The organism is Amycolatopsis sp. NPDC051371, assembly GCF_040682155.1.
In the GTDB taxonomy this organism is placed as follows: Bacteria; Actinomycetota; Actinomycetes; order Mycobacteriales; family Pseudonocardiaceae; genus Amycolatopsis.
The window spans coordinates 1-57,545 of sequence record NZ_JBFBAG010000055.1; the positions used below are offsets into that span (position 1 = coordinate 1).

The 57,545-nt window shown below is 70.6% G+C and carries 49 protein-coding genes and 5 tRNA genes (1 of these 54 running past the window's edge); 19 read left to right on the forward strand and 35 right to left on the reverse strand.

Going from position 1 to position 57,545, the window contains the following annotated elements:
• Window positions 1–86: 86 nt before the first annotated feature.
• From AB0M59_RS44405 to AB0M59_RS44415, 3 genes are read right to left on the reverse strand one after another with little or no spacing between them, the layout of a single operon-like run.
• On the reverse strand, window positions 87–572 hold the full coding sequence (locus tag AB0M59_RS44405) for a hypothetical protein (protein WP_364627788.1): 486 nt from the start codon (window positions 570–572) through the stop codon (window positions 87–89).
• Window positions 569–1,144 carry a sigma-70 family RNA polymerase sigma factor gene (locus AB0M59_RS44410; RefSeq protein WP_364627789.1) on the reverse strand — a complete coding sequence of 192 codons (576 nt, stop codon included), beginning with the start codon at window positions 1,142–1,144 and terminating at the stop codon, window positions 569–571. The genes AB0M59_RS44405 and AB0M59_RS44410 overlap by 4 nt, the downstream gene beginning before the upstream one ends.
• Window positions 1,141–2,775: a S8 family serine peptidase gene (locus tag AB0M59_RS44415; protein WP_364627791.1), complete on the reverse strand. Its 1,635-nt coding sequence runs from the start codon at window positions 2,773–2,775 to the stop codon at window positions 1,141–1,143. The genes AB0M59_RS44410 and AB0M59_RS44415 overlap by 4 nt, the downstream gene beginning before the upstream one ends.
• 183 nt (window positions 2,776–2,958) lie before the next feature.
• On the opposite strand from AB0M59_RS44415, the gene AB0M59_RS44420 reads away from it, so the two are divergent.
• A complete protein-coding gene (locus AB0M59_RS44420) occupies window positions 2,959–6,111 on the forward strand; it encodes a SpvB/TcaC N-terminal domain-containing protein (protein ID WP_364627792.1) in 3,153 nt (1,050 codons plus the stop codon).
• 25 nt (window positions 6,112–6,136) lie between these two features.
• Here AB0M59_RS44420 and AB0M59_RS44425 read toward each other — a convergent pair whose 3' ends face one another.
• Entirely contained in the window at window positions 6,137–7,018 is an 882-nt protein-coding gene (locus tag AB0M59_RS44425; protein ID WP_364627794.1) for a sigma-70 family RNA polymerase sigma factor, read from the reverse strand.
• A gap of 155 nt (window positions 7,019–7,173) precedes the next feature.
• Between AB0M59_RS44425 and AB0M59_RS44430 the strand changes: the two genes are divergently transcribed.
• On the forward strand, window positions 7,174–9,987 hold the full coding sequence (locus tag AB0M59_RS44430; RefSeq protein ID WP_364627796.1) for an alpha-L-fucosidase: 2,814 nt from the start codon (window positions 7,174–7,176) through the stop codon (window positions 9,985–9,987).
• Here the strand turns inward: AB0M59_RS44430 and AB0M59_RS44435 are convergent.
• A complete protein-coding gene (locus AB0M59_RS44435) occupies window positions 9,976–10,593 on the reverse strand; it encodes a hypothetical protein (RefSeq protein WP_364627798.1) in 618 nt (205 codons plus the stop codon). The genes AB0M59_RS44430 and AB0M59_RS44435 overlap by 12 nt on opposite strands.
• A 61-nt stretch (window positions 10,594–10,654) precedes the next feature.
• Here AB0M59_RS44435 and AB0M59_RS44440 point away from each other — a divergent pair, with 61 nt between their 5' ends.
• Window positions 10,655–11,836, forward strand: coding sequence for a DUF2716 domain-containing protein (locus AB0M59_RS44440; protein ID WP_364627799.1), 1,182 nt, complete (start codon window positions 10,655–10,657; stop codon window positions 11,834–11,836).
• On the opposite strand, the gene AB0M59_RS44445 is transcribed toward AB0M59_RS44440, so the two are convergent.
• Window positions 11,825–13,066 (reverse strand): S53 family peptidase, encoded by a 1,242-nt coding sequence (locus tag AB0M59_RS44445; protein ID WP_364627801.1) that lies wholly within the window; start codon window positions 13,064–13,066, stop codon window positions 11,825–11,827. The genes AB0M59_RS44440 and AB0M59_RS44445 overlap by 12 nt on opposite strands.
• Before the next feature lie 266 nt (window positions 13,067–13,332).
• On the opposite strand from AB0M59_RS44445, the gene AB0M59_RS44450 reads away from it, so the two are divergent.
• On the forward strand, window positions 13,333–15,657 hold the full coding sequence (locus AB0M59_RS44450) for a chitobiase/beta-hexosaminidase C-terminal domain-containing protein (protein ID WP_364627803.1): 2,325 nt from the start codon (window positions 13,333–13,335) through the stop codon (window positions 15,655–15,657).
• A gap of 58 nt (window positions 15,658–15,715) precedes the next feature.
• Here the strand turns inward: AB0M59_RS44450 and AB0M59_RS44455 are convergent, their stop codons facing one another.
• Window positions 15,716–16,684: an erythromycin esterase family protein gene (locus AB0M59_RS44455; RefSeq protein ID WP_364627805.1), complete on the reverse strand. Its 969-nt coding sequence runs from the start codon at window positions 16,682–16,684 to the stop codon at window positions 15,716–15,718.
• 29 nt (window positions 16,685–16,713) lie between these two features.
• On the opposite strand from AB0M59_RS44455, the gene AB0M59_RS44460 reads away from it, so the two are divergent.
• Window positions 16,714–17,418 (forward strand): TioE family transcriptional regulator, encoded by a 705-nt coding sequence (locus AB0M59_RS44460; RefSeq protein WP_364627806.1) that lies wholly within the window; start codon window positions 16,714–16,716, stop codon window positions 17,416–17,418.
• On the opposite strand, the gene AB0M59_RS44465 is transcribed toward AB0M59_RS44460, so the two are convergent.
• Complete coding sequence (locus AB0M59_RS44465) at window positions 17,375–17,923, reverse strand: TetR/AcrR family transcriptional regulator (RefSeq protein WP_364627808.1); 549 nt, start codon at window positions 17,921–17,923, stop codon at window positions 17,375–17,377. The genes AB0M59_RS44460 and AB0M59_RS44465 overlap by 44 nt on opposite strands.
• Window positions 17,924–18,000: 77 nt before the next feature.
• Between AB0M59_RS44465 and AB0M59_RS44470 the strand changes: the two genes are divergently transcribed.
• A complete protein-coding gene (locus AB0M59_RS44470; RefSeq protein WP_364627809.1) occupies window positions 18,001–19,008 on the forward strand; it encodes an LLM class flavin-dependent oxidoreductase in 1,008 nt (335 codons plus the stop codon).
• Here AB0M59_RS44470 and AB0M59_RS44475 read toward each other — a convergent pair whose 3' ends face one another.
• The 12 genes from AB0M59_RS44475 to AB0M59_RS44530 form a co-directional block, all read right to left on the reverse strand.
• The gene (locus AB0M59_RS44475) at window positions 19,009–19,809 is read right to left on the reverse strand and encodes an ion transporter (protein ID WP_364627903.1); all 801 of its coding nucleotides are present in this window, start codon (window positions 19,807–19,809) and stop codon (window positions 19,009–19,011) included. It abuts the gene before it with no gap.
• An 84-nt stretch (window positions 19,810–19,893) separates the two neighbouring features.
• On the reverse strand, window positions 19,894–21,777 hold the full coding sequence (locus tag AB0M59_RS44480; RefSeq protein ID WP_364627811.1) for an ATP-binding cassette domain-containing protein: 1,884 nt from the start codon (window positions 21,775–21,777) through the stop codon (window positions 19,894–19,896).
• A 5-nt stretch (window positions 21,778–21,782) separates the two neighbouring features.
• Window positions 21,783–23,567 (reverse strand): protein kinase, encoded by a 1,785-nt coding sequence (locus AB0M59_RS44485; RefSeq protein WP_364627813.1) that lies wholly within the window; start codon window positions 23,565–23,567, stop codon window positions 21,783–21,785.
• Window positions 23,568–23,588: 21 nt separating this feature from the next.
• Window positions 23,589–26,270, reverse strand: coding sequence for a TIR domain-containing protein (locus AB0M59_RS44490; RefSeq protein WP_364627815.1), 2,682 nt, complete (start codon window positions 26,268–26,270; stop codon window positions 23,589–23,591).
• Window positions 26,267–27,148 carry a hypothetical protein gene (locus tag AB0M59_RS44495; protein ID WP_364627817.1) on the reverse strand — a complete coding sequence of 294 codons (882 nt, stop codon included), beginning with the start codon at window positions 27,146–27,148 and terminating at the stop codon, window positions 26,267–26,269. The genes AB0M59_RS44490 and AB0M59_RS44495 overlap by 4 nt, the downstream gene beginning before the upstream one ends.
• Entirely contained in the window at window positions 27,145–27,696 is a 552-nt protein-coding gene (locus AB0M59_RS44500; RefSeq protein WP_364627819.1) for a TerD family protein, read from the reverse strand. Before AB0M59_RS44500 ends, AB0M59_RS44495 begins: the two co-directional genes overlap by 4 nt.
• Window positions 27,696–28,139, reverse strand: a complete 444-nt coding sequence (locus AB0M59_RS44505) for a hypothetical protein (RefSeq protein WP_364627821.1) — start codon at window positions 28,137–28,139, stop codon at window positions 27,696–27,698. Before AB0M59_RS44505 ends, AB0M59_RS44500 begins: the two co-directional genes overlap by 1 nt.
• Before the next feature lie 4 nt (window positions 28,140–28,143).
• A complete protein-coding gene (locus AB0M59_RS44510; protein ID WP_364627823.1) occupies window positions 28,144–29,364 on the reverse strand; it encodes a toxic anion resistance protein in 1,221 nt (406 codons plus the stop codon).
• A 41-nt stretch (window positions 29,365–29,405) separates the two neighbouring features.
• On the reverse strand, window positions 29,406–29,981 hold the full coding sequence (locus tag AB0M59_RS44515; protein WP_364627824.1) for a TerD family protein: 576 nt from the start codon (window positions 29,979–29,981) through the stop codon (window positions 29,406–29,408).
• Between the two features lie 28 nt (window positions 29,982–30,009).
• The gene (locus AB0M59_RS44520; protein ID WP_364627826.1) at window positions 30,010–31,089 is read right to left on the reverse strand and encodes a DUF475 domain-containing protein; all 1,080 of its coding nucleotides are present in this window, start codon (window positions 31,087–31,089) and stop codon (window positions 30,010–30,012) included.
• Between the two features lie 35 nt (window positions 31,090–31,124).
• Window positions 31,125–31,703 carry a TerD family protein gene (locus AB0M59_RS44525; RefSeq protein WP_364627828.1) on the reverse strand — a complete coding sequence of 193 codons (579 nt, stop codon included), beginning with the start codon at window positions 31,701–31,703 and terminating at the stop codon, window positions 31,125–31,127.
• A 384-nt stretch (window positions 31,704–32,087) separates the two neighbouring features.
• Window positions 32,088–33,068 (reverse strand): hypothetical protein, encoded by a 981-nt coding sequence (locus tag AB0M59_RS44530; protein ID WP_364627830.1) that lies wholly within the window; start codon window positions 33,066–33,068, stop codon window positions 32,088–32,090.
• A gap of 369 nt (window positions 33,069–33,437) precedes the next feature.
• On the opposite strand from AB0M59_RS44530, the gene AB0M59_RS44535 reads away from it, so the two are divergent.
• The gene (locus AB0M59_RS44535) at window positions 33,438–35,636 is read left to right on the forward strand and encodes an NB-ARC domain-containing protein (protein WP_364627832.1); all 2,199 of its coding nucleotides are present in this window, start codon (window positions 33,438–33,440) and stop codon (window positions 35,634–35,636) included.
• A gap of 9 nt (window positions 35,637–35,645) precedes the next feature.
• On the opposite strand, the gene AB0M59_RS44540 is transcribed toward AB0M59_RS44535, so the two are convergent.
• Window positions 35,646–35,912 (reverse strand): hypothetical protein, encoded by a 267-nt coding sequence (locus AB0M59_RS44540; protein ID WP_364627834.1) that lies wholly within the window; start codon window positions 35,910–35,912, stop codon window positions 35,646–35,648.
• A 327-nt stretch (window positions 35,913–36,239) separates the two neighbouring features.
• Between AB0M59_RS44540 and AB0M59_RS44545 the strand changes: the two genes are divergently transcribed.
• Window positions 36,240–36,398, forward strand: a complete 159-nt coding sequence (locus tag AB0M59_RS44545) for a hypothetical protein (protein WP_364627836.1) — start codon at window positions 36,240–36,242, stop codon at window positions 36,396–36,398.
• Between the two features lie 16 nt (window positions 36,399–36,414).
• Here the strand turns inward: AB0M59_RS44545 and AB0M59_RS44550 are convergent, their stop codons facing one another.
• The 10 genes from AB0M59_RS44550 to AB0M59_RS44595 form a co-directional block, all read right to left on the reverse strand.
• On the reverse strand, window positions 36,415–37,440 hold the full coding sequence (locus AB0M59_RS44550) for an SEFIR domain-containing protein (RefSeq protein WP_364627837.1): 1,026 nt from the start codon (window positions 37,438–37,440) through the stop codon (window positions 36,415–36,417).
• A gap of 101 nt (window positions 37,441–37,541) precedes the next feature.
• Complete coding sequence (locus AB0M59_RS44555) at window positions 37,542–38,402, reverse strand: alpha/beta hydrolase (protein ID WP_364627839.1); 861 nt, start codon at window positions 38,400–38,402, stop codon at window positions 37,542–37,544.
• Between the two features lie 154 nt (window positions 38,403–38,556).
• Window positions 38,557–38,633: transfer RNA gene (locus tag AB0M59_RS44560), tRNA-His, on the reverse strand.
• A 2-nt stretch (window positions 38,634–38,635) separates the two neighbouring features.
• Window positions 38,636–38,707: transfer RNA gene (locus AB0M59_RS44565), tRNA-Val, on the reverse strand.
• A gap of 86 nt (window positions 38,708–38,793) precedes the next feature.
• Window positions 38,794–38,865: transfer RNA gene (locus AB0M59_RS44570), tRNA-Glu, on the reverse strand.
• A gap of 14 nt (window positions 38,866–38,879) precedes the next feature.
• A tRNA-Gly gene (locus AB0M59_RS44575) sits at window positions 38,880–38,952 on the reverse strand.
• Window positions 38,953–39,204: 252 nt separating this feature from the next.
• Window positions 39,205–39,849: a response regulator transcription factor gene (locus AB0M59_RS44580; protein WP_364627841.1), complete on the reverse strand. Its 645-nt coding sequence runs from the start codon at window positions 39,847–39,849 to the stop codon at window positions 39,205–39,207.
• Window positions 39,846–41,015 carry a histidine kinase gene (locus tag AB0M59_RS44585; RefSeq protein WP_364627843.1) on the reverse strand — a complete coding sequence of 390 codons (1,170 nt, stop codon included), beginning with the start codon at window positions 41,013–41,015 and terminating at the stop codon, window positions 39,846–39,848. The genes AB0M59_RS44580 and AB0M59_RS44585 overlap by 4 nt, the downstream gene beginning before the upstream one ends.
• A complete protein-coding gene (locus AB0M59_RS44590) occupies window positions 41,012–41,833 on the reverse strand; it encodes a CPBP family intramembrane glutamic endopeptidase (protein ID WP_364627845.1) in 822 nt (273 codons plus the stop codon). The genes AB0M59_RS44585 and AB0M59_RS44590 overlap by 4 nt, the downstream gene beginning before the upstream one ends.
• Before the next feature lie 190 nt (window positions 41,834–42,023).
• Window positions 42,024–42,500, reverse strand: coding sequence for a hypothetical protein (locus tag AB0M59_RS44595; RefSeq protein ID WP_364627847.1), 477 nt, complete (start codon window positions 42,498–42,500; stop codon window positions 42,024–42,026).
• Between the two features lie 111 nt (window positions 42,501–42,611).
• Between AB0M59_RS44595 and AB0M59_RS44600 the strand changes: the two genes are divergently transcribed.
• Window positions 42,612–43,397, forward strand: a complete 786-nt coding sequence (locus tag AB0M59_RS44600; protein WP_364627849.1) for a helix-turn-helix transcriptional regulator — start codon at window positions 42,612–42,614, stop codon at window positions 43,395–43,397.
• Window positions 43,394–44,143, forward strand: coding sequence for a LuxR C-terminal-related transcriptional regulator (locus AB0M59_RS44605; RefSeq protein WP_364627851.1), 750 nt, complete (start codon window positions 43,394–43,396; stop codon window positions 44,141–44,143). Before AB0M59_RS44600 ends, AB0M59_RS44605 begins: the two co-directional genes overlap by 4 nt.
• A gap of 4 nt (window positions 44,144–44,147) precedes the next feature.
• Here AB0M59_RS44605 and AB0M59_RS44610 read toward each other — a convergent pair.
• Window positions 44,148–44,220: transfer RNA gene (locus AB0M59_RS44610), tRNA-Thr, on the reverse strand.
• A gap of 170 nt (window positions 44,221–44,390) precedes the next feature.
• Between AB0M59_RS44610 and AB0M59_RS44615 the strand changes: the two genes are divergently transcribed.
• The 6 genes from AB0M59_RS44615 to AB0M59_RS44640 all read left to right on the forward strand — a co-directional run bounded on the left by AB0M59_RS44615 (window position 44,391) and on the right by AB0M59_RS44640 (window position 52,674).
• On the forward strand, window positions 44,391–45,890 hold the full coding sequence (locus AB0M59_RS44615; protein WP_364627853.1) for a threonine/serine exporter family protein: 1,500 nt from the start codon (window positions 44,391–44,393) through the stop codon (window positions 45,888–45,890).
• 82 nt (window positions 45,891–45,972) lie between these two features.
• Window positions 45,973–47,412, forward strand: a complete 1,440-nt coding sequence (locus tag AB0M59_RS44620) for a trehalose-6-phosphate synthase (RefSeq protein WP_364627855.1) — start codon at window positions 45,973–45,975, stop codon at window positions 47,410–47,412.
• Window positions 47,413–47,536: 124 nt separating this feature from the next.
• Window positions 47,537–50,071: a trehalose-phosphatase gene (gene otsB, locus AB0M59_RS44625; RefSeq protein WP_364627857.1), complete on the forward strand. Its 2,535-nt coding sequence runs from the start codon at window positions 47,537–47,539 to the stop codon at window positions 50,069–50,071.
• Window positions 50,072–50,156: 85 nt separating this feature from the next.
• Window positions 50,157–50,684, forward strand: coding sequence for a hypothetical protein (locus AB0M59_RS44630; protein ID WP_364627859.1), 528 nt, complete (start codon window positions 50,157–50,159; stop codon window positions 50,682–50,684).
• 112 nt (window positions 50,685–50,796) lie between these two features.
• Window positions 50,797–51,363, forward strand: coding sequence for a helix-turn-helix domain-containing protein (locus tag AB0M59_RS44635; RefSeq protein ID WP_364627861.1), 567 nt, complete (start codon window positions 50,797–50,799; stop codon window positions 51,361–51,363).
• 48 nt (window positions 51,364–51,411) lie between these two features.
• Window positions 51,412–52,674, forward strand: a complete 1,263-nt coding sequence (locus AB0M59_RS44640) for an alpha/beta hydrolase (RefSeq protein WP_364627905.1) — start codon at window positions 51,412–51,414, stop codon at window positions 52,672–52,674.
• Here AB0M59_RS44640 and AB0M59_RS44645 read toward each other — a convergent pair.
• Entirely contained in the window at window positions 52,671–53,264 is a 594-nt protein-coding gene (locus tag AB0M59_RS44645; protein WP_364627863.1) for a C39 family peptidase, read from the reverse strand. The genes AB0M59_RS44640 and AB0M59_RS44645 overlap by 4 nt on opposite strands.
• A 156-nt stretch (window positions 53,265–53,420) precedes the next feature.
• Between AB0M59_RS44645 and AB0M59_RS44650 the strand changes: the two genes are divergently transcribed.
• The gene (locus AB0M59_RS44650; protein WP_364627907.1) at window positions 53,421–54,014 is read left to right on the forward strand and encodes a sigma-70 family RNA polymerase sigma factor; all 594 of its coding nucleotides are present in this window, start codon (window positions 53,421–53,423) and stop codon (window positions 54,012–54,014) included.
• The gene (locus AB0M59_RS44655; RefSeq protein WP_364627865.1) at window positions 54,007–55,134 is read left to right on the forward strand and encodes a hypothetical protein; all 1,128 of its coding nucleotides are present in this window, start codon (window positions 54,007–54,009) and stop codon (window positions 55,132–55,134) included. Before AB0M59_RS44650 ends, AB0M59_RS44655 begins: the two co-directional genes overlap by 8 nt.
• Here AB0M59_RS44655 and radA read toward each other — a convergent pair whose 3' ends face one another.
• Together radA and AB0M59_RS44665 are read right to left on the reverse strand one after the other, a co-directional pair.
• Window positions 55,135–56,493 (reverse strand): DNA repair protein RadA, encoded by a 1,359-nt coding sequence (radA, locus tag AB0M59_RS44660; RefSeq protein WP_364627867.1) that lies wholly within the window; start codon window positions 56,491–56,493, stop codon window positions 55,135–55,137.
• Between the two features lie 39 nt (window positions 56,494–56,532).
• The gene (locus AB0M59_RS44665; protein WP_364627869.1) at window positions 56,533–57,228 is read right to left on the reverse strand and encodes a hypothetical protein; all 696 of its coding nucleotides are present in this window, start codon (window positions 57,226–57,228) and stop codon (window positions 56,533–56,535) included.
• A gap of 277 nt (window positions 57,229–57,505) precedes the next feature.
• On the opposite strand from AB0M59_RS44665, the gene AB0M59_RS44670 reads away from it, so the two are divergent.
• Window positions 57,506–57,545, forward strand: the 5' portion of a protein-coding gene (locus AB0M59_RS44670; protein WP_004559016.1) for a CarD family transcriptional regulator. The gene runs 452 nt beyond the window's last position; only the first 40 of its 492 coding nucleotides appear in the window; it begins with the start codon at window positions 57,506–57,508; the stop codon falls past the right edge of the window.

The following is a 57,545-nucleotide window of genomic DNA, read 5'->3' on the forward strand; positions in this document are numbered from 1 at the left end:
GTCCGCGGCGACTGGTCGGCCCGCTCCGGCTATGTGAGAAACAGTGTTCTAACCCTGTTTCTCACTCACGACCAGCCGCGGCAGACTCACAGCTCGATGGCCGGCGTGCTCACCGTCCTCGACCGACCCAAGGTCCGCACCAGCACCTGCACCATCCCGTGCGGCACCCCGCTCACCGCGAACCGCCCCTCGACGTCCGAAGTGGTCGGCAAGGGGCCGTTCGCGGTGCGGACCTCGATCGGGTGCTCCGCCGGCGGCGTCAACCAGCCGTCCAGGCGGATCGTCCCCCCGGGCTCGGGGCTCACGTTCACCATGATCGTCAAGCTCTCGCTGTCGAACGTGATGAGCCGGCCCTGTTCCGCCGCACTGCGCGCGCCGGCGAGCCCCTCCTGTTCGCGGATCCGCATCACTTCCAGATCGACGTCCTCCAGCTGGATCGCGAAGCGGATCTGCTCCACGAGCGTGGCGGGCATCGGGTCGGCGTCTTCCCACAGCTCGCGCAGTCCGGTCAGCAGCCGGAAGTCGAGCTCGTCCAAGGGCTCGTTCGCGCCGGGTGGTTCGACGGTGGTCACAGCCAATCTCCTTCGCCGTTGGCGAGTAGCTGCTCGCGCAGGCGCGCGAGGCAACGTCCCCTGGTCGGGCCGATACTCCCCCTCGGCATTCCCAGCCGGGCGCCCACTTCGGCGTAGTCCGGCCGGTGCACGAACGCCACGATCCGCAGCAGGCTGCGGCAGCGTTCGGGCAAGGCGTCGACCGCGCGCCACAACCGCGCGCGCTGGTCGTCGCGCAGCACCCCCTCCTCGGGTGCTGGTGACGCTTCGGTCAGCCGCTCCGGAAGCTCCGGCAGCGGCCGCTCGACCTGGCGCTTTTCCCCGGTCCGCCAGGCCTCCCGCTTCGTGACGGTGATCAGCCAGCCGGTCAGCGCGACCGGCGAGCGGATCTCCGCGAAGGAGCCGAGCAGGCGCAGCCACGTCGTCTGCACGACGTCGGCGGCCTGATCGGCGTCCAGACCCTGATCACGCGCGACCTGCCAGAGCAGCGGCGTGAGCAGGGAAACCAGTTCGTCCAGCGCCGCGCGGTCGCCCTCCCGCGCGGCGTCGAACAGTGCCGCTACGCGGCTGTGGTCGGTCTTGGCCACGGTCACAGCGAGCCCAGCGCGGTCCAAGCGCGCTTGACGACGGTGTCGCGGTCGACCGTGGCCAGGTCGCCGGACTGGAACAGGGCCTTGGCGATCTCGGCGGCGGCGAGCGGCGCGGCGAAGGACGTCCCGTCCCAGACCGCGAAGCCGGCGCTGTAGTCGTCCGGGTCGAAGGAGTTCCGGCCGGGCAGCTCGTGGTCGGCGGCCGCGCTGCCGCGGACGTCGGTCGGGTACGTGCTGACGACGCCGGCGCCGGTCGCCCAGCACCGCACCCACGGCCCTTCGTTGGAGAACAGGGCCTTGCTGGCGCCGACGTCGGGGTTGAGCGCGCCGACGCTGATCACCTGCGGGCCGCAGCCGCCGCCGAGCGGCTGGTCGGCGAAGGCCGCCGGGTAGAACCGGCGGGTGGTGGCGTCGTTGCCGGCAGCCGCGACGACGAGCACGCCGAGGCCGAGCAGGTCCGCGATGGCCGCGCCGAACTGGCCGGTGAACGCGACGTCCGCCGGGTCTTCGACGTAGTAGCCCATCGAGATCGAGACGACGTCGACCATGTCCTGGGGCCGGTTGTTCGCCTGCGCGTTCCGGACGCGGTCGGCGAGCAGGTGCAGCGCCAGCAGCACGTCGCCTTCGTACGCGACGCCGTCGCTGTGGACGACGCGGATCGCGAGCGTGTCGGCTTCGGGGCAGGCCTGCCGGATGATGCCGGCGATGAACAGGCCGTGCCCGGTGTCGGTGTCGACGTCGCCGATCAGCGGCTGGCCGGTCGTCGGCGCGTCCCAGTAGTCGGTGAGCAGCTGGGTCGGCAGCGTGGTGCCGGAGTCCTGCTCGCCCTGCAGGATCGCGGCCTGGATGCCGGGTGCGACGGTGAGGCCGGTGCCGGCGGGCGGCGGGCCGCTGCGGTCGGCCAGCCCGAACCAGCGGTGCGGGCCGATGCCGGTGTCGAGCACGGCGACGACCGGGCGCCGGTGCGCGGGCTTCTTGCTGCGGTAGGGCGGGTCCGCGGCGAGCGTGACCGGAATCCGGTTGGCCCCGTGCGTGCGCCCGTACGAGCTGCCCGCGCCGAACCCGCTGGTCTCCCACGGCGTCCCGCCGAGACCGCTGGTCTCCCACGGCACGCCGCCGAACACCGGCGAGGTGAAGAGCAGGTGCTCGACGGAGACCTGCCGGACGATCTCCGGGTCGATCTCGGGCTTCTCGCCCGACGCGGCCGAGCGCAGCAGCTGCAGCGCCTTCCAGCAGTCGACGACGACGGGGTCGGAGTCCTCGCGGACGTGCAGCAGGGCGCGGACGGGCAGGTCGTCGAGCTGCCGGACGCGGGCGTACGCCTCGCTGTCGCCGCCGCGGCCGGCCGGTTCGGCGTAGATGCCGATGCGGCCGAGCACGCGGTTGATCGCGGCCAGGGTCTCCTGGTCGCGCAGGTACCGGTTGGGGAGCAGGAAGGTGCCCGGCCGGTAGACGGTGGTGCGCGGGACCGGCTGCCCGGCGGCGACGACCGCCGTCGCCGGGTCGAGCACCCGTGCGCCGTGCCGGTCGAGCAACTGCCGGGGCGGGGTCGGGAGCTCGTTGAGCGTGCTCGCGTCCTCCGAAGAGGCTTCAGTCACTTCCACGGTCTCGTCCCGCACGAACTTGACGACCATCGGGTCCACCCTCCGCCATTGATCACTGATGGCACCCGGGAAAGACCGGTGAGCCGCCACCGGGATACGACACTCACGTCACGAATGGGTAACGAGCACGGCAAACGGGTGACGACGTATCTGGCGGTCCTGCCTCACCCACTTGGCCGTCCGGAAGTCACGGATCGAGTCGGGGAGATCAGCATGGTTCCGCTCCGGGTGAGCGCGCAGGAGGCAAGCCGGCCCGCGCCGGTGCGGGGGCTGGGCGGCGCGTTCACCCCGGAACCCGCGACCGGCGGCGGCAGCTTCGCCGTACCGCTCGACCTGCCGCCGGGCCCCGGCGGCATCGCGCCCGCGCTGGCCCTGCGCTACACCACCGGCGCGCCGAACGGGGCCTTCGGCGGCGGGTTCGCGCTGCCGCTGCCGCACGTCCGGTCGGCGGGCGGCCGCGCGCGCTCCGGCGCCGAAGGCCGGCTCACCCGCCGGGGCGACGGCTTCGTGCTGACCACCCGGTCGGGGATCCGGCACGTCCTCGGCACGACCGACGGCGGCCGGTCCGCGGGCTCGGCCTGGTACCTCGAACGGTCCGAGGACGCGTTCGGCAACACCGTCGCGTTCGGCTGGGCGCACCACAGCGGTCAGGCGTACCTCGCGCGCGTGTCCTACGGGCCGTACGAAGTGGAGTTCACCTACGAGCCGCGGCCGGACGTCCTGCGCTGGGGCCGCAGCGGCACCCTCGTGACGACGGCGTTGCGGTGCGCCCGGGTCGACCTGCGGGTGCCCGCGGACGCGCGGCCGCTCGTCCGGCGGTGGCGCTTCGGTTACGACGAGGACGACGTCACCGGCGCGTCCCTGCTGACGTCGGTCGCGCTCACCGGGTTCGACGCGCACGGCGCCGAGGCGGCCGCGCCCCTCCTGCGGCTGGCCTACGCCCGCACGGAACCGCCGGCCCAGCGGCGGGTGCAGCTCGCCGCGAAGGCGCGGACCGGCGGCGGTGTGCTGCTGCTCGACGACGCCGTGCCCTACTTCTCCCTGGAGGCCGCCGAACTGCCGCGCACCGGACGGCTGAGCGAGATCGACAACGGGATCGGGCTGCTCACGTCGGTCGAGTACGCGACCGTCGAGGCGGCCCCGGTCGTCCGGCGCGTCACGCGGTACGAAGCGGTCACCGGGCAGACCGGTGTGACGGAGTTCGAGTACCACGACGCTCGCACGTCCGGCTTCGGCCGCGTCGTCCAGGACGAGCTCGGCGACGAGTACGCGCCGACGCTGCGGACCGTGCGCTGGTTCGGCGACGGCGGGCTGCTCGACAAGGAAGAGACCTACGGCCTCGACGGCTCCGCCGAAGAGGACCGGCCGTACCGCCGCGTCGAGCACGCCCGCCGTCCCAAGTGGACACGTTCGGTCGTGACCGTGCTCGAGCGCCGGGAGCGGCCGGTCTCGGTCACCACGACGGAGACGGCGTTCGACGCCACCGGCAACCCGGTGCGGGAGGTGGAGACCACCAAGCGGCCCGGCCGCGAACCGGTGGTCCGCGAGACGCGCACGACGTACGCGACCACCCCCGAGCACCGGTTCATCGCACTGCCCGCTCGCGTGCACGAGCTGGACGGCAGCGGGAAAGTCTTGTCCGACAAGGTTTTCCGCTACGACGAGCGGCCCGACGGCAGCGCCGGGTCCCACGGCCTGCTCACCGCGCGGGAGGAGCTGGTGCTCACCGACGCGCTCGTCGCCGACGTCTACGGCGCGATCCTGCCGGACTTCCGCCACCACGGCTACCACCGCCGTCCCGGCGAGGACGGCTGGTGGACGACGACGTTCCACGGACGGCTCGACACCGTCGCGGGACTGCGCACCACGACGATCGGGCCGAACGGCCACACCCACGAGGTGCGCTACTCCGCCGACCGGTGTTTCCCCGAGGTCGCCGCGGATCCGCTCGGGAACGTGACGTCGACGCGGTACGACGTCCGCACGGCGCGCGCGTGCGAGGTGATCGATCCGGCGGGCGCGGTGACCACGGTGACGCTCGACCCGTTGGGGCGTCCGGAAACCGTCGTACGGCCGGGCGACTCGGCGGACCTGCCGACCGTCCGGTACCGCTACGACGGCGCGCGGGTCACCACCGAGCAGCGTGCGGTGTCGGGCGAGGCGGAGGTGCTCGTGACGTCGGAGCTGCGCGACGGCGCGGGCCGGCTGCTGCAGCGCCGGCACGCCGAGCTGCTCGGCGACGTCGTCGACGAGCACCACGAGTACTGCGCGCGCGGCCTGGTCTGCCGCACGAGCCGGGGGTTCCGCGACGGCGAGCCCCCGGCCGCTCCCGAAGTCTTCCGCTACGACGCCCTGGGCCGCCAGGTTCGTGAAGGCCACCTCGAGGAACTTGTAGTTCGTGATGGTGGCCTTCACGGACTTACGCGGGATCTGCTCGGCCGGGAGATCCGCGGCGCGGACGGGGTCGTGCACGCCCGGGACGCCGCCGGCAACCCGGTCGAGACGCGGACCGCGGGCGGCCACACGGTGTACCGCGTGCACGACGCGGCCGACCGGGTGGTGGCGGTGCTGGTCGACGACCCGGGCGGCACCCCGCTCACGACGTTCACCTACCACGACGGCGGGCTGCCGGTGCCGCTCGAAGCGGGGCCGCACAGCTGCGGGCGGCTGGTCCGCGTCGCCGACGAATCCGGCGTGACGCTGTTCGGCTACGACGCGCTCGGCCACCCGGTCGAACGGCGCTGGCGGCCGGCGCACGTGGCCGTCGAGTACCGGCTGGACGTCGTGCGCCGCGCGGACGGGCGGCTGTCCGAAGTGGTCTACCCCGACGCCGGCGACGGGCGGCTGACCGTCCACCACCAGTACGACGAGGTCGGGCGGCTGGTGAGCGTGCCGGGGTTCGTCGACGCGATCCAGTACGACCTGCGCGGCCGCCGCACCGCGGTGCACCACGCGAACGGCGTCAGCGAGCTCTTCGGCACCGTGCACGTCATCACGGGCCCGGGCGGCCTGCTGCACGAGGTCGCGACCCGGGCCCCGGAGGAACCGCGGCCGGGCAGCGAGATCCGCGATGCGTTCGGCCGGCTGCGCGGGGTCCACGGCAACGACGGCGTCAACGCGCTGTACGGCTACGACCACACCGGCCGCCGGGTCCGCACGCTGGTCACCAACGGCGCGCGCGTCCACGAGGTCCTGACGCCGGACGACCTGTACGCGGTCGAGGACGGCGAGCTGGTGGCCGTGGTGGCGGGCACGGTCCGCCGGTACGCGGACGGCCGCCGCCACCACCTCCACTTCGACGCGGCCGACGGCATCGCCCTGGTCACCGACGAGACCGGCGCGGTCGTGAGTGAGAAACAGGGTTAGAACACTGTTTCCCACTCACGACCGGTCAGTCCAGCACCGCCAAGTCGAGCCGCTCGAGCCGCTCGGGGTCGGCGAGGATGTCGATCTCCACGATCCGCCCGCCGGCCACCGTGAAGCCCAGCACCGAGAACGGACGCCCGTCGCGGGTGCCGACCACGCCCGCCGCGCCGTTGACCAGCGCCCGGCGGACCACGCCGCCGCCGGCGCCGAGCCGCGAGAACGTCAGTGCCTGGTTCGCCACCTGCTCCGGGCCGCGCACCTCGATCGACCCGCCGAGCGCCGCCCCGCGGTCCGCGCGCAACACGACCTCCGGGTCGAGGACCGAGACCAACGCGTCGAAGTCGCCGCCGCGAGCCGCCGCCAGGAAGGCGTCGACGACTTGGCGCTGCCGGGACAGGTCCGGGTCCGGCGCGACCGGGGCGCCCTGGACCCGCCGCCGGGCGCGGCTCGCCAGCTGCCGGGTCGCCGCTTCGGACCGGCCGACGATCGGCGCGATCTCCTCGAACGGCATCGCGAACATGTCCCGCAGCACGAACGCCAGCCGCTCCCCCGGCGTGAGCGTGTCGAGCACGACCAGCAGCGCGAGGCCGACCGAGTCCGCCATCAGCGCCTCGTGCTCGGGGCCGGCGTCGTCGCGGCTGATGATCGGGTCGGGCACCAGGACGTCCCACGGCTCCTCGCGCCGGGCCTTGCGCGAGCGCAGCATGTCGAGGCAGACGCGCCCGACGACCGTGGTCAGCCAGCCGCCCAGGTTCTCGACGGCGGCCGAGTCGCTCCGGCTCAGCCGCAGCCACGACTCCTGGACGGCGTCCTCGGCCTCGGTCAGCGAGCCCAGCATCCGGTAGGCGACCGACCGGAGGTGGTCGCGGTGGGTCTCGAAGCTCTCGGCCAGCAGATCGTCGTTCACGGGTCGGTCCTTTCGCGGGGTCGGTCACCACCTTGACGTATCCCGCGCCACCGATGTGACAGGTCTGACGACTGTATCCCGCTCAGCGGCATCTCCCCTTGACGTACGATATATGACCGCATAATCATCGGACCTCTCCGGACGAAGGAGCGGTCATGAGAGTCCGAGCCTGCCTCGCCGCGGTCATCTTGCTGCTGGCGAGCCTGGTCACCCCGGCGAACGCCGAGCTGTTCAACCCGCGCCAGGACTGGCTGCGGGCCTCGACGGCCGGGCTGTTCCTGCACTGGGGCATGTTCACCGCGCCGCGGCACACCGACTGCGCCGCCTGGGAGCACGACGTCACCGCCGGCGGCTGGACGCCGGACTACTGGATCGACGAAGCGACGAAGCTCGGCGCGTCCTACGTCGTCCTCACCACCTTCCACAGCCGGCTGGGTTACGCGCGGCCGTGGCCGTCGAAGGTCCCGGGCAGCTGCTCGACCCAGCGCGACTTCCTCGGCGAGCTGATCGCCGCGGGCAAGGCCAAGGGCGTCCGGGTGATGCTCTATATGACCGACGATCCCCAGTGGCACAACGAAACCGGCCACGAGTCGCTCGACTCGGCCGCCTACTCGGCGTACAAGGGCCACCCGGTCGACCTGACCACCCGCCCGGGCTTCGGCGAGTTCAGCTACGACCTGTTCGACGAGGTCATGGACCGCTACTCCGACCTCGCCGGGTTCTGGATCGACAACGACAACGAGTACTGGGAGCAGCACGGGCTCTACGAGCACATCCGCGAGAAGCGGCCGTCCTGGTTGCTGAGCAACAACAACGAGGACACGCCGATCATGGACACGGTCAGCAACGAGCAGAAGACCGGCATGACGCCGTCGTACGACTACCCGCAGGCGATCTACACGCCGATGCCGCGGCTCACCGAGGCGGACTACAAGCTGCCGACCAACGGCGACTGGTGGTACAGCGGCGGCGACCAGGCCGTCGACGTCCGGCTCTCCACCGGCCGCTACATCACGAACGCGGGCTCGTCGATCAAGTCGCTGATGGCCGAAACCGCGATGCTGAACGGGAAGTTCCCGCCGCAGCAGGAGGCGTTCAACAACTTCATGGCGTCCTGGACGCAGCCGATCAAGGAGTCGCTGCAGGGCACCGAAGGTGGCGGCTATATGTACGGCGGCATGCAACCCGGCTTCTGGAACGACGGCGCACACGGCGTCATCACCGTCAAGCCCGGTGCGAAGACGCAGTACGTCCACGTCGTCACGCGGCCGTCGACGAACTTGGTCCGGCTGCGTGACAACGGCTATCGCGTCACCGGCGTGTCCGATGTGCGCACCGGCAAGCCGATGCGGTTCGCCCAGTCCGGCGGCTATCTGTCCATTCTGGACATCCAGGATTGGGACACCTACGACACGGTGTTCAAGGTGGACACCGCCGGTCAGCAGTACTTCTACGACAAGAGCACGATCAAGGCGACCGCGTCGGCCTCGGCACCCGGCCACCCGGCGGCGAACCTCACCGACGGCAGCTACCTGAACTACTGGGACGCGGGCGGGCAGCAGCCGGTGTCCGTGACGCTCGACCTCGGCAAGAAGCGGTCGACGGCCTACCTGGCGGTGCACGAGCGCGAGTCGTCGCCGACGGCCGCACGCGAATCCTTCGGCCGCGCCGAGGATTCCGCGCGGATCAAGGACTACCGCGTCTACGCCAGCGACGACGGCAAGAACTGGGGCACGCCGGTGCGCACCGGCGCCCTGCCGAGCACCCGCGGCGTGCAGTTCGTCGACGTCGGCGAAGTGCACGCGCGCTACCTCAAGCTCGAGGTGCTGAACACGTGGTCCGGCCCGCAGGCGAAGCCGTTCTTCCACCAGCTCGCGCTCGACGAGATCGACGTCGCCTACGGCTACCCCGACCCCCGCGGCGAGGTGCCGCTGGAAGCGGAGTCGTGGCGCAACGGCTTCGAGGGCAAGGCGTCGCCGGTGTGGTGCGAGGCCTGCTCGGGCACCTCCGCCGTCACCGGGCTCGACCGCGGCGCGGTCACCTTCCGGAACGTCCAGGCGTCGGGACCCTCCCGGCTGCAGCTCGACACCACAGGGCCGGGCTCTCTGGAAGTGAGCGTGAACGGTGCCGCGCCGATCACCGTCAACGCCCCGGCGGCCATCGCCGTGCCACTCAACGCCGGAGCCAACACGATCAAGGTTTCCGGGAACGTCGGTCTCGACCGGATCGCGGTGGCGCCGCTGCCGCCCGAGTCGTACACACCGAAGACGACGCTGACCGTGGAACCCGCCGGCGTGCAATGGGTTTCGCCGGGGTCCCAGTCCCTGAAGATCACCGCGTCCCTGCGGCTCGACGTCGACGACCCGGTCGACCAGGTGTCACTGGCCCCGGTCGTCCCGGCGGGCTGGACGGTCCAGGGCGCTCCGGTGACCGCGTCGAAGCTGCGGCTCGGCCAGGTCCTGAGTGGATCGTGGACGGTGACGGCCCCGGCCGCCCAGGACCTGACCATCCCGGTGACGGCATCGTTCACGACGCTCGGACGGGCGAAGTCGGTGAGCAAGCCGGTGCAGGTGAAGCAGCGTCCGGCCGACCGCGTGTTCATGCGAGAGGCGGAAGACTCGGCCAACGACATCGGCGACGCCGGCGTCACGAGCTGTTCGCCGTGCTCGGGCGGGCAGAAGGTGCGCAACATCGGCGGCAGCGCGGGGGCGGCGGTGACGTTCCCGGCCGTGACGGTGGCCGCGGCCGGTCAGTACCAGCTCTACCTCGACTTCACCGTCAACGGCGACCGGTCGTACTTCGTGTCGGTGAACGGCGGCGCGCCGGTGGAGGTGAAGGTCAGCGGCGCCGGCAACAGCACGCCCTACACCACTTCGGTCCCGGTGACGCTGAACGCGGGCGCCAATACGATCCGGATCGGCAACGACCGGGCGGGCGCTCCGGATCTGGACCGGATTTCACTGGGTTAGCTCGCGCAGCACCCGGGCCGGGTCGATGTCGATCGCCTGGCCCGGGTCCCCGCCGGCCGCGCTCCAGGCGACGGACACCCACAGCTCGGCGTAGTCCCCGCGCTCGACACCGGGCAGCTGCCAGGTGAGCCGCGCGCCGTCGAGTTCGACGGCGCCGGCCAGCTGCCCCGACCAGTACGGCGGCACGTGCTGCCCCTCGCGGGAACAGCGGCGCAGCGCCTCGACGCCGGGACCGCCGACGCTGACCACGGCGTCGGCCGTCTCGGCGGTGAAGGCACCTTCGCCACCCCGGACCTCGTCGGGCGTGCTCAGTTCGGCTTGGACGACGAACTCGCTGAGCGCTTCCCTGGCCAGCACGCGGAAGATCGCGGTCTCCCGGGTGACGCCGGGCTGCTCGGGCGAGGTGGCGCCGGAGAGCACGTCGAGCCGCACGGACTGGTGCCGCCACCGGCACAGCCGCCCCGTGGAACCGAGCCCCCAGGTGTGCTCGGGTCTCGCGGGCACGTCCCAGCCGCCGATGCGGACGGCGAACCGCACATCACCGAGCGGCGTGCCGACGTCGAGCGCCCGCGGAGGTGTCCGTGACAGGACTTCGGTGTCCAGCATGCAGTCATCCTTACCCCGCGCCGGGACCCGCGAAAATGCGCTGCGCGAACGTCACCCGTCCGTGGAATATGACGGGGTGTTCAGCCTCTGCGACAACCGGCCGCCCGCTCTCCCGCCGATCGGCGCGGTGATCGAGCGGGACGGGCCGGTAGTCCGGACCCACTACGGCACCCACGGCGAAGTGATCCACGGACCAATGCCCGAAGACGACCTCGACGCGCTCGTCGCCAGGCAGGTCGAGGCTTTCGCGCGCCGGAACGAACCGGTGGTGTGGCCGGTGTACGCCGACGACCACCTGGCCGGACGGCTGCGAGCCGCGGGCTTCGTCGCGGACGCCGAGGGAGCGGTGCTCGACTGTCCGATCGGGACGGACACCGCGGAACTCCCCGGCATCGGCCACGACTGGGCCGGACACCAGCGCGTCGCGGAACTCGCCGTCGCGAGTGGTCCACACCGCCGTCCGTACGCCGAATTCCTCGCCGACTCGGCCCACTTGAAACACTCGTCCGAGGTCGTCCTCGACGGTGATCGGGCCGCCTGGCTGGAAGAACGCGGCGACGCCATGGTCGTCGGCGGGGTCACCGATCCCGAATTCGCCGCGACACTCGTCCGCCACGACTGGCGGCTCGCCGGGCCGCACCGGGGTGTGCGGTTCCTGCTCGCGGAGGCGACCGGCGCCCTGCGTGAAGCGTTCGAAGCCGCCGGGATGCGGATGCTCACCACGGTCACCCGCTACCGGCTGCCATCACCCGGCGAACCCGCGCGGACCCGGCCGATCCGAAGGCTGTTCTCCGAGCCGGAGCACGACGACATCTGGAAGCGCTTTTACGAAGAGTTCGCCTTCCGGCCCGACATGCGGGCGTTCCCCGGCATCGCGGAACCCGCCGGTTCGGCGACCTGGCGCATCGGCGAACTCGACGACGCGCAGCTGGACGCCCTGCACGACATCGTCCACAAGGGACTGCGCGAATCCGTCGAGCCGGGCGAGGAGCTGTACTGGCTCGACTGGCACCACGCGGGTTACCGCTTCGACCCCGCACGCGTCGACGGCGCCGGACCGCCGTGGCCCGGCGCCGTCTTCCCGGACGGGGACTACTACATCTACCTGACGCGTGACCTCCGCCTGGGCACCTTCGGGCACCCGTGGGAGGAGACCGTCTGCGTGTTCGGCGAACTCCTCACCCGGGTCGAGCCGGAACTCACCGCCGCGCTGGGAAAACCGGCCCGCCGCTCAGAACCCTGACGTGCCGTTCGGCGTGCCCAAGCCGGTGGGCCCGTCGTACCCGGCACCCGCCGTGCAGAGGTAGGTCCCGCCGCAGCTGCCGTTCGAGCCCGACGTCACGTCGTACAGCCCGCCGGTGTGCGCGTACGGGTACGACCCCGACGTCACCGAATTCCCTGCCAGCGCGTAAACGCTCGCGATCACCGGCGACGACAGGCTCGTGCCGCCGACCTGCACCCAGCCGTCCGCGCCCTGGGCGAGGCCCAGCGACAGCAGCAGGTCGCAGAACGCCGAGCTGCCGCAGCTGTTGTACGTGTCGTAGACCCCGAGTCCGGTGGCCGGGTCGGCGACCGCCGAAACGTCCGCGACCGTCCTCTTCGCACACCCGGTGTCGTGCTGCCACGCCGGTTTCGCCTCCAGCGCGGAACACCCGCTGCCGCTGCCCTTCCACGTCGTCTCGGCCCAGCCGCGCGTGGTGCTCGTGGACTTCTTCAACGTCGTGCCGCCCACCGCCGTGACGTACGGCGACGACGCCGGCCAGCTCACGCCGTAGCCGGAGTCACCGGACGACGCCGTGACGGCGATGCCGGGATGGTTCAGGTGCGCGTCGGCAGCGAGGATCGTCGAGTCCTCGGTGCCGCCGTAGCTGTTGGAGATCGCCACCACGCCCGGCGTCGCCGCGGCCGTGTCGACCGCCGTCATAAGCGGGTCGGTGTCCGGGGAGTCGGCTTCCACCAACAGGATGGTGCAGTCCGGGCAGGTCGCCGACACCGCGTCCAGGTCGAGGCTGATCTCCATCGCCCAGCCGTAGTCGGGCGCCGGCAGCGGGCTCGCCGCGCCGTTCTGGTTGACCTTCTTGAAGCAGCCGTTCGCCGTCGTGCACGGGGAAAGCCCGCGTGCGGACCGGAACTTGGCGAGGTCCGCCTCCGCCGTCGGCGCGTCCTGCGCGTCGACGATGGCGACCGTCTTGCCGTTCGCGTGCAGGCCACCGAGGTTGTACGCGGCCTGGATCTCGGCCGGGCCGTAGCCGACCGGGGTGGCGTTGAGCAGCGGGCCGTTGCCCTTCGGCGAACGGATCGCCTTGCCGAGGCAGTGCATCTTGCCGGAGGTGGCACAGCCGAAGTCGACGACGCCGCCGCTCCGCAGCGGCGCGGCTTCGGCGGGAGAGGCGGCGGCCACCGACAGCGGGGCCGCGACGAGTGAGAAAGCGATGAGGGACCGGAACAGCCGTTTTCCAGGCGAACGCGCCATGCTACTCCTCGGTAGGGGACCGGGTGTGGCACGGGATCGTCGCATGTCACTCATGCGAGGTCACCCACTCGACGGATGTTTCTCGGTTCAGTCATTCGCCCACCGACCGCCCAATCGGACGAAGGGTCACGAACCGACTCACCCGGCAAGGACATTGGTCCAGACAAGTGTTATCAAAAAGAGACCGAAGCACCGCTGACCGGGAGCTAATTTGTTGTGACTCGCAACGAATGCTCGTGGATCCCCAACGGCGGAGGTGTCACGGCGTGAACCGGACCTTGGACAAGCTTCGACGACGCGGCCCGAGGCTCGCGCTCGTCGCATCGGCACTGCTGGTGGCGGCCGGGCTGAGTGCCCCCGCCGCCCTCGCGGCCGACGACTACACCCAGAGCGTCACCCAGCTCAGTTCGACGCAGCTGCAGCTCAACTTCACCCCGGCGACCCCCGCGGTGTACGTGGACGTCCACTACACCGGCGTGCCCGGCGTCGGCCAGCAGAACGTGCGGATGACCAACGGCTCCGGCACCTGGCGGACCACCGTCAACGGCCTGAGCACCGGGAACACGCTCGACTACTGGTTCACCTACGAGAAGAGCGGCCCGCAGTACGACACCCCGCACTTCACCTACACCGTCGGCGGCAGCTCGACGACGGTCGCGGCACCGACGTTCAGCCCGCCCGGCGGCACGTACTCCTCGGCCCAGACGGTGACCATCAGCAGCGCCACCTCGGGCGCGACCATCCGGTACACCGTGGACGGCTCGACGCCGACCGCGTCCTCGACGCTCTACAGTGGACCGATCAGCGTCCCGAACTCCCGCACGGTCAACGCGATCGCGCTCAAGTCCGGTTCGACGACGTCGGCGGTGTCGAGCGCGAGCTACACGATCGGCACCCAGGCGGGCTGCCCGACGCAGTCCGACACCCCGAACTTCGGGTCCAACGTGCGGATCTTCGACCCGAGCATGTCCGCGGCGACGATCCAGGCGCAGCTGGACACCGACTTCAACAACCAGAAGGACACGCTCACCGCGCAGTTCGCGGACCGGCGCGTCGCCCACCTGTTCAAGCCGGGCACGTACAACAACGTGCACGACAACGTCGGCTTCTACACCTCGGTGGCCGGTCTAGGGCAGAACCCCGGTGACGTCCTGATCAACGGCGACGTCACGGTCGACGCCTTCAACGCCTCCGACAACGGCGTCGCGCTGCAGAACTTCTGGCGCTCGGCGGAGAACATGGCGGTCAACCCCTCCGGTGGCCAGGAGCGCTGGGCCGTCGCGCAGGCCGCGCCGTTCCGCCGGATGGACGTCCGCGGCGGGCTGCAGCTGTACCCGGCGAGCTACGGCTTCGCCAGCGGCGGCTACATCGCCGACACGAAGGTGGCCGGCCAGGCCGCGTCGATCTCGCAGCAGCAGTGGTACACCCGCGACTCGCAGCTCGGCAGCTGGAACGGCGGCGTCTGGAACATGGTCTTCTCCGGCACCAGCGGCGCGCCGGCGAACACGTTCCCGAACCCGCCGGAGACCACCCTCTCCACGACCCCGGTCTCGCGCGACGTGCCTTACCTCTACGTCGACGGCACCGGCAAGTACCGCGTGTTCCTACCTTCCTTGCGCACCAACGCTTCCGGCCCGAGCTGGGCGAACGGCAGCACCCCGGGCACCTCGGCGCCGATGAGCCAGTTCTACGTCGTCAAGTCCGGCGACACGGCGTCGTCGATCAACAACGCGCTCGCCGCGGGCTGCAACCTGTTCTTCACGCCGGGCATCTACCACCTCAACCAGACGCTCAACGTGACCCGCGCCAACACGACGATCCTCGGCATCGGCTACCCGACGCTGGTGCCGGACAACGGCGTCAACGCGATGCAGGTGTCCGATGTGGACGGCGTGCGGCTCAAGGGCCTGCTCTTCGACGCGGGCACGACGAACTCGCAGGCCCTGCTCACGGTCGGGCAGTCCGGGTCGTCGGCTTCGCACGCGTCGAACCCGACGACGGTCCAGGACGTGTTCTTCCGGATCGGCGGCTCGATCGCCGGCAAGGCGACGAACAGCCTGATCGTCAACAGCGCCAACACGGTCATCGACCACATCTGGGCGTGGCGGGCCGACCACGGCAACGGCGGCACCGTCGGGTGGAACACGAACACCGCCGACACCGGGCTCGTGGTCAACGGCGCGAACGTGCTGGCCACCGGCCTGTTCGTCGAGCACTACCAGAAGTACCAGGTGATCTGGAACGGCCAGGGCGGGAAGACGATCTTCTTCCAGAACGAGATGCCCTACGACGTGCCGAACCAGGCGTCGTGGAACGCGCCATCCGGCGTCGCCGGGTACGCCGCCTACAAGGTCGGGGCGAACGTGACGTCCCACGAGGCGTGGGGTGTCGGGAGCTACTGCTTCTTCGACACGAACCCGGCGGTGTCCAGCTACCACGCGTTCGAGGTGCCGAACAACTCCGGCGTCCGGTTCCACAGCCTGCTGTCGGTGTCGCTCAACTACCGCGGCACGATCACCCACGTCATCAACGACACCGGCGGCGTCACGCCTTCGGGCACGGTGCCGGTGAACGTGGTGAGCTACCCGTAACCGGGTGAAGCAGCGGCCCCCGCACCGGACCCGACCCCGGTGCGGGGGCTGCTGTGTTTCAGGCGATGTGCAGCACGGCATCGGCGTTCTCGAGCAGCTCTCGGGTGAGCGGCGCGTACCGGTAGTCGACGTCTTCCCGGGTGCGGCCGGCCGGGATTTCGCTGGTCAGCTGCCACGTCTTGGTTTCGCGCTGCAGCCGGCCTTCGTAGGTGTCCGCGGCCGGCTCGCCGAGGCCGAGGGCTTCGCTGTGGCCGAGGCTGCCGGCGATGAAGGCGTACCGGTCGCGAAGCCGCGACGCGACGATCGCCCCCGCGCCGGATCCCAGGTGGGCGTTGTGCGCGAACACCAGGGTCCGGCCAGGCGTCGAGCCGTGGATGTCCAGGAGGTTCCGGGCCATGATGACCGCTCGGGCGCTCGCGAGGCGGGCGATCCTCGTGTCCCGGTCCCCGGGCAGCGCCGACGCCGCGTGGTAGCGCAGCAGATCGAGCCCGGCGTTCGCGTGGATCCGGGCGCGGTTCCCCTCCGCGGTCTCGATGCGGGCGTCGAGGGCCATGAGGAGGTCGTCCGCGATGACCCGCAGCTCGCGGGCCTCGGGTGACGCGCCGGGCGACACGGCCGGGTCGAGGATCGCTTCGGAGCGGCTCCAGCGTTCGTCGTCGCCGGCGAGGGCGGCGATGTCGATGTCGAGGCCCAGGTAGTCGCGGGCGTGTTCGAGGTAGGCGCGGGGGCTCGGTGCGCTGAACATCTCGGTCGGGGCGTCGAAGCCGTGGAAGGTCAGCGGTTCGTCGGCGGTCTCGTTGTACTCGTGCAGCCAGGCGAGCAGCTGCCGGTTGGCGTCCACCTCGCCGAAGCCGTGCGAGAACCCGCCGTCGAGCGCGGCGACGCGATCGGTCTCCAGCGCGATCGACCGGAAGCCGTGGGCCGTGAGCTGCGCGAACAGCTCGTTGCGGATCCGTGCGAAGGCCGGTTCGAAGTGCGTCGGCTCGCCGAGCGCGAGCAGTTCGGCCGTGAAGTCCGTGATGTCCATGTGGTTGAATCGTATCCTTGAACACTCGGTTGAGACCTGCTGACCTCGCCCGTGAGCACGGCATCTCCACGCAGGCGGTCCGCAACTACGAGCAGGACGGCTTTCTGCCGCCGGCCACGCGCACCCCGAGCGGCTACCGGGTTTACACCTCGGCGCACGCGGCGGCACTGCGCACTTTCCTCGCGCTGGTGTCTGCGTACGGGCACGCGACGGCCGGCGGGATCATGCACGCCGTCCACGACGACGACCTCGGCCGCGCCCTGACGCTCGTCGACCGCGGGCACCTGCAGCTGCTGCGCGACCGGGAAACCCTCGACGCGGTGCGGAAGGCCATCAGCCACCTGACCACCGCGGCAGCCCCGCAACCGGCCGGACCCGGCTGGTCGATCGGCGAGCTGGCCCACCGGCTCGGCGTCACCGCGGCGACCATCCGGGCCTGGGAACGCGCGGGCATCCTCGTCCCGGCGCGCAATCGCGCCACCGGCTACCGGGTCTTTCAGGCCGCGGACATCCGCGACGCGGAGCTGACGCACCTGCTCAGACGCGGCGGCTACCCCCTGGAACACATCGCGACGGTGGTCGGCCAGGTCCGCACCGCCGGCGGCACGGAATCGCTGGTCGACGCGCTGCAGACCTGGCAGGAGAAGCTCACCGCGCGGGGCGTCGCGATGCTCGACGCGGCCGCCCGGCTCAGCGAGTACTTGCGAGAGCGGCGTCCACGACCCGCTCGATGAACGCGTCGTCCAGGGGTTCCCGCGACAGCAAACGCCGGTAGAACAACGGGCCCAGGAAGAGGTCCGCGACGAACTCGGGGCGCTTGATCTCCCCGCGTCCGACCGCCCGCGCCACGGCTTCGTACACCGGCTTCCGGCGCTGGGCGGTGAAGTCCGCGAGCACCGCCGCCAGACCGGGGTCCCGCTCGGCGGTGTCGATCAGACCGGGGATGAGCGCCGACGTCGGGGGCGTGTGGAGGATGCCGTCGAGGTCGTGCGCGAACGCCACGAGGTCGCCGCGCAGGCTGCCCGTGTCGGATGGCGCCGCCGGCGGCACGATCGACTCCACCGCCGCTTTGAGCACCGCGTGCTTGTCAGGCCACTGCCGGTAGATCGTCGTCTTCGCCGCGCCGGAGCGGGCCGAGATCGCCTCGACCGTCGCGCCCGCGAAACCGTGCTCGACCAGCAGCTCGACCGCCGCGTCGAGGATCGCGCGCCGCGACCGGGCCACCCGTGGATCCGCCACCTGACCTCCTTGCGCGCATTCTAGCACTTTCGCTACGCTACGGTAGCGTAGCGAAACTCCGTCGAGAGGGTCCCGCCATGAAGTTCGGCATCGAGCTGCCCACCGCCACGTCCGGCATGATGCACCCGGTCCCGTTCGCCGCCCCGCGGCAGCTGGTCGACCTCGCGGTCGAGGCCGAGCAGCTCGGCTACCACGACGCCGGCGGCAACGACCACCTGTCCACGATGGACTTCATCCGGCGCGCCTGGCCGGACCCACCCGACTTCTACGAGCCCTTGATCGTGCTGGCGCAGGTCGCCGCGCGGACGTCGGTGCTACGGCTCACCACCGGCATCATGGTGCTGACGCTGCGGGACCCGGTCCTCCTGGCGAAACAGGTCGCGACGCTCGACCAGCTCAGCGGCGGCCGCGTCACGCTCGGCGTCGCGGTCGGCGGCTACCGCGACGAGTTCGAAGCCGTCACGCCCGACCTCCGGCACGCCGACCGCGCCCGGCTGATGCGGGAGCGCATCGAGGCCCTACGTCTCTTGTGGACGGAACGAAATGCCTCCTATCACGGCGAATCCGTCCGGTTCGAGAACGTCGAATCGTTCCCCAAACCGCTCCAGTCGCCGCTGCCGGTCTACTCGGGGGGCAATGTGGACGGTTCGCTGCGACGCGCGGCCGAGCTGTGCGACGGTTGGCTGCCGGCCAAGATGAGTCCACAAGGGATCACTGCCGGACGGGCGAAACTGGCGGAGTACGCCCGCGCGGCGGGGCGCGACCCGCGGGCGATCGCGACGGCCCTGCAGTCGGTCGTCTGCCTCGGCCCCACGCGCGAAGCGGCGCGGGAGACGTTCCGGAACTCGTCGTTCGACCTGTTCCGGAAGTCGCTGGCGAAGACCATGACCAAGGGCGTCGACCAGGACGAGTACTTCGACCTGAACCTGATCGGCACGCCGGACGAGGTGTGCGAGAAGGTCGCGGCCTACGCGGCGGCGGGCGTGGCGCACCTGACGGCGCTGCTGTTCGTCGGCAACACCGTCGAGGAGATGCGCGCGCAGATCCGGTGGTTCGCCGACGAGGTCGTGGCCGCGTTCCCCTGATCAGCGCCGCGGGTGCAGCCGGTCGTACTCGAGCGCGGCCGAGTGCTGGGTGCGCACGGGCAGGGACTTCTCCTTGTCCTCGTCGTCGACGTCGTTGAGCCCGAGCTGCACGGCCTGCCGGATCTGCTCGCGGTTGTCGCGCACGACGGCGGAGAAGAAGTCGTCGATCCGCGGGTCGACGAGCACTTCGAGCAGCACGCGGAACGACGTGTCGACGACGGTCCGCACGATCTCGTCGTGGAACGGCAGCCGCTTGAGCTTCCCGAGCTGCGGGTCCTCGGCGATCTTCTCGGCGATGATCGTGCGCAGCTCGCCCTTGTTGGCGTCGAGCGACTTGGCGAGGTTCTCGGGGTAGTTGCCGGTTTCCAGCACCTTGACGACCTCGTCGAGCACCGCGATGGTGATCGGTTTCTTGATGGCCTTGACGATCGGCTCGGACAGCTTGTCGACGAGCCGGTAGGTGAACTGCTCCCCGAGGGCCCGGTCCGCGGCCCGCCCGATCCGCACGAGCAGCAGCACGACGCTGACGAACTTGTGCGCGACCATCGCGGGGTGCGCGACGGGGATCATGGCGAACAGCTCGTACCAGTTGCGCACCAGGAACTTCTTGGCCCACCGGCGTTTCCGCCACCGCCACAGGAACTCGAGGAGGAAGACCCCGCAGATCCCGCAGTCGACGTAGAAGATGACGAGCCCGACATCCCGCACGGGCGGGCTGAGCACCATGAACCCGAGCAACCCCACCGACCCGGCGGCAAGGACGAGCATGATCCAGTCATCGGCCCGCACGTTCCCGGGCATGATCCCACTGTTGAGCTCCGGCTCGCGCGCGTGGCGAAGGGTGGCCATGCCCGATGATGGCACGCACGGCGCCGAAGAGCCGGATCACCGCCCCGGCCGCAGCCTCCTCATCCGGACGGCGACCAGCGCCGTGCAAGCGGCCGCCGAGAGCAGCAGCGCGCCGGCCGAGCCCAGCCACCACGGCCAGTCGTGGGTCCACAGCCGATCCGGCGTCCCCACCTGCGGGAGATCCACTGTGGAAGCCCCGGCGGCGTAACCCCACCGCGCGGGCGCGAGCCAGGACAGCTGGGCCAGCACCGGCCGCCCGGCGACCGGGATCATCCCGCCGCACAGCACCAGCTGGGCCATCACCGTCACGACGAGCACGGGCGTCGTCTGTTCGAGCGAGCGCACCAGCGCCGACCCGAGCAGGCTCAGCAGGCAGGAGGCCAGCGCGGTCAGCCAGACCGCGACCGCGAGCTCGGCGACCGGCCGGGACAGCAGGACCGCGTCGACCGGCCCCGGCTTGACCGTCGTGACGACGCCGACGAGCACCGCGGACTGCACGGCCGCGACCAGCGTGAAGACCACGGTTTTCGCAAGCGCGTACGCGCCGGGCCGCAGGCCGACGGCCCGTTCGCGCAGGAAGATCGCCCGCTCGGCGATCGCCTCCCGCGCCGACGCCGCCGCCCCCATGAACGCCGCCCCGACGAAGACCAGCACGAGCATCTGCGCGGCTTCCGTCGGATGCTCGGGCACCGACCGCCGCAGCCCCTCGTGACCGGGTACCGCCAACGCGAGCACGGCCAGCACGACCGGGACGAGCAGCAGGAACAGGGCGTACCCGGGATCGGCGAAGATCAGCCGCAGGTGCCGGGCGGCGAGCGTGCCGACCTGGTGTCCCAGCCCGGCGTGCACGGCCGGCGGCTCGGCGGAAACCTCCGGCGGCGGCGCGGGACTCACCGGAGCGAGCTGGTGCGGCGGCGCGGTCCCCGCGACCACGCGGTGGAAGATGTCGGCCCAGTCGGCCGTGCCGAACCGCGCCCGCAGTTCCGCGGGCCGCCCGCTGAACACCGGGACACCGCCGGGCGCGAGCAGCAGCACGAGGTCGCAGCCGTCGAGGTGGGTGACGTTGTGCGTCACCACCACGACCGTCCGGCCGGCGTCGGCGAGCTCGCGCAGCCGCCCCATGATCTGCTTGTCGAGCGCCGGATCCAGGCCGGAGGTCGGCTCGTCCAGCATCAGCAGCGACGGCGCGGTCAGCAGTTCGAGCGCGATCGACACGCGCTTGCGCTGCCCGCCGGACAGGCGGTGGATGGGCGTGCGCGCGTGCTCGGTCAGCTCGACTTCGGCGAGCGTCTCGGTCACCCGGCGGCGGCGGGCCGCCGCGCCGGTGTCGTCGGGCAGCCGCAGCTTGGCCGCGTAGGACAGGGCACTGCGGGCGGTCAGTCGCGTGTGGACGACGTCGTCCTGCGGCACGACCCCGACGCGCCGCGCCACCGCCGACCGCTGCCGGTGCATGTCGTAGCCGTCGTAGGTGATGCGCCCGCTGGTCGGCGCGACCTCGCCCGCGAGCACCTTGAGCAGCGTCGACTTGCCCGCGCCCGACGGCCCGACGACGGCGACCAGCTGCCCGGGCCGCAGGTCCAGCGAGACACCCGACAGCAGCGACCGGCCCCCGACGGCGAACCCGACGTCGTCGGCCACGAGCCGGGTGCGCTCCCCGCCGGTCGCGACGAGGTTGTCGCCGTCGACGCGGAGGTCGGTGGCCCCGACGGTGATCCGGTCCCCGTCGGCGATCGGCGAGCGCCCGGCGACCGGGACGCCGTTGACCAGCGTCGGGTTCCGGCTGCCGAGGTCGGTCAGCCGCCACGCCCCGCCGACGCGTTCCAGCCGGGCGTGGCGGCGGGAGACCTGCAGGTCTCCCAGCACGATGTCGTTGTCGGAGGCCCGGCCGATCGTGATCCGGACCCGGTTGCCGATCCACACGCCGGTCAGCCGGTCGTGGTCGGGGACGTCGGCACCTCGCCGGGCAGGCCCAGCAACTCCGCGGTACCGAGGACGAGGTAGCTTCTGCGGCAGCACTGGCTGTTGCCCGACACGCCTTCGTACTGGAACCGCAGCCGCAGCACGCCACTCACGTCCAAATCGATCGGTGTCGGCGTGCCGTAGGTCACTGGCTTGTTGAAGATCTCCCGGCCGTCGGCGAAGATTTCGAGTTGCATCTTCAGCGACGAATCACCCGCGTTGTCGTCGATGCCGGCGGTCGCGGTGAACCGGCGGAATCCCTTGGAAATGTTGTACTCGACCCCTTGGGTGCTCGTTCCGGAGTCCACGGAGTTTCCCAGCGAGTGCAGGTAGCTCTTGCCCGCGATGTTGGCGTTCTGGTTGGCTTCCCAGTTGCCACTGGCCGGATCGACCGAGTCCAGGTAGACCAGCTGGGCCTGGTGCGCGACGGTCAGCTTCACCGGGCCGCCGATCGCCGCTCCGGCGGCCGGGTCCTGCTCGATCACCGTTCCGTCGGCCGCGGTCGCGTCGATCTTGTCCACAGTGGTCACTTGGATGCCCGGCAGCGCGTCCTGGGCGTCCGCGAGCTTCTTGCCCACCACGTCAGGCATCACACTGGGTTTCGCCGTCGTGGTCGCCGACGGCGAGTCGCTGACGGGTGCGGCCACCGCGGCTGATGTCGTCGGTGCCGCGGTGGGCGCCGGCGATGCCGTGGTCTGCGAAGGCCGGAAGGCGAACCAGCCGCCGGCCAGCAGAGCGAGGACGACGATCAGGGTCAGCACGACCCGGCCTCGGCGACGGCGTTTCGGAGGGGACACGTTCACTCCTGTCGGCATGCTGGGCGAAGTGGTCGCGACGGGACGGCGTGGCGGCGGCGCCGGGGTGCCGTAGACGGTCTGCGTACCCAGGCCCGTCTCGTTGAGGGTCACCGGAGGAGGCGGCGTGGTGAGCGGGAGGACGAGCGGTTCCTTCATCAGCTCCAGCACCAGCGCGTCCAGGATGGTCGCGACCTGCTGAGCCGACTCGGGCCGATCCGACGGCCGCTTCGCCATCAGCCAGGCGAGCACGTCCCACAGCTGGTCGGGCACCCCCGCGGGCCGGCCCGGCATCGCGCTTTCGTGCAGCCGGATCACGGCGAACGTCGACTGGCCGGCGAACGGCGTCACACCGCAGCACAGCTCGTACAGCAGGATGCCGAGCGAGTACAGGTCCGACGCGGGCGTCGCTTCGAGGCCCTTGCCCAGTTCCGGGGCGAGGTACTGCGGAGTCCCGACCAGCAGGGACCGGCGGCCCAGGTCGGTGGCGGTCGCGAGCCGCGAGATGCCGAAGTCCGTCAGGCGCGGCACGGTCCCGTCCATCAGGACGTTCTCCGGCTTGACGTCGCGGTGCACGACGCCGGCCCGGTGCACGGCCGCGAGCGCCGCCGCCACCCCGGCGCCGATGCGGGCGACTTCGGCCGGCAGTAACGACTTCTCCGCCGTCAGCCGGGCCCGCAGATCACCGCCGCCGACCAGGTCCATCACGATCGCCACGGTCTCGCCCTCGACGACCAGGTCGTGCACGCCGACGAGGTTCGGGTGCCGCAGCCCGACCAGGATGGACCGTTCCTGCAGGAACCGCGCCACCAGCTCGGGGTCCTCGACGAGCTCGTCCCGCAGCACCTTGAAGGCGTAGGCCTTCCCCTGCTCGTCGGAGCCGGCGAAGACCCGCCCCATCGCACCCGAGCCCAGCTGGTCGCCCAGCCGGTACCGGCTGCCCAACGCCTTTTCCATGTCGAAGACCTCCAGAACGGTTCAGTCTTCTTCGGGACTTTTCTTCCCGAAGAGGTTGTCGAGGTGGGGAAAGAGCTGCCAGACGAGCACCGGCAGGTTCATCAGCAGCCCGGTGACCCAGGCGCGGTTCCGGAGTTCCGCCCGCCAGCCGAGGGCCTCGCCGATCCGCCGTTCGGCCTCGGCGACGAGCGGGACGGCGGTGGCCTTGTCGCCGGTCAGCATCAGTGCGATCCCGAGGTCGAGCTGGGTCCGCATGGTGTCCGGGTGGTTCGGCCCGATCGATCCCCGCTGCCGGTCGAGCAACGGCCGCAGGATGCCGGCGACCTTGTCGTACTGCTTGAGCTGAGCGTGCGCCTGCGCGGTGGAGTAGCTCAGCCAGTGGTGCAGCGGGTGGTGTTCGCGGAAAACCCGGCCCACCAGCGGTTCCAGCTCCGCGAACTCCCGCACGGCCCGTTTCGGGCGACCGCGCGTAACGGACGTGCGCGCGCACCGGACACCGGCGGCCAGGGTCAGCGGGCTTTCTGGCCCGAGCAACCCGGTCAGCTCGTCGCGGGCGGACCGCAGGTGCGCCTCCAGCGCGTCCCAGTTCTCGTCGCGCACCTTGAGTTCGGTGAGTTCCAGCGACATCTCGGCTTCGGCCTGGACGCCGATCGCCTCCAGCCGCAGCGGATGCCGCTCTTGGTCCGGCTCGTCGTGCTCGCGGATGATCGCTTCGGCGGTCTTCCGCGCCAGCTTGAGCTCACCGAAGATGATCCGCAGCCGGGCCAGTTCGAGCCGGGCCCACGGGTCGGGGTCGTCGGCGTCGAGGAGCGCGAGCGCTTCCCGGAATCGCCCGCGCATCCGCTTCGCGACCGCCATGAACACCCGCGCCTCGGTGTCTCCGTCTTCGGGCATCGAGTCCGGCCAGATCGGGTCCGCCTCGGCGTATCGGCCCAGCTGGTCCAGCGCGCGGGCACAGGTGAGCCGGGCGCGGAACGCGTCCCCGGAGTCCACGAGCGGGCGGCAGACCTTTGCTGCCTCCTCGAAGTCACCGGCGTCGACCAGCGCCGCGGCCGCGGCCACGCGGTCGGCCGGTCCGGCGTCCGCAGCCAGGATTCGTTTCGCCGCTTCCCGCGCGGCCACGACGTCACCCTGGCCGCGGAACCAGTCCAGCCCGATTCGCAGCAACCGGGCCCGCTGCTCGGCGGGCACGCAGTCGTGCTCGGCGAGCGCCGCGGCGTGCTGGTGGAGGCGTCCGGCTTCCCCGGACAACTCGAGCACGGCCGACGCGGTCTTGCGCGTGAGGTCGTCGTCGACGCCCGCGGCGTCGCGGACCAGGGCGTGGATGTCCCATTCGGTCCCGAGGTGGATCAGCAGCGCGCGCCGGGCGAGTTCGGCCACCGCTTCGTCGACCGGTTCGCCCGGCAGCACGCGCCGCACCAGTCCGGCCGGCACGGGTGCCCGGGAGATCGCCGCCGCGATGTGCAGGATCCGTTGCGCGGGCTCCCCGCAGCCGGCCACCGCGTCCGCCAGCACGCCGGTGCCCTTCACGTCGTCGAGGACCTCGGCGAAACCGGCCGGATCGACCGCGCCCCGGCGGTCGCGCAACGCGGTCACCGCGCTCGTCAGGACGATCGGGTGGCCGCCGCACCGCTCGACGAGCCGCCGCACGGCCGCCAGCTCCTCGGGGTCGTCGGACCCGACGATTTCCGTGTACAGCACGGAACCTTCGTCTTCGGAGAAGCCGGTCAGGTCGACGACCGGCGCGGGCCAGTCCAGGTTGCCGGATCTCGTGGTGAGCACCGTCCGGACCAGCGACGTCGGCATCACCAGCTGGTCGAGCACCTCGGCCGGCAGCTCCGACGGCACGTCGTCGAGGATCCACAGCTGTGGTTTCCCGGCGGCTTCGATGCGCCGGGCGACCGCGGCGGGGAGCTGCTCCGGCGGCAGGCCGCGGACATCGGCACCGAGCTCCTCCGCGATCGCGCGGACCTGCTCGTGAAATCGTGCGAGCGCACCGACAGGGTCGTTCTGGCCGAACAGGCCCAGCCACCGCACCCCGCCGGGGAAGGCGTCCCGGAAGAGGAACGCGTACTGCTCGGCCAGGCTGGTCTTCCCGAGCCCGGCGAACCCCCGCACGACGACGAGCGCCGCCGACGTCCGCGGCGTGGTGGCCGGCAGCTCGCGGGCGTGCAGCGCGCTGTGGATCGCCCAGAGCTGGCGGTACCGCCCGACGAACTGCCGGGGCCGCAACAGGCGGGGCAGCACCGGTGCCGTGCTGCGCACCGAGCCCAGCGGGGTCGCCGCCGCCCGGACCAGCTCGGCGATCCGCTCGACGGTGGCCGCGCGTTCCCGGTCGTTCTTCGGCCGGCCGGCGTAAGCGGCGTCTTCCAGCTCGACCGGGGCGATGTGGTTGCCGTCGGATTCGGGGTTCACGACGAGCACCCGGCGCCGGGGATCGCCGAGGCGCTGCGCCGCGAGGAAGGCGGACGTCAGCTCCCATTGGCAGGCGTACCGGGTCGGGAACCGGCGCGAATAGTAGGCGAGCAGCACCTTCGACTCGGCGAGCGCGGCGTCGAGCCGTTCCGTGATGCCCTCGAAGCGCCGGATCTCCTTGTCCCGGAAGACTCGCAGCCCGGCTTTTTCGAGGGCGTCCTGGAGCGCGTTCACCTCGACGCTGTCCGCCCAGGTGAAGCTGAGGAAGATGTCGTAGGGCCCGGTCACGCCACGCCTCCCGCGCAAGTGAAGTCGTCCAGCCAGCTGATCCGGGGGAAGCCGAACGCCTCGACGGCGGCGCGCGGTGACGTGAGAGCCTCCGCTGCTTCCGCGCGCAGAACCAGTTCGCCGTCGACGTTGTGGACCGAGAGCGGCACCGTCACGCGGCCGGACTTCCCGAGCGGGAGCTCGAGCCGGCAACCGTCCCATGTGGACACGATGAGCAGCCCGGGCGGAGCCTCGCCCGGCGGGAACACCGCGATCACGACCAGCCGCACGAGCTGCCGGACCTGCCGCAGATCGGCCGACACCGAACGACGACGCACCGCGAGGAACGGCGTGCGCGACGCGGTCGTCCCCGAGCCGAGGTAGGCGGACCGGCCGTCGGCCAGTTCGTACGCACAGCCGAGGGCCGCGGCCCCACTCACGGCTTCGGCGGTCAGCAGCCCGATCGCGCTCTGCAGGCGGTCCAGGGTGACGGCCGGCGTCTTCGGCCCGAGTTGCAGCCGTCGGCCGGCGCCGAGCCGCACCACCGGCCGTCCGGGCCGGCCGGCCCGGCGAGCCGGCAGCGCGGGCCGCGTGTCCGGCAGCGCCGACCGGAGGGCGAAGTCGAGCGACGCACCGCGGAGGCCGGCACTTTCACGTGAAAGCGACGCCGGTGCGACATCGAGGTCGAGCGAGACACCATCGAATGCGCCGCTTTCACGTGAAACCTGCGCGGGTGCGGCATCGAGGTCGAGCGACGCACCGCCGACCACCACCGGTTCGGCGTCGAGGTCCAGCGGCGCGTCGCTGACCACCGGTGCGGCCGCCCTGCGCCGCCGCCGGAGGAACGTCAGATCACCGCGGGGCGCCGCCCGGCCGGGAGCCGTGAAGTCGAGGGTCATCGCAGCACCCCGTAGTCCTCGGCCAGCGCCGCGATCCCCGCCCGATAACCCTCGCCGAGCACCTTGAACTTCCAGCCGCCGTTGTGCCGGTAGACCTCGCCCAGCGCCAGCGCGGTCTCGCCGTCGAGCGCGGGCGCGAGGTTCTCCGACCGGACCAGCTCCCGGTCGTTCCGGGGGTCGAGCCCGCGCACGGTCAGCGTCCGGAGCCGGCCGAGGCCGCGGCGCAGGCCGTTGCCCTCGTTGGCGTACAGCACCGCGACGATCCGCGAGACGTCGTCGGGCACCGCGCCGAACACGACCTCGACCTGCTCGGCGTCGTCCCCGGACAGCGCCACCGACCGGCTCGGTTCGGTCAGCTGGTTGAAGAAGACGAAGTGCTCCGCCGAGCGGGCCCGGCGCGCGCCGTCGCAGAGGATCGCGGCCATGACCAGGCTGTCGGCCAGCGCCGGTTCCGGGCCCGCTTCCCACCGGACGCCGAGGACGACGCCGGGCAGGTCCGGGATTTCGCGGGTCAGCTCGACGTTCGAGCCGCGTCTGAGAGCAGCCATCACAGGTCCAGGTCGGAGTTCGAGAACTTGGTGCGGAGGAACATCTCCTGGGTGCGCAGGGCGTCCGTGGCCCGGCCGCGCTCGGCTTCCTGGAGCAGGATCACCTCGTCCAGCAGCGATTCGAGCTGGCCGAGCAGGGACCCGCTCGCGGTGTCGCCCACGCGGAGGAACGCGTCCAGGGTCGTCGGCAGGTGGTCGGTCACGATCCCGGCGATCGCGCCGCGCGTGCGGGCGTCCGGCGTCGTGTCGTCGCCGGTCAGCTCGGCCAGCACGTCGGTGATCTCCCGCGCGGTGACCACGGCCGAGGGCGGCAGCCCGCCCGAACGCGCGTTCACGAACCGGATCAGTGATGCGAGCTCGGCCCGCAACGCCTCCGGTGTGTCGTCCGGAGGCGCCTCGGCGGGCATCGGGAAGAGCTCGGTTTCCCTGCGCAGCCAGGCCATCGGCTCACCTCGTGCCCTCGTGCCGGCGGGTGCGCTCGAGGTAGGGCTTGGCGCGGTCGAGCTGGCCCTGCAGCGCGGCGACCGTGTCCGCCATCGAGTCCGTCGCCTGGGCCCGGAACGTGTCCAGCGCGTCCATGGTCGCGAAGACGTTGTCGAACGCGGCCTGCAGCTTCCCGATCTCGATCGTGGACGACGCCGCCTGCTGGTTGATCTCGGCGCCCTGCTGCTGGAGCTGGCGGGAAGTCGCCTCGATCAGGTCCGACGTCGTCGCGTTCAACGCCGTGACCTGCTGCAGGACGAGCTTCTGGCGGGCCAGCGCCTGCGAGACGATGACCGCGGTGCGCAACGCCGAGATGGTGGTCGTCTGCGCCCGGTCGACACCCTTGATCAGCTCGACGTTGTTGCGGCGGACCAGGTCGAGAGCCATGTACCCCTGCACGGCGACCGCCATCTGGGTCAGGATGTCCTGCCGCCGCTGCCGGACGCCGAACAGCGCGTCGGACTTGAGCGTGTCCGCCTCCTCGGTCCGGCCGAGCGCCTGGAGGTCCGAGACCTTCCGCTCGATCTCGGCGTCGAGCGCGCCGGCGAGCTCGTTGTACTCGGTGAGCTTGCCCATCGAGGCCCAGAGGTTGGCCTTCTCCGTGTCGATGCTCGCGTTGTCCTTGCGGAGGTCGTCCTGGCCGGAGTCGAGCGACCGGATGATGGCGTCGATGTGCGACTGCGCGGTCTGGTACTTGGCGAAGTACCGGTCGACGCGGTCGCCGCCGGGCAGGAACTTCAGCAGCCTGCGCACGCCCTTGAGGTCGGCCCGGTTCGGGTCGAGCTCGGTGATCGTCGAGCGCAGGTCGATGAGCGTCGCGGACACGCGGGTCTGCGCGTCGTCCCGGGGCACGCCCTTGCCCGGCAGCTTGGCGGCGGGCCGGTCGAGCATCCGGTTCGACATCCCCGCCGCCGCCCGCATGTCCCGGTCGCCCATCGACGTGATGCCCTGGATCTTCTGGGCGTAGACCGGCGAGTGGAAGTCCAGCTCGGCCAGCTCCGCGACGAACGCACGGGCCTTGTGCCGCAGTTCCGCGCGCTTCGCGGGGTCCATCGGCACGGCGCCGGCCGCCTCCTGCTCGTCGACGACCCGGACCGGGGCCGGCGGCGCGAGCAGCAGCCCGCTCCCGGACGGCTGCTGCGCGGCCGGCGGCGTCAGTGGCCCGCCGAGCTCGAGATCCGACATCGGAACACCTCCTGGTTCTGGGTCTGGGTCGCCGGTCGCGGTCAGAGGTGGCGGGACACGGCCGGCAGCAGGTCCCGGAACGTCTTGCCGGTGGCGGCCGCCCCGATGGCGGTCATCGCCCAGCCGCCGGGTTCGCGGGTCAGTTTCGCCATGATCTGGGCGGTGTGCCGGCCGGACCCCGAGAGGTCATAGCGGGCGATCTCGTCTTCGTTCGTCTCGTCGACCAGCCGGCAGTACGCGTTCTCGATCTGGGAGAAGTCCTGGCCGGTGAACGAGTTGACGGTGAAGACGATCGTGGTGACCTGGACGGGGACCCGGCCGAGGTCGACGCGGATCGACTCGTCGTCGCCCTCGCCCTCACCGGTGAGGTTGTCGCCGGTGTGGCGCACCGAGCCGTCGGCGCTGTTCAGCTGCTTGAACCAGACCTGGTCGACGAGCCGGTCACCGGCGTCGAAGAGCAGCGCGGACGCGTCGAGATCGATGGTCTGCGCCCGGCTGCCGAACAGGCCGCGCTTGCGCATCGCGTCCCAGCCGAGGCCCATCCGGACCTGCGTCAGCGTGGAGCCGCCGGCCTTGGTCAGCGAGACGCGCTCGCCCTTGCTCAGTGTCACAGTCATTTTCGTGTCCTTTCGAAGGAGGTTCGGCTCAGTGGGCCGAGGTGAGCCGGGGGGCGCCGAGGTCGGCGGCCGGCCGGGTCCGCGACAGCCGCCGGTTGCGGACCACCGACGACAGCAGCGCGGTGCCGATGAACCCGACGCCGACCAGGCCCGTGACGATCTCCGGCACGTCGTACCGGATGGTGCACAGCAGGAGCACCGCGAGCGCCCCGATCGCCCACTGCGCGCCGTGTTCGAGGTAGGCGTATTCGTTGAGCGTGCCGTTGCGGACGAGGAACACCGTCAGGGCACGGATGTAGGCGGCGCCGATGCCCAGGCCGATCGCGATGACGACCGGGTCCGACGTGATGGCGAACGCCCCGACGACGCCGTCGAAGCTGAAGCTCGCGTCCATCACCTCGAGGTAGACGAACAACGTGAAAGCCGCTTTGCCCGCGACGGCCATCGGGCGGGTTCCGCGTTCGCCGTCCGGTTCGAACAGCTCGCTCAGCCCGCTCACGAGCAGGTAGGCGATGAGCCCGAGCGCGCCGGAGACGAGGACGCTCACCGGCTTTCCCGCCGGGGCCAGGAAGTCCGCGGTCAGCAGGAGCGCGCCGGCCGCGACGACCACCGAGATCTGCTTCAGCCTGCCGATCCGCGCGAGCGGGCGCTCCAGCCACGACAGCCAGGTGAGCTCGCGCTCCTCGAAGATGTAGTTCAGGAAGAGCATCAGCAGGAACACCCCGCCGAAGGCCGCGATGGCCGGGTGCGCTTCGTGCAGGACGAAGGCGTACGTACCGGGGGCGTGGATGTCGCCGCCGGCCATCGCGAGGTGGTAGGCCTCGGCCGGCGACAGCTTCGCGGTCAGGCAGACGACCACGACCGGGAACAGCAGCCGCATCCCGACGACCGCCACCAGGATGCCGACCGTCAGGAACAGCCGCTGCCACTTCCGGTTCATCCGCCCGAGCACGCCGGCGTTCACGACGGCGTTGTCGAAGGACAGGGAGATCTCCAGCACCGCGAGCACGGCGACGACGGCCAGGCCGACTGCTCCGCCGTACCAGAACGCCAGCAGCAAGCCGGCCGCGGTGATCGCCAGCGATCCGCCGAATGTCTTCAGCACCATTTCACTCCCGTGTCCGTGGGCAACCGCGCCGCCGATCAGGCGGCGTTGATCCCGTAGTCCTTGGCGATTCCGGCCAGGCCCGAGGTGTAGCCCTGGCCGACGGCCCGGAACTTCCAGTCGCCGCCGTTGCGGTAGAGCTCGCCGAAGACCATCGCGGTCTCCGTGGACGCGTCTTCGGAAAGGTCGTACCGGGCGAGCTCGGCGCTGTCCGCCTGGTTCACGACGCGGATGAAGGCGTTGCGCACCTGGCCGAAGGCCTGACCGCGGGATTCGGCTTCGTAGATCGATACCGGGAACACGATCTTGTCGATCTCGGCCGGCAGGTTCGCGAGGTCGACGGTGATCTGCTCGTCGTCGCCGTCCCCGCCGCCGGTGATGTTGTCGCCGGTGTGGCGCACCGCGCCGTCCGGCGTGGCCAGGTTGTTGAAGAAGACGAAGTGCTTGTCGGACAGGGCATTGCCGTCCGCTCCCAGCGCGATCGCGCTCGCGTCGAGGTCGAACTCCTCGCCGCTCGTGGTCCGCTCGTCCCAGCCGAGGCCGACGGTGACCGCGCTCAGCCCGGGCGCCTCCTTGGTCAGCGAAACGTTGCCGCCCTTGCTCAGGCTCACACCCATTTTTCCTCCTCGGTCGCCGAGAATTCGGCGGGACGCGGCGATAATTCGCGGCGTCCGCCGATGTCGGCAGAAGAATGGTTTTCGTTACACCCCGGAAGATCGCTTTCGCTTTTTCCGGGTGCCACCGATCGACGGCGGATACCACCACCAGTCGCCGGATCCGATCGTCACGTTACCGGCGGCCGGGCGCTTGACCGGATCGTCACCATTTCCGAATTGGTGGGCGCGGACCGCGGACCGGCGTCATCCGGTCGATGCCGGACAGCCGGGTGGAAGTGTCGTGTTTTTGTCGTGTGATCGACGCGGCTTTCCCCGGCCGGATACGGCATCGTGGAAGAAGGCGCTCACGCGAGGAGGAGCATGGCGCGCATCCCGCACGGCCGGTCAGGGAGCCGGCTGCCAGCCCACCCCGTAGGACCTCGCGGGCTGGAGGTCGTGGAAACCGGTGTGCACTTCGCCCGCGTTGTCGAGGAAGAGCGGCTTGCGGGCCGGCACCGGATCTCCCGCGTCCTTGGAGAGGTCGCCGTCGATGCGCCAGATCCGTTGCGGCGGTTCCCGCCGGTCGAACCGGACATTGAGCTCGAAACTCTCGCACGGGAATTCCGGCGTGCAGCAGTAGAACGGCGCCGGCATCTCTTCCAGCCGGACGCGGAAGAAGAACTCGTGCTGGTCGCCGGCGTCCAAAGCCCGCGGCGGCCGCAGGCGGAACGCCACCCGGGTGGAGGAGACCATCCGCACGGAATGCACCTCCCCGCCGGAGACGACGTCGATGCCGAGGCCGGAAAGGTCGGGCTCGCCGGACGGGCTGGCCGGCCGCGCGAGGGAGACTCCGTGCTCGATTTCCGCGAGCCCGGCGACGTGGCTGACGATCTGCCGGGTTTCGAAGACCTCGGCGGCGGCGCCGGTCAGGGTCAGCCGGACCGCCAGCGCCGACGTGTGCCACGGGCCCTGGCTGATCACCGGCGAGCCCCCGAACGCCGCCGGCGCCTCGTACGCGGCCTCGGCGATCAGGTAGATGACGTCGTCGGCGCGGCGTTGCATCGTGCGGATGTTGCGGTCGGCGCCGCTGCCCAGCAGTTCGAGGCGCGCGGTGTAGCGCTCGTTCGCGCCGGTGCCGAAGCCCAGCACGATCCGCGCCGTTTCCCGCTGCGATTCGGGCAGCTTTTCGATCAAGGCTTTCAGCCTGGTGACGACCTTGCCGCGGACCGTCCCCGGACTGTCGTCTCCGCGGATCCCGCACACCTCCCGCAGTTCTTCGCCGACGACACCGGGCAGGTTCTTCGCTTGGACACCCAGACCTTTGCGAAGCAGTTTCAGCTCCGTTGAGAGAGCGTTGATCTTCGCGTCGGCCGCCTCCTGAGCCAAGCCGCCACCTCCGTCTTGGTCGCTGCGGGGAAGTGTACTCATGGTCCCCGCCCGCCACGGAGCCGTCGCCCGTTTCCGGCGTGTTTCCGAAATCGGGAAACAGCGCAGGTAGAACTGGTCAGCACCGTTTCCGCTCGAGTGGCAACGGGAAACATCTGTCATCACCGAATTCACCGGGTGAAGCTTGGGTCGCCGAAATCCTTCGGCGAGAACGAGCGATTCGATCCGGAAAGGTGAACGCGATGCACACGCACCTCATCATCGTGCTCGGCCAGCTGGTCTCCCTGCTGGGCTGATCAGCTGCAGGCCGGCGGGCCCGGGCCGCCGGCCGTCCTTCCCCCCGAACACCGAATACAGGATGATTGACCTATGCAGGAATTTGGAGCGGAATTGAAACGTCGACGGACGTCGGTCGGCATGTCACTGACCGGACTCGCGACAGCCGTGCACTTCACCAAGGGTTATCTCAGCAAGGTGGAGAACGGCAAGGCGCGGGTGAACCGGGACCTGGCCAAGGCCTGCGACCAAGCACTCGACGCCAAGGGAGAACTGCTCGCCCTCGCCGCGGAACCGGGATCGCCCGCACGCCGCAGCGCCGGCGGCATTGCCGGGCTGCCGGACGGCGGCCGCTACTTCGTCGGCCGGGAAACCGAGCTCGACGCGCTTTCCGCGCTGCTGCTGGACCCGGACGACGCCCGGGTCGGCGTGGTGCACGGCATGGCGGGCGCGGGCAAGACGGCGCTGGCCGTCGCCGCGGCCCGCCGGGTCGAGCGCGACTTCCCGGACGGCTCCCTCTTCTTCGACCTCCGCGGGCACACCCCGGGGGCGACCGAGCTTTCGCCCGGCGGAGCCCTCGGCCGGCTGCTGCGGCTGCTCGACGTCTCGGCCGACCAGCTGCCCACTGACGAGGACGGCCTGGCCAACCTGGTCCGCGACCAGCTGCGCGGCCGGCGGATGATCCTCGTGCTGGACAACGTGCGGTCCGCCGAGCAGATCCGCGCGATCGTCCCGGGTGAGACGTCGTCCCGGATCCTGGTGACCAGCCGGGGCCGGCTCCCCGCGCTCGACGACGCCTGGCACTTCCCGGTCGACGTCCTGCCGCTCGAGGACGCCGTGCGGCTCCTGCGGTCCGTCGCCGGCGAGCACGCACCGGGTGACGACAGCTTGGCGACCGAGCTCGTCCGGCACTGCGGACGGCTCCCGCTCGCGATCCGCATCGTCGCCGCCCGGTTCGTCGCCGGCGGCTGGACGGCGACGAGGCTGCGTGACCGGTTGGCCGACGAAAAGACCCGGCTCGGCGCGCTGGACGACGGCGAGCGAAGCGTCGCCACGGCGTTCGCCGTCTCCTACGAATGCCTGCCCGGCGACCAGCGGCGGCTGCTCGGCCTGCTCGCCCTGCACCCCGCGACCGCCGCGGAGATCGCCGCGGTCGAAGCACTCGCGGGCCTCGGCCCCGGCGAAGCGGACCGGCTGGTGGACCGGTTGCACGACGCCCACTTGGTCGTCCGCGACGAACGGGGATACGTCGAGCTCCACGACCTGATGCGGATGTTCGCCTCGACGCACGCGCTTCCCGACGTCGATCCGGAAGACCGCGAAGTCGCCGTGAGCCGGCTGGTCGACCACGCGCTCATGACGACGCTCGCGGCCGACGAGCTCGCGGAGCCCTACCGGTTCCGGCCGGCGACCGGCCTCCCGCCCGCGGCCGACGTGCCGTTCGCCGACGCGGACGGTGCGCTCGCCTGGCTCACCGCACAGTGGCCGACGCTGGCCGAGATCGTCGACTCGGCGTTCCGGCACGGGTTCCACGACCGCTGCTGGCAGCTCGCTTTCGTGCTCCGCGCGTTCTTCTTCCGCGAGAAGCTGTTCGAACCGTGGATCCGGACGCACGAGCGCGCACTCGAGGCCGCGCGGACGACCGGCGACCTGAGCGCGACCGGGATGATCCTGAACAACCTGGGCATGGCGCACATCGAGTCGGGTCACGTCGACGACGCGGTCCGGTTCCACCAGCAGGCGCAGGAGTGTTTCGCGCGGGCCCGCGACGACCGCGGTGCGATCGACGCGCTGTCCAGCCTGGCGTGGGCGCGCCTGTACCGCGGCGAAGCCGAAGCGACGTTGACCGATTTGACGACGGTGCTGGACGTCTACCGCCGGACCGGCCGGACCCGGAACGTCGTCATCGCCCTGCGCGGGATCGCGCTCGCTTCGGCGGCGCTGGAACGGTTTCCGGAAGCTTTGGCCAGCGCACGCGAGGCCGTCGAGCTCGCTCAATTGCCCGTCGATCGGGCGATGTCGGCCAGCGGCGAAGCGTGGGTGCGGTTCCGCGCCGGGCAATGGGACGAGGCCGAGCGCGGGTATCGCCGCGCGGCCGAACTGGCGGACGACGCGGGGAACGAGTACGAACACGCGCGGGCGTTGACGGGCCTGGGCAACACGGCGGCCGGCCGCGGCGACCGGCAGGCGGCGGCTCGCTGGTGGGCGGAGGCCGCCGCGTACCGGGTCACGCTCGATCCCACCGTGCTCGGCGAGGCCGAGTATCGGAACCGCCTCGCCGTCACGGGATGACCAGAGCACTCAGAACACGATGAAGAAGATGAGCCGCTTCGCCTGCCAGGTCCAGATCCGCCAGGCATAGCGCCCGGCCAGAGCGGACAGGGCCAAGGCGAGGAGGCCGCCGAAGACCGTGCTCTGCCCCATCATGGTGAACCCGGCGATCATCAGGACGACGGTCCACGCCGTCCACAACAGGCCGTAGCCGACGCGGCGGCCCTCGCTGTAGGGGCGGACCTCGGCCGCCTGGCCCGGCACGGGGCCCGCGGGTGACTGCGCTTCAGCACTCATGGCTTCTCCTCTTCACGGTGGTTTTCGCATTCCTGCCCACCAGTCGCAACACTGGCGAAACGCGTTGCGACGAGCCGCGCATTGTCGGGCTTCTGACGCGTTCGGGAGACACCGAGCCGCCGGGCGGTGGGGTTCTCACCACCGCAAAACGGGTCGAAACCTGATGACCAGACTCTTGCGGTGGCCGGCCGGGGACGTTTCCGGGGACACGCCGTTTTCGGCAACGGAAACGCCTTGTCCCACGGGCCTTTCGACGCGCACCATTGTTACAGCCCCATTTCGCGGCCACCGCGGAATCGTCGAAATCCCGTTCCCGAGGAGCCTGCCATGATGGTCGTCTGTTCCTTTTCCGCTCTCGTCCGCGCCGCGCTGTTCCTGGTCGCGGTGGCCCTGGTGGCCGGCCTGTCGCTCGCGGGCCCCAGCACGCCGGCGAGCACCCCCGGCCAGGGCCCGGCGGTGTCCACCAGCGAGCCCGTCGAGCACTAACCGGTCGTGGGACTCGCTACTCGAAGAGCACCGGGTTCCCCCACGCCAGCTCCGGAAGTTTGTTCGACTGTCCCCCCGCGGCCAACACGCCCGCCAGCAGCGGGCTCGCGGTGGTCCCTGGCCGGTACGCGACGAGCTTGAGCCGCAGCACGTTGATGACGTCGTAACGCATCCACGCCGGTCGTCCCATGCGAACCTCGACCTGGTCTTGCGGGACACCGTCGAGGAAGACCTGGAAGTACCCGATCTGGCCCGCATCGGCGGCATCGTCGAGTACGCCGGCGACAGCTTCGAAGCCCGTATAACTCCGGCCGAGGTTGTATTCGACGACCGCACGCGGTTCGTTCGCGAACAACGAAGGCCGGTACACGATGCTGTCGCCCCGGTGCATCCCGTCGATCTCCGCGCCGGTCATGCGGACGTCCGAACCGCAGTGGACCGGGCGCAACGCGGAGGTCAGCAGGATCGGCGCGGGTTTGGCCGTGCCACCCTCGGGCCGCGCGCCCACGAAGGTCCCGATTTCGGGAAGCGCGAAGCGAGGTGCCCCGGTGAACGCGACCAGCAGATCCGCGACGCCGGCCGGCGTGAACTGCTTGATCTCGTACCGCGTGGTGGAGTGCGCGTTGAGGAACGACGGAAGCTCCTCGACCCGGCGGCCCGGGAGCACGACGGGCAGGATCCGCCGGGTGGCCCGGGGCAGGTCCTGGGTGATGTTGTCCCGGATCATCGCGGCTTCGAACTGCGCACCGCGGCCCAGGTGCGGCACCTCGGTACCTTCGGCTCGCCGCTTGTAGTCGGGAGAGGCGATCACCAGCACGAAGTCCGCTTCGGCGAGCTGCTCGATCGCCCAGAGCGACCAGTCCCGCCGACCGTCGTCGGCCCACTGGTCGAGCCGGACATCGATCCCCACATCGGCGCGCAGGAATGTCGCGAATTCACGAACGAGTGCGCGGTGCCGTTCGTCGTCGTGGGAGTAAGTGATGAAAACCCTGGGCGGCTTTCCCGCGCCCGAAGTGAATTCTTCTTGCTGCTCCATGGTCATGACGCTTCCCTCGGGGCCGCGGGTGGTTACGCCGATTGAACCGCAGGATCGGGATCGCGAAGTCCGGCGTGACACACTTTCCGCGTTTTGTCCGAGGATTGTCAGGCTTCGAGAACCTCCCGGAGCTTCCGCGCGAAGGCTTCGGGCTGGCCGGCATAACCGAATTCGCCGCCGAGGAAACCGCCGTGGTGGCTGGGGAACACCGTGGCGTCCTGGCCGAGGCGTTCGGCGGTGGCGAGCGCGGCGCGTCCGGTCATGACGTCGCGGGACTCCTCACCCACCGCGATCACGACCCGCGTCGGCGCCGCGTTCAGCGCCTCGACGTCCAGCCGGTACGCCGTGACCGCCAAGGAGCGGTCGGTCATCAGCGGATCGTCGCGACGGCCGTCGTCCTCGGCCGGCAGGCCGAACTGGGCCGGGTCCGCGGCGGGCAGCGCGAAGTAGTCGTCGGTGAACTCGCCCTTCCACGAGGTCATCGTGATGAAGCCCGCCATGCCGGCGCCGAAGCCCCGGGCCTGGTAGGCGTCCCGGAAAGCCTTCCCGGCCCGTTCGGCCGCGGCGGCGTCGGGCAGCACCCCGACGAGCGGCGGTTCGTGGGCGACGAGGGTGCTGACGTCACCGGGATACGCGGTGACGAGCGCGAGCGCGGTGACGGCGCCCCCGCTGCTCCCGAACACCTCGACCGGGCCCGCGCCCAGCGCCTGGATGACGGCGTGGAGGTCGCCGGCCTGGGTGGCGGGTACGTGGTCTTCCCGGCCGTCCTTGCGGACGCTGCGCCCGAGCCCGCGCGGGTCGTAGGTGACGACGGTCCGGTCGGGGAAGTACGAGGCGAGCGTGCTGAACCCGCCCGCGTCCATGGGTTGCCCGACCATGAGCAGAGGCGGTCGTGGACTGTCGGCGGGCCCGTGCACGTCGTAGACGATGTCGGCCTCGGGCGTTTCCAGTACGTGCGTGGTGGTCATGGTTTCCTCCCCCTGGTTCGGGACTCGGGGGAAGCGTAGACCGGGGTACCGACAATTCCGGCGATCCGCACAGTCGAGCAGGTGGTCGCGCGCCGTGGTGTCGATCCACGTCGGCGGGACTTATGAGGCCCCGCTGGTTGCCGAACCGCGCGCGTGGGGTGGCCGGCCGGACTCGCACCGGCTTTTCCCGGGGTCACAACCCGGGGCCTCGTCTTCTTCGGCTTCGGCCACAGTCGTCCCGCCAGGGTTCGAACCTGGGACCACCCCGATGTGGACGGGGAGCTCTTCCGCTGAGCTACAGGACGTCGCTCCCCCGCCAAGACCCGAACCCAGTACCTCCCGTTCACGAGACGGGTGCTCAACCGGATGAGCTTGTGCGGCGAAACGTGCGTAGCGCGTCCGGGAATCGAACCCGGGTCTCCCGGGCGAGAACCGGGAATCCGTACCGCTGGACCAACGCGCCAAGGGGGTTGCAAGAGCGGCCGGTGGGCATCGAACCCACTGCTCCGGTTTGGAAGACCGGCGTGTCCGCCGAGTTCACCACGGCCGCGGATCCCCGGTCGCGCCGACCGGGGGCACTCGCGTCCGCCGCATCCGTGCGACGAAGACGAGCGCAGAAAAAAGAATGCACGAAAAAACCGCCCGGATCGGTTTCCCGATGGGCGGCTCCCGTGGCGTGACGACGCGCTACGTCACCAGAGGGAGCCCCCGAAGATTGTGTTCCCGCATATACGTCACGCCAACTCCTCAGTCCGTTCGTGTGAAAGCATCATCACTCACCCCGCCGCCGCGAGTCAACGAATTAACGCACGAGCCCCGTCCGATACGCGTAGACCACCGCCTGCACGCGATCGCGCAGGTCCAGCTTCGTCAGGATGCGCGACACGTACGTCTTGACGGTCTCCTGGCTGAGCACCAGCGCCGCGGCGATCTCGCTGTTGGACAGCCCGTCCGCGATCAGCCGCAATACTTCGAGTTCCCTTGGCGCCAAAGCGACTTCGCCGGACGCGGCCGGGCGGATCCGCGCCGCGTACTGGCCGACCAGCCGACGCGTCACCTCCGGGTCCAGCAACGCGGCGCCGGTCGCGACGGTCCGGATGCCGTGCAGCAGCTGCGCCGGCGGCGCGTCCTTGAGCAGGAATCCGCTGGCCCCGGCCCGCAACGCCTCGTAGACGTACTCGTCGAGGTTGAACGTCGTCACCACGAGCACCTTGACCGGCTGCGCCACCCCGGCGCCGGCGAGCAGGCGCGTCGCCTCGATGCCGTCCAGCACCGGCATCCGGACGTCCATCACCACGACGTCGGGCCGCAGCGACCCGGCGAGGTCGACCGCGGCGCGCCCGTCCGCGCACTCGGCGACCACCTCGAGGTCGGGCTGGGCGTCGATGATCGTCGCGAACCCGGTGCGGATCAGCGCCTGGTCGTCACAGACGAGAACCTTGATCACGAAGACCTTCCTGAAGGGATCCGGGCCCGGACGACGAACCCGCCGTCACGATCGCCCGCGGTGAACTCTCCGCCGAGCGCGCTGACGCGTTCGCGAAGCCCGGCCAGCCCGCGTCCGCTCCCGGACAGCCCCAGGTCGCCGGGGGCGCCCCCGTTTTCGACGCTACCCGACGGCACCGACAGTTTCGGGCCCTCGGTGGCCACTTCCACGAAGATGTCCACATCACCGTGCCGCACCCGGACGTCGGTTCGGCGACCGTGTGCGTGTTTGAGCGCGTTCGTCAGCGCCTCCTGCACGACGCGGTAGGCGGCGGCCTCGGCACCATCAGTCGCCGCCGGCTCACCGGTCTCGGTGAACTCGATCGGCTGGCCGGCTCGGCGCGTCTGCTCGACGAGCGTCCGCAGCGAGCCGGCGGACAGTGTTCTCGGTCCGGCGCCGTACTCCGGGTTGAGCAGGTCGAGCAGCTGTCTCAGGTCGGCGATGGCCAGCCGGCCGGTGTCGGTGATCGCGGTCAGGGCCTGGTCGAGCCGCTCCGGCGCGGCGGTCAGGTAGCGCGCCGCCTCGGTCTGCACGACCATCGCCGTCACGTGGTGGGTGACGACGTCGTGGAGCTCGCGGGCGATGCGCGTCCGTTCGGCGGTGCGGGTGGTTTCGGCGACGAAGTGGCGGTGTTCCGCCTCCGCGGCGCGGGACTGCCGCAACCAGGCGCCGATGCCCCAGGCGAGGGCCAGCGCCAGGTAGAACGTGACGAAGCCGGTGACGCCCTCGGTCGACCCGTCCCGGGCGAGCGCGAAGGCCAGCGGGACGTAGGCCGCGGACGCCACGGCCACGGTCGTCCACCGGAAGCGTTCGAGGTGCGCCGCCGCGCTCAGCAACGCGATCGGCAGCGCGGTGCCGGAAACCGTGTGGTAGCCCCAAAGCTGATCGCCGGCGAAGCCGATCGACACGAGCGCGAGGCACCCGGCCGGCCACCGCCGTCGCAGGGCCAGCGGCAGGCACTCGACGGCGACCACCGCGATGGCCAGGGCGTCCATGGGGCGCGTCGGCAGGTCGCCGACCTGGGTCCCGTGGCCGCCCAGCGCCGGGATCAGCGCCAGGCCGGCGAGCAGCAGGCCGAACGCGAGGTCCCGGACCGTGACGTCGAGCCGCCGCCAGAGGTCGATCACGCGACGACAGTAGCGGCGTCGGCGGTGCGCCGGCGAAGGGTAACGATGTTCCCGCGCCGCCGGGCGAGCACCATGAAGACGGCTGTCACGACGACGCCGGCGACCACCGAGTAGACGCTCGCCTCGGGCCCGAACTCCCCGCCGGTGAGCGCGGCCGGGCCGGACATGACGCTGTGCAGCAGCCCTTCGGGGGCATCGGTGCCCGAGACGCCGGCGCCGAAGATCCCGCCCTCGGCGAAGTTCCACGCGAAGTGCAGCCCGATCGGCAGCCAGAGCGTCCGGGTGGCGGCGTAGGCGGCGGCGAGCATGCCCCCGGCCTCGACGGCGATGGCGATGGCGCCCCAGAGCGTGGCGTGGGTGTTGAAGAGGTGCGAGAGGCCGAACAGCAGACCGGTGAGCGTCAGCGCGAGCCAGGTGCCGATCCACCGCTCGACGAACCGGAAGAGGATACCGCGGAAGAGGACCTCTTCGGTGACGGCCGCGGCGGCGCTGAACCCGAACAGCGCGAGCGCCCCGCCGAGGGAGCCCCAGCCGAGCACGTCGTAGCCGCCGACGAGGGCGATGTTCCCGATGACGCAGGCGAACAGCCCGAGGCCGATGACCAGCCCCCGCCCGAGTGCGGCGTTGTTCTTGGTGATCTCCCCCGGAACGCGGTGTTCGGTCTTCCGGACGATCCACCGGTAGGCGAGCACGACGAGAGCCGCACTGCCGAACCCGAGGACGAGGGTGAGCGGGGTGTTCCACTGCACGGCACTGACGGCCAGACTGCCGGCCATGGCAACGGCGGCCACGGTCACGAGCTGCAAGAACAGTCGCACGACGACTCCTTAGCGAGAACCCCGCGGCAGGAGCGCCGCGGCCGAGGAGAACGCTAGGGATTCGGCGGGCTGGAAACGTCACCGTGGAGTGGACAGTTGCGTGTAGCTCGCTAGGGGGACAACCCGCCGGTGGCCGGGTCGGGCAGCATCACATCTCCCTCCTCACCGAGTGATGACCGGAACCAGAAAGTCACGATTCGTAGATGAATGCCGTGTCTTGGACACACTGCATGCACTCTTCGGCCACAGCCGCGTAGTCCAGCTCCCGCGACGACAAGCCGACTTCCAGAATTTCTAGCCGGGCACGCGCCGACTGAGCCCGGCTGACGTGCTCATCGACGTTGTGGGATTTCATCAGCTGAGTCGTGATCGTCGCCGTGAGCGAACAGATCATTGCCGCGGCACACAGCAAACGCCAAGCCGGCGATGACAGTCCGAATGTCACCGTCAGCCAGTCGGCGACCGGCTTGCCACCCAGAGCAGGCGCCGCGGTGAGTGCAGCGGCAAGTGTTCCCGCGATGACCGTGAGCGTGAGGCATCTACGTCGACGAGCGACGGTTCGCAGCAAATATGCGTCCAGCTTTCGGCACTTGGCACGGATCCACGCGACGAGTTCCGCCCGGGATTCTTCACCACCCGATACTCGCAGTTCGGCAAGCGATGACATGGCCCCTCCTTCTTCCTCCACATCGAGGATCCGACGGAAGGGACTAAAAAGATATTCGCCTCAAGGCGTATTCATCCGAGTACGCTGGATCGGCGGAGGGGGTGGTCGACGGTGACCTCCAATCTGTCCGACCGTGATCTCCGGGCGCTGTTGAAAGTCGCCGAAGACGGTCGCCGGGACGAGCCGATCGACGCGATGCCGTGGGCGGCGCTCGAAGCTCTCCGCGCGCTCGTTCCGTGCGACTCACTGGTGTTCAAGGAGCTCGACGTAGTCGACGAGCAGGTACCGGTGTTCCAGACCCTCGCCGACGGATATCGGCGACTGGAGCTCGACGGCGCCGGCGACAGCCGCGAGCACGACGGGTTCTGGCAACTGCGCCGGGGATTCCGGCCGTGCAGCTACCCGGACCGCACCGGGGACCTCACCAGCATCACCCTGTGGTCGGACTTCTACGCGGCGCGAGAGCTGCGCAGCGCACCGATGTTCGCGGAGCTCTACGGCCCGCAGGGACACCGGTTCAGCCTGCTCGTCTCCCTGCCCGCCCCGTTCGGGCAGACCCGGCGGATGCAGATCTGGCGCGATGGCGGCCATGACTTCGACGAACGCGACCGGCTCGTCGTACAGCTACTCCGGCCGCACCTCCACGAGATCTACCTCGACACCAAGCGACGACGCTCGGGCATCCCGCAGCTGACCCGCAGGGAGCTCGACGTCCTGCGGCTCGTCGCCGAAGGGCTGGGCAACGCCGAGATCGCGCGGCGCCTGTTCATCTCGGTCGCGACTGTGCGCAAGCACTTGGAGCACGTCTACGACCGCACCGGCGTCCGCACCCGGGCCAAGGCGGCCGCGCTCGTCCTACCCCGCGTTCCGATGACCGGCGGGGAACCGGACCGATGAGCGAATCACTGACCGAAGGCGAACTGCTGCTGCTCATGGAGGTGGTCGAAGCGGGCCGCCGCGACGAGCCGACCGCCGGGCTGCCGTGGGCCGTGCTCGACCGGCTGGCGGTGCTCATCCCCGTCGAAGCCATCTCGTGCCCCGAGTTCGACCTCCCGCACGAACGCCCGATGCGCGACCAGTGGTGGGAAGGCGGCGCCCGGTCGCTCGTGATCGGTGACGAAGACGGCGTCGAAGTACCGGAGTACTGGGAATCGTTGCGGCGCTTCGAACCCTGCGCATATCCCGAACGGACCGGCGACTACCGGACGCCGGTCCGCTGGTCCGACTTCTACACCCGGACCCAGCTGCGCAGCACCGCGCACTACACCGACTATCGCCAGGCGGAAGGATTCGAGCACGGCCTCCACCTCGCCATCCCCGCCCCGCCCGGCGTCGTCCGCAAGGTCTCGCTGTGGCGCGGCCCCGGCCGAGACTTCTCCGAGCGCGACCGGCTGGTCCTCCAACTGCTGCGCCCGCACCTGTGGGAGCTCCACGAGGCCCGGCTCCACCGCACGGACCTGCCGAAGCTCACCAGTCGCGAACGACAGGTGCTCCGCCTCGTCGACACAGGCCTGGGCAACACCGAGATCGCGCACGAGCTGTTCATCTCGGTGGCCACCGTGCGCAAACACCTGGAGCACATCTACGACCGCACCGGCGTCCGCACCCGGGGTGCGGCCGCCGCACTGATGCGGGATGTCTGAACTGAGCCGCCAAGGGGGCTCGAACCCCTGACCTTCTGTTTACAAGACAGATGCTCTACCAGCTGAGCTATAGCGGCCTGACGCCCAAAGCGCCGCACCCAGTGTATCGGGCCCCCGCCAAGATCCTCCCAAGAGGCACGATCCCCAGCTCCCGGCCACTATGGAGCAACGTGGTGCACGCCACTGCAACAGTGGACACACCGACGTCGATGGTCCGGGCAGAGAGAGTAGAGCGAGGAGGTGGATCTTGAAGATCAACGAGCGCACCAACGGGGGCACCACGACCAGATGGCCCCTCCTCGAACCTCCGCAGCAGAAACCGAGGGTCCACCGCCCCAACCTCCTCAAGCGCCGCCCTTGGCACGTTCTCGAGGCTCCCACCGGTGAGTTCCCCGCCGTCGACGCCGATGAGGCCATGGGGCCTCAGCTGCCCGATGAGGCCACCGTCAACTTCGTGCTCGACCTCTCGCTGCGCATCGGTGAGGTCCAGATGTCCAGTGGCGCCGGCGCCTCGGACGTCACCGCGACGATCATCGCCATCGCCGCCGCTCTGGGGTTGCCGCACTGCGAGGTCGACGTCATCTTCACCTCGATCACCGTCACCTGTCACCGGGGCACCGACCTCTCGCCCGTCACCGCGCTGCGCGTCGTGCGGAGCCGGAGTCTCGACTACACCCGGCTGACCGAGACCGAGAAGCTCATCCGGCAGATCGTCCGCGGGAACGTCGGGGCCGAGCAGGCGCAGACCGAGCTGGAGCGGATCACCTCGGCGACGCACCCCTACCCGCGCTGGGTCGCGACGCTGTCCTGGGGCGGGGTCGCCGCCTTCATCACCATCCTGCTCGGGGGTGGCTTCGACATCGCGCTCGTCGCGTTCGTCATCAGCGGCGTCATCGACCGGATCGGGCGGCTCGTCAACCGCTACGGGCTGCCCTTCTTCTTCCAGCAGGTCATCGGCGGGCTGGTCGCGACGCTCTCGGCGATGGCCATCGTGAGCAGCAACCTCCTGACCACCGACAAACCGACGCTCGTCGTCGCCGCCGCGGTCACCGTGCTGCTGTCCGGGCTCTCCACCGTCTCCGCGGTGCAGGACGCCATCACCGGCTACAACGTCACCGCCGCCGGCCGCACCATGGAGACCGCGCTGATGTCGGCCGGCCTGATCGCCGGGGTGGTGCTCGCCCTGCGGATCGCCGTCATGCTCGGCCTGCCGCGGACGCCGTTGCCCGAGGTCAGCGGGTCGACGCCGCAGCAGCTGCCGCTCGTCGTGCTCGGTGGGGCCGGCGCCTCCGCCTGCTTCGCGCTCGCGAGCTACTCCAAGATGCGCGCGATGCTGGTCGCCGCGGCCGCCGGGGCCATCGGCGCCGCCGTCTACGGCTCGCTCATGCTGGCGCAGCTCGACGGCGTCAGCTCGTCCGCGGTCGCCGCGACGCTCGTCGGATTCTGCGGTGGCGTGCTCGCACGACGACTCGGGGTTACTCCACTGGTGGTCGCCGTGTCCGGGATCACTCCGCTGCTTCCGGGCCTCTCGACCTACCGTGGTCTGTATCAGATCGGGGTCGAGCCCAGCGGGAACATCTCGACGCTCATGACGGCCGTCGCGATCGGGCTTGCGCTGGCAGCGGGCGTGGTACTCGGCGAATGGCTCGCCCAGCCGGTACGGACCGGTCTGGGCAGGCTCGAGCGGCGGTTCGCCGGACCACGCATGGCTGGTCCGCTCGAAGCGGCCGATCGACGCTTGGAGTAACCCGACGGTCACCGGCTGTTCATCGCTCACGCGATAGGGTTTCACTCTGGGGCCGCGACCCAGGACGCGAGGAGCAGCAGACGTGACTGAACAGGAGAACGGGAACCAGGCCGACTTCGTCGTGGTGGCGAACCGGCTACCGGTCGACCTCGAACGCAGCACCGACGGCGAGCGCCGCTGGACGGCCAGCCCGGGTGGCCTGGTGTCCGCCCTCGAGCCGTTCCTGCGCTCGAGGAAGGGCGCTTGGGTCGGCTGGCCGGGCATCCCGGACGTCGACGTGGACGAGTTCGACGACGACGGCCTGGTGCTCCACCCCGTCTCGCTGAGCGCCGACGAGGTCCGCGACTACTACGAGGGCTTCTCCAACGCGACGCTCTGGCCGCTCTACCACGACGTCGTCGAGCGCCCGGTGTTCGACCGGGTGTGGTGGAACAGCTACGTCAAGGTGAACCGCCGCTTCGCCCAGGCCAGCGCCGAGGTCGCCGCCCAGGGCGCGACCGTCTGGATCCAGGACTACCAGCTCCAGCTGGTGCCGGCGATGCTGCGCGAGCTGAGACCGGACCTGCGCATCGGCTTCTTCCTGCACATCCCCTTCCCGCCGGTCGAGCTGTTCATGCAGATGCCGTGGCGCGCCGCGATCATCCGCGGCCTCACCGGCGCCGACCTCGTCGGCTTCCACCGCCCCGGTGGCGCGCAGAACTTCCTCTGGCTGTGCCGCCAGCTGATCGGCCTCGAGTCGACGCGCGGCGCGGTCGGTGTCCGGTCGCGGCCGGGCACCATGCAGGTCGGCGACCGGACCGTCCGGGTCGGCGCCTTCCCCATCTCCATCGACGCCGCCGGGCTCGACACCCTCGCCCGCACGAAGGGCGTCCAGGAGCGGGCCGCGCAGCTGCGGCGCGACCTCGGCAACCCGAAGATCGTGATGCTCGGCGTCGACCGGCTCGACTACACCAAGGGCATCGACCTGCGGCTGCAGGCGCTGCACGAGCTGCTGCACGAGGGCAGGCTGCAGCCGGACGACGTCACGTTCGTCCAGCTCGCCACCCCCAGCCGCGAGCGCGTCGAGCACTACCAGCGGATGCGCGGCGAGATCGAGCAGATGGTCGGCCGGATCAACGGCGAGTTCTCCCGCGTCGGCCACCCGGTCGTCCACTACCTGCACCAATCGGTCGACCGCACCGAGCTGGCCGCCTTCTTCACCGCGGCGGACGTCATGGTCGTGACGCCGCTGCGTGACGGCATGAACCTCGTCTGCAAGGAGTACGTCGCCGCCCGGCACGACCTCGGGGGCGCGCTGGTGCTGTCCGAGTTCGCCGGCGCGGCCGCGGAGCTCTCTAGCGCATTCCTCGTCAACCCCCACGACCTGGACGGGGTTAAGGACGCGTTGGTAGCTGCCATTACGCTCGACCCGGCTGAGGGCCGTCGCCGGATGCGCGCCATGCGTCGCCAGGTCCTCACTCATGACGTCGATCGATGGGCGCGCTCGTTCCTCCAAGCTCTGGGTGCCGAAGCGGTCGACTGACTGAGGGCTATTTGGGTTAGGCCGCCGCAACGGGCCGCAGCTGGCAGACCAGCGGTGGGCTCGCGGCGGCCGACGGCTAAATAGTCCTCACCTGTCCCGACCATGCACGAGCTCCTGAGGAGGAGTGTTGACTGCCGAGGCCCTGCCCGCCGAGCTACGACGCGCGATCGTCCAGATCGCCCGTACTCCGCGTCTGCTGGTCGCCTGCGATTACGACGGCACGCTGGCACCCATCACGCTCAACCCGGACGAGGCACGCCCCCTGCCCGAGTCCGTCGGGGCCCTCAGATCGCTCGCCGGTCTGCACGAGACCACCACCGCGGTCATCTCCGGCCGCGCCCTGCGTGACCTCGCGACGCTCTCGCGGCTGCCGTCCGAGGTGAACCTCGTCGGCAGCCACGGCTCGGAGTTCGACATCGGCTTCATCCACGCCCTCGACGAGAAGGCACGGGAGCTGCACCGGCGGCTGGAGGCCGAGCTCGAACAACTCGTGCTCGACGTCCCGGGCGTGTCCCTGGAGGTCAAGCCGGCGAGCATCGCGGTGCACGTGCGCCGGGCCGAGCACGAGGCCGGGCGCCGCGTGCTCGCGGCCGTCCACTCCGGACCGTCCACATGGGAGGGCGTGTCGACCACCGACGGCAAGGAGGTGGTCGAGCTCGCGGTCGTCCAGACGGACAAGGGACGCGCGCTCGACATCCTGCGCCACCAGGTCGGTGCCACCGCGGCGATCTTCCTCGGCGACGACGTCACCGACGAGAAGGCCTTCGCCCGCCTCTCCGGCCCGGACCTGGGCATCAAGGTCGGCGACGGCGAGACGCTCGCCGGGTTCCGCGTGCCCGACACCGTCGACGTCGCGCTGGTCCTCGGCTTCCTGCTGGAAGAGCGGCGCAACTGGCTCTACGGCGAGTCGGCGCCCCCCATCGAGCGGCTGTCGATGCTGGCCAACGAACGCTCGGTCGCGCTCCTGACGCCGGACGCCAAGCTGACCTGGCTCTGCCACCCCGGCCCGGACGCGCCCGCGGTGTTCGCGGACCTGCTCGGCGGCGAGGGGGCCGGCCACTTCTCCATCAAGCCGCACCGCAACGGCCTCCCGCTCGGCCAGCGCTACCTGCCGAACACGATGACGGTCGAGACGCGCTGGTCGCGCCTGCTCGTCACCGACTACCTCGAGCCGGAGAGCCCGCAGCACCGGACGGACCTGGTCCGCGTCATCTCGGGCGAGGCGGTGGCGAGCGTCAAGTTCGCGCCGCGTCCCGAGTTCGGCGGTGTGCCGGTGAAGCTGGAGATCGTCGAGGGCGGCCTGCGGGTGCTCGGCACGTCGGAGCCGTTCGTGCTCTACTCGCCGGGCGTCGAGTGGACCCTCACGTCCGACGGCCTGCACGACACCGCGACGGCGCTCGTGCAGCCGACCCCGACCAAGCCGGTCGTGCTGGAGCTGCGCTGCGGCACCACGGACCTCGGCGACCACGAACTGTCCGAAGTGGAACGCCGCGACCGCGCGGGCCGCTACTGGAGCGAGTGGACGTCGAAGCTGCAGTTGCCGAAGGTGCAGACCGACCTGGTGCTGCGCTCGGCGCTGACCCTGCGCGGCCTGGTCAACACCGACACCGGCGGCGTGCTGGCCGCGGCGACGTCGTCGCTGCCGGAGGAGATCGGTGGCGTCCGCAACTGGGACTACCGCTACTGCTGGATCCGCGACGCCGCGATGACCGTGCGGGAGCTCGCGCACCTGGGCTCGATCGAGGAGGCCGAGGGCTACCTCAAGTGGCTGCACGGCGTGCTCGCGACGCTGGCGGGCCCGGAGCGGCTCCACCCGCTGTACACCCTGTCCGGCGGCGTCATCGGTGCCGAGGCCGTGATCGAGTCGCTGCCCGGTTATGCCGGTTCTCGCCCGGTTCGCGTCGGCAACCTGGCGAACCACCAGGTGCAGCTGGACGTCTTCGGCCCGGTCGTCGAGCTGGTCGGCACCCTCGCCGCGGCGCGCGGCGACCTGCGTGACGAGGACTGGCAGATGGTCCGCGCGATGGCGGAAGCCGTGACGCGGCGCTGGAACGAGCCCGACCACGGGATCTGGGAGGAGCGGCACGTGCCGCGCCACCGGGTCTACTCCCGCGTCATGTGCTGGGTGACCATCGACCGCGCGATCAAGCTCGGCGAGCAGTACGGCCGGGGCGTGCCGGGCGCGTGGCCCACACTGCGTGACGAGATCAAGGACGACGTCCTCGAGCACGGCTGGAACGACGAGGTCCAGGCGTTCACCACGGCCTACGACGGTACGGACCTCGACGCGGCTTCGCTGTTCGTCGGGCTCACCGGGCTGATCGACCCGGCCGACGAGCGCTTCCAGCAGACGGTGACCGCGATCGAGGCGGAGCTGCGCAGTGGGTCCACTGTGTACCGTTACCGCCGCGACGACGGTCTCCCGGGCGGGGAGGGCGGCTTCCACATCTGCGCGGCGTGGCTGATCGAGGCGTACCTGCTCACCGGGCGCCGCACCGAGGCGCAGGAGCTGTTCGACCAGATCGTCGCGGCCGCCGGCCCGACGGGGTTGCTGCCCGAGCAGTACGACCCCATCGCCGAACGGTCCCTCGGCAATCATCCGCAGGCCTATTCGCACATCGGGCTGATCCGGTGCGCCAACTTGCTGGCGGCGAGTTAGCCCTTTCGGTCCGAAAGCCTCTGAAGGCCACCGTCAGGGCATCCAGTGCCCTTATGGTGGCCTTCAGAGCATCCGGAGGTGAGCCGTGCAGGGGACTTTCGGACAGGTCGAGTTCGTGCCGCTGCCGCCCCGGTTCGCCGAGCGCGTGCGGTGGGGCTCGGTGGTCGTCGGGTGCTCGATGATCGCCGGGATGGTGCTGCTCTTCGGGCTCACGACGTTCCTGCAGGGCATCGTCCACGGCCACGCCTTCCCGGACGCGCTGGTCGGCAAGGCCGCGACGGTCCTGCCGCCGCTGGGCGTGCTGGCGATCTCCGCGCTGGTGCTCTCGTCACGCCGGTGCCTGCGCGGCGACTACCTGGTGGTCGCGAGCGCCGCGGCGGCCCGCAACGCGCTCGTGTTCACCTACGCGCTGACGCTCGTGCTGATCATCGGGTCCTTCGCGGTCCCGATCGTGTTCCGGGTGTGGCGCGACAACCCGCAGCTCCGGGCGCCGGACCTGCTCACGACGTTCTCGACGCTCGCCTTCGCCACCATGGGTTTCCTGGCGGGGATGTTCTACGTGCGGCCGTCGGTGCAGACGCTCCGGAAGTTCAGCGACCACCCCATCTGGTGAGCCGCCCGGCGGCCTGACCGTCCACAGTAGAGCAAACCTGTCCTTGGCACCCGCTTGGCCAACATGCACAGATTTCTTTGCACAATTTTCTTTGCACGGCTACAGTGGCGTAATGACCAGCGCTCCACCACCGGAAGAGCTCGACCCGGACGCCCTCAAGGCCGTCACGCACCCGCTGCGCCGCCGGATACTCGGCGTGTTGTCGGCCGGGCCGGCGACAGCCACGAAGCTCGCCCAAGCCCTGGGCGAGAACACCGGCGCGACCAGCTACCACCTGCGGGAGCTGGCGCGCTTCGGGTTCGTCGAAGACGTCCCCGAGCTCGCGCGGGGCAAGGAACGGTGGTGGCGGACGCGGCCGCGGGACATCCGCTGGCCGCGCCGGAGCGAGCAGAGCGCCGAATCCCGGGTGCTGTTCGACGACATGCAGCGCCAGGGGTTCGAGGAAGACCTCGAAAAGCTCAACCGGTTCGCGGAAAAGCGCGACGAGCTGCCCGGCGACTGGCCGGACTCGCTGCTCTACGCGCGCGGCGGCACCTGGCTCACCGCCGAGGAGCTGCACGCCTTCTGGAACGACTACATGGAGCTGTTCCGCCGGTACTGGCGGGCCGAGGACGACCGGTCACCGGAAGCGCGGCGCGTGCTCGTGCGCTGGCTCGCGTTCCCGGAACCAGGGGAATGACATGACAGGGGAAGCCACATGCGAAGAGGGGCTCTACTACTGGCCGGGGTGATCCTGGCGGTCACGGCGGGGGCGCCACCGGCATCGGCGGCGGACAGCTCGGACGTGACGTTCACGAACGGCGGGGTGACGTTGCACGGCACGGTCGTCGCACCACCCGGCGGCTCGAAGCTGCCGGGCCTGGTGATGGTCGACGGCTCGGGGGCACACAGCCGGAACGATCACCGGATCGAAGCGGAAGCCTTTGCGCGGCAAGGCATCGCGACACTCATCTACGACAAGCGCACCGAAGGCTATTCACAGTTCTCGCGGTCGTACTCGACGCTGGCGGACGACGCTCTCGCCGCCGTCGAGGCGTTGCGGAAGCGGCCCGAAGTCGATCCATCGCGAGTCGGCGTGTGGGGGTTGAGCGAGGGCGGCTGGGTCGCGCCACTGGCGGCGTCGAAGTCACCTGAGCACGTCGCTTTCGTCGGGACGCTGGGGGCGAACGGCGTCGAACCGTCGCGACAACAGGCGTGGGCGATCGAGAACCAGTTGCGGCGCTTGGGAATGGACGGCTCGATGGTGCGGATGGCGTCGTCGACGATGATGCGTCAGCTCGTCGGCGGCAGCGTGTTCCCGGAGGCGCACTACGACCCGGTGGCGGTGCTGAAGAGCCTGCGTCAGCCGGTACTCGGGTTGTGGGGCGCGAAGGACGTCCTGACACCGCCAGGTGAAGCCGTGCAAATATTCCAGGAGTCGTTGGCGCACTACACGTTGCGCGTCTTCCCGGACGCGCAGCACCAGCTGCGTCGCACCACGGACGGCTACGACGAGCTGCCCGGCTACGCACCGGGGTACCTGGAACTGGTGGGCACGTGGGTGCACGACCTGCCTGCCGCATCGACCGCCGACCCGGCGCCCGCGCAGGACCGGCCGAGCTTCGCGGTCACGCCGCTGAGCTGGTACGAGTCGACGTGGCTACAGCTGGCCGTGCTGGTTTTCCTGCTGGTGGCGTTCGGCTTCGGGCTGGGCCGCGGCGCGGCACGCCCGTCCCGCTGGCTGGCGGCGACCGGGCTGCTCACGGTGCTCGGCTTCCTGGTCGTGGACGTGCTGATCCAGACGACCATGGGCAAGGGCCTGGGCCCGGTGCTCGCGGGACGGCCACTGGCATGGCTGGCGCTGCAACTGCTGTCACTGGGCGCGGTGGCCGCCACCATCGGCACGGCGGTGGCGTGGTGGCGGCACCGGACCCCGCGGCTCGGCGTGCTGCTCGCCGGCGGCGTGGTGTTCGTCCCCTGGGCGGTTTATTGGGGACTGCTGGGGATCTAGGCGGAGTAGCCCTTCGGCGGGATCAGCGTCGCGAGCTGGTCGAAGCTCAGCCAGTAGATCTGGTTCCCGCCGAAGCTCGCCGGGTCGGCGATCTTGACGGTCCGGTCGGAGCTGTCGTACCCGATGACCGTGAAGTAGTGGTAGATCGTGTAGTTCGGGTAGCCCGGCGGGTGGTTGTTCGCCGGCGCGACGATGTTGGCGACGATCGCGTGGCCGTTGTTGATGTCGAGGACGATGTCGTTCCACAGCAGGTCGCGCTGCGCCTGCGTCGGCGGGTCGTTCGGCATCTCCTTGGTCTCGTACCAGGACGTGCCGAGGTCGGCGTTGAGGACACCGGTGACCTGGCCGACCCAGTCCGTGCCGTTGGTGGTCGTGCCGAGCTGGGCCGCGAGCGTGGCCTGGCTCGGCACGTTCCCGGTCCGCGCGGACAGGGCGATGCGGGTCGCGGCGGGTCCGCACCAGTAGCCGGTCTCCTGGACCTGGTACTGGATGTTGAGCACGGCTTCGGTGGTGGCGCTCGCGACCGCGGGCAGCGAAACGAGCCCCATGGCGGCGACGAGCGTGACGAATCCCAGCCTGAATCTGCGCATGACGGTCCTTCCCCAGTTGTGACGCCGGTTGGCCAACGCCTCACCGAGGCATGATCCCGGCGGAATCCGCCCTCCGTCTCTCACCCACCCCGGATGGATCACGACAAAGGTAGGTTCGCCCGTGAACGCTCGCGCGCGCTGCGGGCAACTGGGGGCATGCAGGTGATCCACGAGGGATCGGAGATCTGGGGGCACGACCGCCCTGACCTGGGCGGAACCGAGCCCGGGCCGGCGTTCGGCCGTCTCTTCGACGCCCACGCTGCGGCGTTGCGCCGGTACCTGGCCCGGCGGGTCGGCGCCGAGCCGGCGAACGACCTCGTCGCCGAGACGTTCCTCGTCGCGTTGCGGCGCCGCGAGAGCTACCGGCCCGAGCTCGGCACCGCCCGGTCGTGGCTCTACGGCATCGCGACCAACCTGCTGCGCCACCACATCCGCTCCGAACTGCGCGGCCTGCAGGCCACCGCGCGGCTCGCCCGCACCGGCGACACCAGCCACGCGGGCCACGACGGCCGCGTCGCCGAGCAGGTCGACGCCCAGGTCCGCGCCGCCCAGCTCGCCGGCGCGCTGGCCAAGCTCAACCCCGCCGACCGCGACACGCTCCTGCTCGTGTCGTGGGCCGGGCTGGAACCGGCCGAGGTCGCGGAAGCGCTCGGCATCCCGCCGGGTACCGTCCGGTCCCGGCTGCACCGGATCAGACGCTGGCTCAGGACGAACGCCCCGGCTCAAGAGGAGGTGCAGGACCTTGCGTGAAGACAACGTCCGGAAGATCTGGTCCGACGCCGAACTCGACGCGGCGCTGTCGGACCTGCACGACGACGTCGACGAGGACGACGGGCTGGCCTTCGCCCGCGCGTCCCTGATGGCCGCGGCCGGTACCTCGGAGGCACCGCCGGCCGCTCCCCGCCGCGGGACCTGGCGGTGGATCGCGGTGGCCGCGGCCGTCGTCACGCTGGTGGGCGGGCTCGGAATCGTCGTTTCGCTGCGGCCGCCTGCCCCGGAGCCGGTCCGGCCCGCGGCGACCCTCGCCGACCTCGACCGCCCGCTCGAACCCGGCGAGTTCCACTACGCGCAGAAGCTCCAATGGCTGCCGGAGAGCCTCGAGGGCCACCCGGCCGACATCCAGCAGAAGGTCGAGCTGTGGATCCCCGCCGACCCCACCGGCATCTGGCACCGGCGCACGAAGTGGACCGGCGCCGTGACGGGGTTGTCGTCCGACGAACAGAAGAAGGTCCAGGTGAGTCAGACGCCCTTCGACGAGTACGGCCGGGGCGGCTGGTTCCCCGGGCCCCCCAACATGGGCGGGACGATGAAGCCGACCTGGAACACGCCGTTCCAGAACTGGCTGACGCCGGACGCGGCCTTCATCGCCTCGCTCACCCCCGACCGGGCGAAGCTGGCCAAGCGCCTGAACTTCGACACCATCAGCTTCCACGACAGCGGGAAGGTGCACACCGCCACGGAGGCGCTCGGCATGGTGCGAAGCGTGCTGGAGACGGGTCTGGTCCGGAAGGACGTCCGGTTCGGGTTGCGCGACGCGTTCGCCGAGATCGCCGGCGCGTTCGTGGTACCCGGGCACACCTCGGACGGCCGGCCCGCCACGGTCCTCGGCGCGAAGGACTCGGGTCAGCACGTCTTCCTCGACCCGGCAACGGCGCAGTTGCTGGCCTGGGACGCCCGCACCGTATTCGCGCCGACGCCCACCCGCAGCAGTGAAGTGGTCATGAGCAACAGCAGAAATCCGCCCGTTTCGAGCAGCGTCTCAGGTCCGCCGTCCACGACGACCACCAGGCCCGAGAGCCCGGTTCCGCCCCCTTCCGCGCTCGACCCGGAGACGTTGTACTCCTTCGCGATCACCCGGACGTCCGGGTGATCAGCGGGCGTGGCTGGCCGCGTTCAGCGCGTCCGCGACGTTCGCGACCTCCAAGACCCGGATCCCCGCCGGCGGCTTCCCGGAGTCCGGCGGCACCAGCGCGTGCGTGAACCCCAGCCGGGCCGCCTCCGCCAGGCGGCGGCTCACGCTCGGCACGCGGCGGATCTCGCCGGCCAGCCCCACTTCGCCCACAGACACCAGCCGCGGTGACAACGCGACGTCTTCGAACGACGACGTCAGGGCGAGCACCAGCGCCAGGTCGATCCCCGGCTCGGTGATCTTCATACCGCCGACCGTGGCCGTGTAGACGTCCTTGTCGCCGAGCTTCAGGCCGCCGCGCTTCTCCAGCACCGCCAGGACCATCGCCACCCGCGCGGAGTCGAGACCGCTGACCGCGCGGCGCGGCTGCGGTGCCGACGTCGACGAGACCAGCGCCTGGACCTCGCCCAGCAGTGGCCGCTTGCCTTCCATCGACACCGTGATCGCCGTACCCGGCACCGGCTCCGCCGTGTGGCTGATGAACAGCCCCGACGGGTCCGGCACCCCGACGATGCCTTCTTCCTGCAGCTCGAAGCAGCCGATCTCGTCGGACGCGCCGAACCGGTTCTTGATGCCGCGCAGCATCCGCAGCGTCGAGTGCTTGTCGCCCTCGAACTGCAGCACCACGTCCACCAGGTGTTCCAGCACGCGCGGGCCGGCCACCGAACCGTCCTTCGTGACGTGGCCCACCAGCACGACCGGCAGCCCGCGCTCCTTGGCGAGCGCGACGAGCCCGGACGTCACCGCGCGGACCTGCGTCACCCCGCCCGGTGAGCCCTCGACCTGCGGCGACGCCATCGTCTGCACGGAGTCGACGATCAGCATGCCCGGCTTGACGTCGTCGACGTGCCCGAGGATGGCCGAAAGATCGCTCTCGGCGGCCAGGTACATGAGGTCGTGGACGTTCCCCGTGCGTTCGGCGCGCAGCCGGACCTGGCCCGCGGACTCCTCGCCCGTCACGTACAGGGAACGGTCGACCGTCTTCGCCCATTGGTACGCGACTTCGAGCAGCAGAGTCGACTTGCCGACGCCCGGCTCACCCGCGAGCAGCACCACGGCGCCGGGCACCAGGCCGCCGCCCAGCACCCGATCGAGCTCCGAGACACCGGTGCGGCGAGCTCGAGCGGCTTCGACGTCGACCTCGCCGATCGGCCGCGCGGGCGCACTGGGTGCCCCGGCGGCGACGCGCTGGATGGCCGGCCTGGCCGGAGCCCCGCGTTCCTCGAGGGTGCCCCACTCCTGGCACTCCGGACACCGGCCCAGCCACTTGGCCGCTTCGTAGCCGCAGCTCGCGCAGCGGTAGGTGGTCCCTTTCTTCACCCCGCGAGGCTATCGGCGACCACCGACAAAACCGGGGACCTACTCCTTGACGTGCGCCGGAGCCGCGACGGGCAGCTCGACGGTGACCGGACCTGCGTTCTGGAAGACGAACGTCACCTTGATGGTCTGGCCCGGCCAGAGCGGCTTCTTCAGCGCGGCCAGCTTCACGGTGGCCTGACCGACCTTCTCGGGCGCGGTCGGCGTCGCGGCCGGACCGGACGACGGGACCTCGGAGGTCGGCGACGCCGTCAGGTGGCCCGGGCTGTTCGTCTCCGAACCGGTGGGGGTCGAGCTGGTGCCGGTCGACGACGGGGCCGTCGACGACGAGCCGGGCGCGCTCGGCGGTGTGGTCTGCACCTCATTGGTGGACTCGACGGCGTCGTCCGGGCCGATCACCAGGGAGTGCCCGGCGACGACGGTCTTCGAACCGCCGACGGTCGCCTGGGCGCCGTCCTCGGAAGTCACCGAGACGAGCGAGTCGTCCTGGGGGTCCAGGTTCACGATCGTCAGCGTCAGCGACGGGGTGGCGCCGACCGGGTAGCCGGGGCCGGACGTCGGGTACTGGACCGCGGCGTCACGCAGCACGATGTTCTTGACCTGCGCATGCGTACCGTTGACCGCGGCCTGCTGCGTGGCGGTCTGGGTGATCTGACCGGCCCCGCACCCGGCGAGCACGAGCGCAGCACCGATGACCAGCACACCCGCACCGAGCACGCGGCGATTCTGCAGCCTCACGACGCAGTCCTTCCCTCTTTCCACGGCCTACTACCCGCGAAGACTAGCCGGGGGCGATCTCCCGGGCAGAACCGGTGTGGGTTGCACCCAAGATCAACCGTCCACAAAGGATTTCCTCTGGCCCGGCGAAACCCGTCCCGGTCACCTGCATGAGCATGGGGGTCGGACGTTTGTCAACCCCCGCTCAGGCCGCTGACCTGCGAGGACGAGTCCGGCCCACTAGGTGGGCACTGGCGGACCGTGATAGGATGGGGTCAGCGAAAGGGGCAGAGGACACATGGTTTTCAAGGTCGGAGAGACCGTCGTCTACCCGCACC

Excerpts from the sequence above, each read along its gene's own strand:
- AB0M59_RS44545 (WP_364627836.1), top strand. The coding sequence starts at position 36,240 with ATGATGGTCGTCTGTTCCTTTTCCGCTCTCGTCCGCGCCGCGCTGTTC.
- AB0M59_RS44485 (WP_364627813.1), bottom strand. The coding sequence starts at position 23,567 with ATGGAAAAGGCGTTGGGCAGCCGGTACCGGCTGGGCGACCAGCTGGGC.
- AB0M59_RS44420 (WP_364627792.1), top strand. The coding sequence starts at position 2,959 with ATGGTTCCGCTCCGGGTGAGCGCGCAGGAGGCAAGCCGGCCCGCGCCG.
- AB0M59_RS44510 (WP_364627823.1), bottom strand. The coding sequence starts at position 29,364 with ATGTCGGATCTCGAGCTCGGCGGGCCACTGACGCCGCCGGCCGCGCAG.
- AB0M59_RS44595 (WP_364627847.1), bottom strand. The coding sequence starts at position 42,500 with ATGTCATCGCTTGCCGAACTGCGAGTATCGGGTGGTGAAGAATCCCGG.
- AB0M59_RS44430 (WP_364627796.1), top strand. The coding sequence starts at position 7,174 with ATGAGAGTCCGAGCCTGCCTCGCCGCGGTCATCTTGCTGCTGGCGAGC.
- AB0M59_RS44415 (WP_364627791.1), bottom strand. The coding sequence starts at position 2,775 with ATGGTCGTCAAGTTCGTGCGGGACGAGACCGTGGAAGTGACTGAAGCC.
- AB0M59_RS44645 (WP_364627863.1), bottom strand. The coding sequence starts at position 53,264 with ATGCGCAGATTCAGGCTGGGATTCGTCACGCTCGTCGCCGCCATGGGG.
- AB0M59_RS44555 (WP_364627839.1), bottom strand. The coding sequence starts at position 38,402 with ATGACCACCACGCACGTACTGGAAACGCCCGAGGCCGACATCGTCTAC.
- AB0M59_RS44455 (WP_364627805.1), bottom strand. The coding sequence starts at position 16,684 with ATGGACATCACGGACTTCACGGCCGAACTGCTCGCGCTCGGCGAGCCG.
- AB0M59_RS44650 (WP_364627907.1), top strand. The coding sequence starts at position 53,421 with ATGCAGGTGATCCACGAGGGATCGGAGATCTGGGGGCACGACCGCCCT.
- AB0M59_RS44470 (WP_364627809.1), top strand. The coding sequence starts at position 18,001 with ATGAAGTTCGGCATCGAGCTGCCCACCGCCACGTCCGGCATGATGCAC.
- AB0M59_RS44435 (WP_364627798.1), bottom strand. The coding sequence starts at position 10,593 with ATGCTGGACACCGAAGTCCTGTCACGGACACCTCCGCGGGCGCTCGAC.
- AB0M59_RS44535 (WP_364627832.1), top strand. The coding sequence starts at position 33,438 with ATGCAGGAATTTGGAGCGGAATTGAAACGTCGACGGACGTCGGTCGGC.
- AB0M59_RS44635 (WP_364627861.1), top strand. The coding sequence starts at position 50,797 with ATGACCAGCGCTCCACCACCGGAAGAGCTCGACCCGGACGCCCTCAAG.
- AB0M59_RS44445 (WP_364627801.1), bottom strand. The coding sequence starts at position 13,066 with ATGGCGCGTTCGCCTGGAAAACGGCTGTTCCGGTCCCTCATCGCTTTC.
- AB0M59_RS44540 (WP_364627834.1), bottom strand. The coding sequence starts at position 35,912 with ATGAGTGCTGAAGCGCAGTCACCCGCGGGCCCCGTGCCGGGCCAGGCG.
- AB0M59_RS44525 (WP_364627828.1), bottom strand. The coding sequence starts at position 31,703 with ATGGGTGTGAGCCTGAGCAAGGGCGGCAACGTTTCGCTGACCAAGGAG.
- AB0M59_RS44515 (WP_364627824.1), bottom strand. The coding sequence starts at position 29,981 with ATGACTGTGACACTGAGCAAGGGCGAGCGCGTCTCGCTGACCAAGGCC.
- AB0M59_RS44505 (WP_364627821.1), bottom strand. The coding sequence starts at position 28,139 with ATGGCCTGGCTGCGCAGGGAAACCGAGCTCTTCCCGATGCCCGCCGAG.
- AB0M59_RS44520 (WP_364627826.1), bottom strand. The coding sequence starts at position 31,089 with ATGGTGCTGAAGACATTCGGCGGATCGCTGGCGATCACCGCGGCCGGC.
- AB0M59_RS44495 (WP_364627817.1), bottom strand. The coding sequence starts at position 27,148 with ATGACCCTCGACTTCACGGCTCCCGGCCGGGCGGCGCCCCGCGGTGAT.
- AB0M59_RS44475 (WP_364627903.1), bottom strand. The coding sequence starts at position 19,809 with ATGCCCGGGAACGTGCGGGCCGATGACTGGATCATGCTCGTCCTTGCC.
- AB0M59_RS44605 (WP_364627851.1), top strand. The coding sequence starts at position 43,394 with ATGAGCGAATCACTGACCGAAGGCGAACTGCTGCTGCTCATGGAGGTG.
- AB0M59_RS44550 (WP_364627837.1), bottom strand. The coding sequence starts at position 37,440 with ATGACCATGGAGCAGCAAGAAGAATTCACTTCGGGCGCGGGAAAGCCG.
- AB0M59_RS44500 (WP_364627819.1), bottom strand. The coding sequence starts at position 27,696 with ATGGCTGCTCTCAGACGCGGCTCGAACGTCGAGCTGACCCGCGAAATC.